Annotated in this window: 44 protein-coding genes and 2 pseudogenes; 20 read left to right on the top strand and 26 right to left on the bottom strand. The window is 44.6% G+C overall.

The annotated features are described in order from the left end of the window. From RMO55_RS16140 to RMO55_RS16110, 7 genes are all read right to left on the bottom strand, one after another. A partial coding sequence (locus RMO55_RS16140) for a GTPase (RefSeq protein ID WP_310428091.1) occupies nucleotides 1-112 on the bottom strand: 112 nt, incomplete at its 3' end. Between the two features lie 218 nt (nucleotides 113-330). Continuing rightward, on the bottom strand, nucleotides 331-648 hold the full coding sequence (locus RMO55_RS16135) for an SH3 domain-containing protein (protein ID WP_310428086.1): 318 nt from the start codon (nucleotides 646-648) through the stop codon (nucleotides 331-333). Nucleotides 649-730: 82 nt separating this feature from the next. Continuing rightward, nucleotides 731-1,531: a hypothetical protein gene (locus RMO55_RS16130; RefSeq protein WP_310428085.1), complete on the bottom strand. Its 801-nt coding sequence runs from the start codon at nucleotides 1,529-1,531 to the stop codon at nucleotides 731-733. Between the two features lie 439 nt (nucleotides 1,532-1,970). Then, complete coding sequence (locus RMO55_RS16125; protein WP_396134353.1) at nucleotides 1,971-3,626, bottom strand: NAD+ synthase; 1,656 nt, start codon at nucleotides 3,624-3,626, stop codon at nucleotides 1,971-1,973. 249 nt (nucleotides 3,627-3,875) lie between these two features. Further along, a complete protein-coding gene (locus tag RMO55_RS16120; protein ID WP_310428084.1) occupies nucleotides 3,876-4,601 on the bottom strand; it encodes an NrtR DNA-binding winged helix domain-containing protein in 726 nt (241 codons plus the stop codon). Continuing rightward, complete coding sequence (locus tag RMO55_RS16115) at nucleotides 4,579-5,169, bottom strand: nicotinate-nucleotide adenylyltransferase (protein WP_310428083.1); 591 nt, start codon at nucleotides 5,167-5,169, stop codon at nucleotides 4,579-4,581. The genes RMO55_RS16120 and RMO55_RS16115 overlap by 23 nt, the downstream gene beginning before the upstream one ends. 166 nt (nucleotides 5,170-5,335) lie before the next feature. Then, entirely contained in the window at nucleotides 5,336-6,709 is a 1,374-nt protein-coding gene (locus RMO55_RS16110) for a nicotinate phosphoribosyltransferase (RefSeq protein ID WP_310428082.1), read from the bottom strand. A gap of 744 nt (nucleotides 6,710-7,453) precedes the next feature. On the opposite strand from RMO55_RS16110, the gene RMO55_RS16105 reads away from it, so the two are divergent. From RMO55_RS16105 to RMO55_RS16090, 4 genes are all read left to right on the top strand, one after another. After that, nucleotides 7,454-9,763 carry a ribonuclease R family protein gene (locus RMO55_RS16105; protein WP_396134354.1) on the top strand — a complete coding sequence of 770 codons (2,310 nt, stop codon included), beginning with the start codon at nucleotides 7,454-7,456 and terminating at the stop codon, nucleotides 9,761-9,763. 118 nt (nucleotides 9,764-9,881) lie between these two features. Beyond that, nucleotides 9,882-10,493, top strand: coding sequence for a flavin prenyltransferase UbiX (locus tag RMO55_RS16100; RefSeq protein ID WP_310428079.1), 612 nt, complete (start codon nucleotides 9,882-9,884; stop codon nucleotides 10,491-10,493). 87 nt (nucleotides 10,494-10,580) lie between these two features. Then, on the top strand, nucleotides 10,581-11,438 hold the full coding sequence (locus tag RMO55_RS16095; protein WP_310428078.1) for a LapA family protein: 858 nt from the start codon (nucleotides 10,581-10,583) through the stop codon (nucleotides 11,436-11,438). 161 nt (nucleotides 11,439-11,599) lie between these two features. Continuing rightward, nucleotides 11,600-11,986: an AbrB family transcriptional regulator gene (locus tag RMO55_RS16090; protein ID WP_310428077.1), complete on the top strand. Its 387-nt coding sequence runs from the start codon at nucleotides 11,600-11,602 to the stop codon at nucleotides 11,984-11,986. 414 nt (nucleotides 11,987-12,400) lie between these two features. Here the strand turns inward: RMO55_RS16090 and ureG are convergent, their stop codons facing one another. Then, entirely contained in the window at nucleotides 12,401-13,006 is a 606-nt protein-coding gene (gene ureG / locus RMO55_RS16085) for an urease accessory protein UreG (RefSeq protein ID WP_310428076.1), read from the bottom strand. A 3-nt stretch (nucleotides 13,007-13,009) separates the two neighbouring features. Then, nucleotides 13,010-13,954: a hypothetical protein gene (locus RMO55_RS16080; RefSeq protein ID WP_310428074.1), complete on the bottom strand. Its 945-nt coding sequence runs from the start codon at nucleotides 13,952-13,954 to the stop codon at nucleotides 13,010-13,012. 504 nt (nucleotides 13,955-14,458) lie between these two features. Between RMO55_RS16080 and RMO55_RS16075 the strand changes: the two genes are divergently transcribed. Together RMO55_RS16075 and RMO55_RS16070 are read left to right on the top strand one after the other, a co-directional pair. Further along, nucleotides 14,459-15,223 (top strand): sterol desaturase family protein, encoded by a 765-nt coding sequence (locus RMO55_RS16075; protein WP_310428073.1) that lies wholly within the window; start codon nucleotides 14,459-14,461, stop codon nucleotides 15,221-15,223. A gap of 83 nt (nucleotides 15,224-15,306) precedes the next feature. Further along, nucleotides 15,307-16,695, top strand: a complete 1,389-nt coding sequence (locus RMO55_RS16070) for a GTP-binding protein (protein ID WP_310428071.1) — start codon at nucleotides 15,307-15,309, stop codon at nucleotides 16,693-16,695. 297 nt (nucleotides 16,696-16,992) lie between these two features. Here the strand turns inward: RMO55_RS16070 and mfd are convergent, their stop codons facing one another. The 6 genes from mfd to RMO55_RS16040 form a co-directional block, all read right to left on the bottom strand. Next, the gene (gene mfd / locus RMO55_RS16065; RefSeq protein ID WP_310428069.1) at nucleotides 16,993-20,361 is read right to left on the bottom strand and encodes a transcription-repair coupling factor; all 3,369 of its coding nucleotides are present in this window, start codon (nucleotides 20,359-20,361) and stop codon (nucleotides 16,993-16,995) included. A gap of 390 nt (nucleotides 20,362-20,751) precedes the next feature. Further along, nucleotides 20,752-21,627, bottom strand: coding sequence for a hypothetical protein (locus RMO55_RS16060; RefSeq protein WP_310428067.1), 876 nt, complete (start codon nucleotides 21,625-21,627; stop codon nucleotides 20,752-20,754). 87 nt (nucleotides 21,628-21,714) lie between these two features. Beyond that, on the bottom strand, nucleotides 21,715-22,119 hold the full coding sequence (locus RMO55_RS16055) for a VOC family protein (RefSeq protein WP_310428065.1): 405 nt from the start codon (nucleotides 22,117-22,119) through the stop codon (nucleotides 21,715-21,717). A 113-nt stretch (nucleotides 22,120-22,232) separates the two neighbouring features. Then, nucleotides 22,233-22,946, bottom strand: coding sequence for a pirin family protein (locus RMO55_RS16050; RefSeq protein ID WP_310428064.1), 714 nt, complete (start codon nucleotides 22,944-22,946; stop codon nucleotides 22,233-22,235). A gap of 140 nt (nucleotides 22,947-23,086) precedes the next feature. After that, nucleotides 23,087-24,061 carry a cysteine synthase A gene (locus tag RMO55_RS16045; protein WP_310428089.1) on the bottom strand — a complete coding sequence of 325 codons (975 nt, stop codon included), beginning with the start codon at nucleotides 24,059-24,061 and terminating at the stop codon, nucleotides 23,087-23,089. Between the two features lie 77 nt (nucleotides 24,062-24,138). Then, entirely contained in the window at nucleotides 24,139-24,960 is an 822-nt protein-coding gene (locus RMO55_RS16040; RefSeq protein WP_310428062.1) for a nucleotidyltransferase domain-containing protein, read from the bottom strand. A gap of 91 nt (nucleotides 24,961-25,051) precedes the next feature. Between RMO55_RS16040 and ispF the strand changes: the two genes are divergently transcribed. The 6 genes from ispF (at nucleotide 25,052) to RMO55_RS16010 (ending at nucleotide 32,018) form a co-directional block, all read left to right on the top strand. Next, nucleotides 25,052-25,528: a 2-C-methyl-D-erythritol 2,4-cyclodiphosphate synthase gene (gene ispF, locus RMO55_RS16035; RefSeq protein WP_310428060.1), complete on the top strand. Its 477-nt coding sequence runs from the start codon at nucleotides 25,052-25,054 to the stop codon at nucleotides 25,526-25,528. 35 nt (nucleotides 25,529-25,563) lie between these two features. Then, complete coding sequence (locus RMO55_RS16030; RefSeq protein ID WP_310428058.1) at nucleotides 25,564-25,698, top strand: hypothetical protein; 135 nt, start codon at nucleotides 25,564-25,566, stop codon at nucleotides 25,696-25,698. Between the two features lie 655 nt (nucleotides 25,699-26,353). Continuing rightward, complete coding sequence (locus RMO55_RS16025) at nucleotides 26,354-27,685, top strand: CmpA/NrtA family ABC transporter substrate-binding protein (protein WP_310428057.1); 1,332 nt, start codon at nucleotides 26,354-26,356, stop codon at nucleotides 27,683-27,685. 266 nt (nucleotides 27,686-27,951) lie between these two features. Beyond that, nucleotides 27,952-28,800: a nitrate ABC transporter permease gene (gene ntrB / locus RMO55_RS16020; protein ID WP_310428056.1), complete on the top strand. Its 849-nt coding sequence runs from the start codon at nucleotides 27,952-27,954 to the stop codon at nucleotides 28,798-28,800. 151 nt (nucleotides 28,801-28,951) lie between these two features. Beyond that, nucleotides 28,952-30,937 carry a nitrate ABC transporter ATP-binding protein gene (locus RMO55_RS16015; RefSeq protein ID WP_310428054.1) on the top strand — a complete coding sequence of 662 codons (1,986 nt, stop codon included), beginning with the start codon at nucleotides 28,952-28,954 and terminating at the stop codon, nucleotides 30,935-30,937. Between the two features lie 295 nt (nucleotides 30,938-31,232). Next, entirely contained in the window at nucleotides 31,233-32,018 is a 786-nt protein-coding gene (locus RMO55_RS16010; RefSeq protein WP_310428052.1) for a nitrate ABC transporter ATP-binding protein, read from the top strand. Here RMO55_RS16010 and RMO55_RS16005 read toward each other — a convergent pair. The 4 genes from RMO55_RS16005 to RMO55_RS15990 form a co-directional block, all read right to left on the bottom strand. Beyond that, the gene (locus RMO55_RS16005; RefSeq protein WP_396134351.1) at nucleotides 32,015-32,500 is read right to left on the bottom strand and encodes a 3'-5' exonuclease; all 486 of its coding nucleotides are present in this window, start codon (nucleotides 32,498-32,500) and stop codon (nucleotides 32,015-32,017) included. The two genes, RMO55_RS16010 and RMO55_RS16005, sit on opposite strands and share 4 nt — an antisense overlap. A gap of 324 nt (nucleotides 32,501-32,824) precedes the next feature. Continuing rightward, nucleotides 32,825-33,352 carry a Ycf51 family protein gene (locus tag RMO55_RS16000; RefSeq protein ID WP_310428048.1) on the bottom strand — a complete coding sequence of 176 codons (528 nt, stop codon included), beginning with the start codon at nucleotides 33,350-33,352 and terminating at the stop codon, nucleotides 32,825-32,827. Between the two features lie 123 nt (nucleotides 33,353-33,475). Further along, nucleotides 33,476-33,952: a Fe-S cluster assembly sulfur transfer protein SufU gene (gene sufU / locus RMO55_RS15995; RefSeq protein WP_310428046.1), complete on the bottom strand. Its 477-nt coding sequence runs from the start codon at nucleotides 33,950-33,952 to the stop codon at nucleotides 33,476-33,478. A gap of 224 nt (nucleotides 33,953-34,176) precedes the next feature. Continuing rightward, nucleotides 34,177-36,057, bottom strand: a complete 1,881-nt coding sequence (locus RMO55_RS15990) for an SLBB domain-containing protein (protein ID WP_310428044.1) — start codon at nucleotides 36,055-36,057, stop codon at nucleotides 34,177-34,179. A 568-nt stretch (nucleotides 36,058-36,625) separates the two neighbouring features. On the opposite strand from RMO55_RS15990, the gene mnmA reads away from it, so the two are divergent. Further along, nucleotides 36,626-37,705, top strand: a complete 1,080-nt coding sequence (gene mnmA, locus RMO55_RS15985; RefSeq protein WP_310428088.1) for a tRNA 2-thiouridine(34) synthase MnmA — start codon at nucleotides 36,626-36,628, stop codon at nucleotides 37,703-37,705. 312 nt (nucleotides 37,706-38,017) lie between these two features. On the opposite strand, the gene RMO55_RS15980 is transcribed toward mnmA, so the two are convergent. Then, nucleotides 38,018-38,611, bottom strand: a complete 594-nt coding sequence (locus RMO55_RS15980) for an Npun_F5749 family FMN-dependent PPOX-type flavoprotein (protein ID WP_310428042.1) — start codon at nucleotides 38,609-38,611, stop codon at nucleotides 38,018-38,020. A 165-nt stretch (nucleotides 38,612-38,776) separates the two neighbouring features. Here RMO55_RS15980 and RMO55_RS15975 point away from each other — a divergent pair. From RMO55_RS15975 to RMO55_RS15965, 3 genes and pseudogenes are all read left to right on the top strand, one after another. Beyond that, nucleotides 38,777-40,277, top strand: a pseudogene (locus tag RMO55_RS15975) (hypothetical protein); the annotation flags it as partial. Nucleotides 40,278-40,548: 271 nt separating this feature from the next. After that, a pseudogene (gene nrdJ / locus RMO55_RS15970) lies at nucleotides 40,549-41,625 on the top strand (ribonucleoside-triphosphate reductase, adenosylcobalamin-dependent); the annotation flags it as partial. A gap of 85 nt (nucleotides 41,626-41,710) precedes the next feature. Next, nucleotides 41,711-42,193: a DUF1499 domain-containing protein gene (locus RMO55_RS15965; RefSeq protein ID WP_310428041.1), complete on the top strand. Its 483-nt coding sequence runs from the start codon at nucleotides 41,711-41,713 to the stop codon at nucleotides 42,191-42,193. Nucleotides 42,194-42,221: 28 nt separating this feature from the next. Here the strand turns inward: RMO55_RS15965 and RMO55_RS15960 are convergent, their stop codons facing one another. The 6 genes from RMO55_RS15960 to RMO55_RS15935 form a co-directional block, all read right to left on the bottom strand. Next, the gene (locus tag RMO55_RS15960; RefSeq protein WP_310428040.1) at nucleotides 42,222-43,262 is read right to left on the bottom strand and encodes an ABC transporter substrate-binding protein; all 1,041 of its coding nucleotides are present in this window, start codon (nucleotides 43,260-43,262) and stop codon (nucleotides 42,222-42,224) included. 163 nt (nucleotides 43,263-43,425) lie between these two features. Next, complete coding sequence (gene cax, locus RMO55_RS15955) at nucleotides 43,426-44,544, bottom strand: calcium/proton exchanger (protein ID WP_310428039.1); 1,119 nt, start codon at nucleotides 44,542-44,544, stop codon at nucleotides 43,426-43,428. Nucleotides 44,545-44,700: 156 nt separating this feature from the next. Then, complete coding sequence (locus RMO55_RS15950; protein ID WP_310428038.1) at nucleotides 44,701-45,195, bottom strand: GAF domain-containing protein; 495 nt, start codon at nucleotides 45,193-45,195, stop codon at nucleotides 44,701-44,703. 98 nt (nucleotides 45,196-45,293) lie between these two features. Further along, complete coding sequence (coaBC, locus tag RMO55_RS15945; RefSeq protein WP_310428036.1) at nucleotides 45,294-46,478, bottom strand: bifunctional phosphopantothenoylcysteine decarboxylase/phosphopantothenate--cysteine ligase CoaBC; 1,185 nt, start codon at nucleotides 46,476-46,478, stop codon at nucleotides 45,294-45,296. A gap of 208 nt (nucleotides 46,479-46,686) precedes the next feature. Further along, entirely contained in the window at nucleotides 46,687-46,902 is a 216-nt protein-coding gene (locus RMO55_RS15940) for a DUF2555 domain-containing protein (protein WP_310428034.1), read from the bottom strand. A gap of 104 nt (nucleotides 46,903-47,006) precedes the next feature. Continuing rightward, complete coding sequence (locus RMO55_RS15935) at nucleotides 47,007-47,648, bottom strand: alpha/beta hydrolase (protein ID WP_310428032.1); 642 nt, start codon at nucleotides 47,646-47,648, stop codon at nucleotides 47,007-47,009. Nucleotides 47,649-47,870: 222 nt separating this feature from the next. Between RMO55_RS15935 and clpB the strand changes: the two genes are divergently transcribed. From clpB to RMO55_RS15915, 4 genes are all read left to right on the top strand, one after another. Continuing rightward, nucleotides 47,871-50,495, top strand: a complete 2,625-nt coding sequence (gene clpB, locus RMO55_RS15930) for an ATP-dependent chaperone ClpB (RefSeq protein WP_310428031.1) — start codon at nucleotides 47,871-47,873, stop codon at nucleotides 50,493-50,495. A 478-nt stretch (nucleotides 50,496-50,973) separates the two neighbouring features. After that, a complete protein-coding gene (glgB, locus tag RMO55_RS15925; RefSeq protein WP_310428029.1) occupies nucleotides 50,974-53,289 on the top strand; it encodes a 1,4-alpha-glucan branching enzyme in 2,316 nt (771 codons plus the stop codon). A gap of 151 nt (nucleotides 53,290-53,440) precedes the next feature. Further along, on the top strand, nucleotides 53,441-53,968 hold the full coding sequence (locus tag RMO55_RS15920; RefSeq protein ID WP_310428027.1) for a hypothetical protein: 528 nt from the start codon (nucleotides 53,441-53,443) through the stop codon (nucleotides 53,966-53,968). Between the two features lie 304 nt (nucleotides 53,969-54,272). Beyond that, on the top strand, nucleotides 54,273-54,527 hold the full coding sequence (locus RMO55_RS15915) for a hypothetical protein (RefSeq protein WP_310428025.1): 255 nt from the start codon (nucleotides 54,273-54,275) through the stop codon (nucleotides 54,525-54,527). The last annotated feature ends 573 nt before the right edge of the window (nucleotides 54,528-55,100 follow it).

The following is a 55,100-nucleotide window of genomic DNA, read 5'->3' as shown; positions in this document are numbered from 1 at the left end:
TAACTCCTGGCTCATCATGCACGATCGATTCCCTTGCGCCCGCCAAACGATTGACGAGTGTGGATTTACCCACATTGGGACGACCTATAATAGCAACGATCGGCAGCGACATAAAATTCTGAACAACAAGAGAGCAATATTATAGTCTATCGCGATCGGGTGGAGTGTGTGGAATCGTTAAGCACAGAATTGATGATAGAGCAGAACAAGAGCAGCCTTATCTTATTCGTAAATCAATCCTGCTAGGTGTTGAAGCTTTGCGTCGCGGCAAAATTCCTGCAAGTTGGTTTCGAGAAGTCTGCGATCTTGTTGAGATCCTTTATACTGACGTTAATTACATAAAAAATCACCTCTAACCCAACCAACTGCACCATAAAAACGTACCTTCTGCCAGGTGAATTCGCCAACAACTTTGGCCTCGCCAATTAAAACTACTGGCTTACCAGAGGGAATCTTATTTAATACTCTATATTGCTGACCCGCACGAGAACGGAGATTGATGGTATCTCCATCGCGGCTGCAACTGTACACTGTGTTAACTCTGCCATAACCGCCAGGGCCATTCTGTGCAGATACTGAAGCTGTATTGGGTAACAAGCTGATGAACATTGCCAAGACAATTGTAGTTTCGATCGCTTTAAGTTTCATGATTTTTTCCTTGTGGATTAATAAGTATTGGGAACTGGTTTCCGATTCAGAAGTCGATCTAACTAAATAATTTTTGTCTTATTTATCGATCGATTTGTACCTCTAGAGATCGGGGATGATATTTGATAATAAAGTCTCTAACTCGATGATAGTCACCCTTTTTTGTCAGTCCAATGCAACCCGACGTTCCATCTTCTTTTTTATCTTTATCAAAACTTGGGTCCCAGTGAATACCTAGAGCAGTTCTTCTCATCTTTGGATTGAAGCCCTGTTTGGGAAAAATTGGCACCATTGTGCCACCAACCTCTCGAATACTCCCGACAACAACTCTAGATGCCACAGCATAAGATCCATCTGGTAGTGGAGCTTCTGTTAGGCTTTGATATCGATTTCTGGCTTGAGTAAACCCTCTCCCTGTTACCGCATCAAGTTGGAATACACGATTTGATGTATTGTCACGATAAGCTGTCAATTTATAAATAGGATTATTAAATCTATTGTGTGGATGATTGGGCGATTGACTCAAAATCAGGCAGGGAAAAGCCTGACAAGAATTAGCAATCTGATGCTGGGCTAAAAGTGGAATTGAGTTGAGTGGGTTAACATAAGGTACTGAAACTAAATTCGGAGATTTTGTCGTAGCAATTTTGGCGACTTCAGGCGCGATTGGTGGCGGAGATTGGACGGTAGATGATGAAACAAGTGGATCTGGCTGGGATTGCTTCAGGACAGGATCTTTGTCAACAATCGGCAATAAAGCTGGATTTTCTGTAGCAGTAGAATTTTGGGCATTTAATGTCAGTTGTGAATTAGCGCAACTACCCATTGATAAAACGATCGTACTCCACCCGATTACCCGCACAGCAATTAGAACCTGATGCATATGTGTCTACTTTAAAGAGGCTATGTAATAACTACTTACAATAGCTAGCATTGTTAATTAAGCTACAGTCTTTCTCCGTATTTTCCGCAAATGTTGGTGACTTTGAGGAAAACTAGATTCTCCGATGGAGGTGATGTAGGGAAAGGGTTAAGCTTCTTGCTAGCATCGATAGTTGTTATTCCTTACTTCAAGTATTCCCAAGTCCGAGCCGGATAATTTTGACAAAGATCGTCAATTTTGTAGAGTTTCGATCTGGTAAGCTCAAGTCTCAAACAGCAACTGAAGCAATAGACTTCCTGCGAAAGTCAGGTTTTAGGCTTTAGGTTTTAGGCGTTAGGGGAAGATATGGACGAAAACAATACTAAAAAAGATTTTGTTTTTACTTTCGCAGGAGGTCTAATTGCAGATTTAAGATCCTGTCTCGAATTTAACTTTTAACTTACTTTGACGCGATCGGCATTCGCCAACCAGTACCAAAAGCTCGATCGGTTATTTTCAATCCTGGTGGTGCTTGACGACGTTTAAATTCCGCACGTTTGACGAGTTTAGTTATTTTTTCTACTACTTGTGGATCGTAACCTCGATCGATTAGTTGTTCGGCTGATTGGTGTTGGCACACAATTAACTCTAGAATGGCATCTAAGACTTCGTATGGTGGTAATGAGTCTTGGTCTACCTGTCCTGGTTTTAGCTCTGCGCTAGGGGGTTTGGTGATGATATTGTGAGGGATAATTTCTCGCTCCCGATTCAACCATTTACAGATGGAAAAAACGCGCATTTTGGGGACATCGGCAATGACGGCTAAACCACCATTCATATCGCCATAGAGAGTGCAATAGCCCACCGCCATTTCAGATTTATTGCCTGTTGAGAGGAGTAAATAACCGAATTTATTGGAGATTGCCATCAACAGATTTCCGCGAATCCGCGACTGGATATTCTCTTCGGCGAGTCCAAATTCAGTACCTGTAAATAGTGGCTCCAGGGTGCGATTGAATCCCTGCATTAAGTCTCCAATCGGGATAGTTTCGGTATTAATTCCAAGATTAGCGGCTACGGCGATCGCATCGGTAATTGAATGCTCGGAGCTATAGGGCGAAGGCATTAATACTCCCAAAACTTTATCTGCACCAAGAGCTTCAGCCGCAATTGCAGCGACTAGGGCAGAATCGATACCACCGCTCAAGCCAAGAATTACTTTTTGAAAACCACATTTACCAATATAGTCGCGCACGCCTAATACTAATGCTTGCCAAACTTCGGCATCTGTACAATCATTTAGGGGCTGAATTTTACCTGGTTTTAAGTCTTGTTTGGATTCGTCAAATTCAACGATAATTAGGTCTCGATCGAATGATTTACCCCGACAGACTAGTTCGCCCGATCGATCGAATCCCAAGCTACAACCATCAAAAATTAGATCGTCATTTGCACCCACTTGATTGACGTATAATACCGCTCGATCGTATTTGATCGCGGTATGTTTTAACATGGCTTCTCGCACCTGTTGTTTGCCGAGGCTATAGGGCGAAGCTGATAGATTAATCGACAAATCGATATTTTGTTTGGATAACTCCTCGATCGGGTTGACTAAATAACTACGTTTGCCCCAGAAGTCTTCATCATTCCAAAGATCTTCACAGACTGTCAGCCCGATTTTAATTCCATTAATGGTGAAGCAATTAGGCTCATTACCAGACGTAAAATAACGATGTTCATCGAAAACATCATAAGTCGGTAAAAGTCGCTTGTGGAAGATATTTTGCACTTTTCCAGCGGTTAGTAATGCAATACTATTAAATAACGGTTTGCCACCTGTTGCTGCAAAATTAGGATTGGGTGTAGCTAGTCCGATTAATACCTGTAAATCTGATGGTAATTCTCTAGCTAGTTGGTGGAGAGTCTGCTCCATTTCGGTGATGAAGTGAGCATTGAGTAATAAGTCTCTCGGTGGATAACCACACAATGATAGTTCGGGTGTGAGGAGAAGATTTACGCCTTGGGTTGATACTTGTTGGGCGGTTTTTAAAATCTGTTGGGCGTTGTTTTTTAGGTCGCCGATGGTGGGGTTGAGTTGGGCTAGTGCTATTTTCATGATATTTTATTTGTACAGAATTTACAGGAATAGTTAATTTTAAAATATCGGATCTGTAGGGGCGAGTTTATGCGACTAACAACGATTGCACCAGTGATTTAATTCAAACCCGCCCAACCTGACTAGAATCTAAATCGATCGTATTTTATTATGTGCGTTACCCTACGGGATAGCACACCCTACTTAGAAAGACACATACAATCCTTTAGCTTTAGGTTACATTGACATAGCAATATCCAGTTTTAATACCTATACAAACAATAGTGGCTTATCTTTTAACGGTGCAAATGCCACCGGATCGAACCTATATAATGTAGCAGGGCGACCGCTACCACGAGATGATTTTGTGTCTGTTTCTTCTAGAAATCTTAGTTTAATTAACCGATTACGAAAATTAGAATAGTCGGAGAAAGATTCACCAAGAACGGTGGTATATAGTTGATAAATATCACTGAGGGTGAATAGTTCTGGGAGGATATCAAACGCGATCGGACTATATTCTAATTTACTTCTTAGTCTTTGATGCCCGTATTCAATAATCTGTCGATGATCGAAGGCAAGATCGGGTAATTTGTCAATTGGATACCAAGCAATTCCCCCTACTCCAGTGGCGATTAATTCGGCGGCTTCATATCTAACTAGGGCGAAGTAACTAACGGATAGATATCTGACATTATAACTATCTACTGCTTCACGCGGATCTCTACCTGGACCGCCAAAGGTGTATAGTTGTTCTAAATATAAATTGTCTACATGAATTTTCTCTGCTAAGATTCGATCGGCTGCGGCTTCTAATGTTTCGCCTTTTCTAACTAAGGTACCTGGCAAACACCATTGTCCTAAATAGGGTTCATCTTGACGCATGACTAATAAGACTAGTAATCGATTTTGGTGGGTATCGATCGAGAAAATAACATTATCTACACCTACTTTAAAATCAGCGAGAATCTGTTTATTTGATTTGCTTTGACTCATCGGAATTGGAATATAAATGATGGTGCTGAAGATATATAGCGACTTTTGGGGTTAAGCCTTGAATTGAATGACTATTACGAATTTCGGTAGATGAAATAGCTGGTGTAGCTAATGGTGCAATCTCGATGTGTGCTCCTAGCTCTGTTAGTATCTGTAAGTCTCTTGCTTCGATCTGATTGCCAGTACGCGGCACGATTAATAATTTAACTTGCGTTAATAATTCGCCGACTCGATACCATTGCGGCAATTGAGTAATTAAGTCTGCTCCAATCGTCAAAATAAATTCACCATCACTCCAAATCTTTCCAGCAGTCATCAAAGTTTCTAAAGTTCGCTGACTACTTAAACTGCGATAAACCTGAGCATATTGACTAATTGATGGATCGATTTCCGCAATTAATAACTCTAACATTTGAGATCGCTGTTCGAGAGTCGCACCATGTGCTTTAAAGGGGTTATCTGCTGCCCATACTGCTACAGCATCAAATTGTGATGCTAACCAGCCAATAATCTCTTGATGAGCGATTGTCGGCGGATCGGCACTAGTTCCAAATAGAGCAATTTTCATTGAATTGGTGGGTGGTGAATGGTGGATGGTTCCTACCGTCTATATTTCAAGCTTAATATCTAGATTCAAAGAGATAAAATTAGCCCAACATAAATATATTTATTAGACAGATATTTCCTGAACTCTAAATGCTGGGCATTGCTTACCCTACGATACTCAAGATATTTTATATTTTACCCTTCAAGTTTTGGGTTAATTCTACTAATGCTGGCGAAATATTGATAGAGAAAAATTTATCGTAATTAATATCTCGAACCTCCGCAGGTAAACTGGCTACATTTGCATCGGTGCGATTTCTAATTGTAGCCAAACTATCATCGGGCTGAAGACGAGTGCCCTCCTTCATCACAAGCTGCAATAATCCGGCACCCTCAGTCGCTAAACCGAGCGTATCGCTGGTAAATTGTCCAGATTGAGATTCACGGAAGATCTGCTTTTTGCCAGGGTAAGTCATTTTATCTGGAGATTTCTTCATCGTCGGGATATTATCGATCTCCACGAGTTTGTATACACCGTTGACTGGGCTACCTGTCACTAATTTAGTCCCCAATCCATAACCATTAATTGGTGCATTCGCCGCCCGCAATTTGGCGATTTCCCATTCATCCAAATCCCCACTGGCAAAAATATCGACATCGGGTAAAATCGCTTTTACTTGCTGGGATAAAGTAATCAAATCGCCAGAATCTAACCGAATACCTGACAGCTCGATTTCTCCCGCTGCTACTTGTTTTGCTAATCCTGTCGCGGCAGCGATGGGATCGTAAGTATCGATTAGCAAAGGTGCGCCTGGAAAATAACGGTGAAAAGCTCTAAAAGCAGCTTCCTCACTACCTTCGATCGCTCCTATCGCCATCACTAGGGCATGTGCCATCGTACCGCTGGGTTGACAACCTAATTTTAAGGCGGCTAAAACATTGGAAGTGGTATCTAATCCGCCGGCAATTGCCGCACGAGCCGCCCAAAGGGAAGCCTGGGGGCTGAAAGCACGGCGGGTGCCAAATTCAAGCAACATGGCATCCGCACCTGCAACATCGCGTAACCTCGCAGCTCTAGTGGCGATGAGCGTTTGATAGTTGATGGTATTGAGCAAGTAAGTTTCGATAATTTGCGCTTGCCATAATGGAGCTTCAATTCGTAGAATTGGCTCATTGGCGAAGATCGTCGTACCTTCTGGCACTGCCCAGATATCGCCTGTAAATCTAGCTGTGGCTAGCAAATCCCAAAATCTAGCGGGGGCGTTTTTAAAAATACCTGTGGCTTGAAGTTCGTCAATTTGAGCTGGTGTAAACTGGAGTCGTTCGAGATATTCTAGAGCTTGGGCTAGCCCCATCGCGATTAAATAGCCGAAACCTTTTGGTAGTTTTCGGACAAATAGCTCGAAACTAGCGGCAGATCGATCGAGTGCTTCGCCGACATAGCAGGCTGTCATTGTCAGTTGATACAGGTCTGTCAGCAAGCTATAGTCTTGATTCGACAGAGATAGTAGCGATTCCGATCGATCGGAATCGGTTGGAGCGATGGCAACTGCTTGATTCATTGTTTACTCAAAATAGCTTTCTTACATTATGGTATTTAATACCATAATTGTCAAGTATCACTTAGTCGAGAATTTAAAGTTGCTAACAGAATTTACTCCCCGATGATGGTGCGGCAACTCCGTTTTGGTCAAAATGGTATCAGAGGTGACATTCGAGGGTAATATTATTAAAGACACAGATCGAGAGCTGCCATCGCTATCAACGATACTTTTACTAACTTCGTAAAGCACTACCGGAGCGGCTAACAAACCGGAGAGACAAACGGTACAAGAGCGTAATTGATGTTAAGTTGATGAGAGAACAGAACTGGTAAATTGGTAAAGTCTAAGTGGTGCAACTAGTAGCTGCAAACTTTTAAGAGTTAGAGTGAGAATAGTCAATGTCGCGCAAGGAATCGCAAGGCTTGCCGTCTAAAGACAAAGATTCTCCGAATGGAGAGGCTAACGCCAACGACTCTCTTGCTCCAAAGGCGATGCCCATTATTCAGGCCCAAGATAGATTTATTAGTTAGTAATAATTATTAATTATTTATCTTTTTGGCTCAAACTGTCATGCAGCGACGGGTTTGGCAGTCTTCGCATCGCAATAACCACCGCCGCCACAAGTATCAGCAGCTCATGTATTTGGATACTTTACTGTTGCTAAAATTGTGGGAAGAGTACCTTTGCCGAATATCCCGTAAGTTAGCAGTGCTACAAATTTAATAAATGAATATGTTCTTGGGTGGAGGTAAATTAAACTATATGGAATTTTCGATCGCCACGCTGCTGTCGCATGTTAGTCCTGAGAAATTAGTTACCCCAAAATTACTAGAGAAAAAATTGGGGTGCGAAACCCCATCGAGTGTCGAGCAATTGGATCTCGCTTTAGATTTATTAGAAAAAATTGGGATCTTAGCGAAGGAGAAGGGTAAGTTTCGCCGCGAACTGACGGAACGGATTGTTGAGGCGAAACTCCGCTGTTCGAGTAAGGGATTTTGCTTTGCGATTCAAGATGAGGAGAGTGCGGACGATATTTATATCCGCGAAAGTCATCTCAGCAATGCCTGGAATGGCGATCGAGTCTTGATTGAAGTAATTAAAGAGGGGACCCGTCGGCGCAGTCCAGAAGGAGCCGTCAAGCTGATTTTGGAGCGGGCAAATCCTTCGGTTTTGGCTAGGATAAAACGGCTAGAAACGGGAGACTATCGGGCGATACCTTTGGACGATCGACTGTTGTTTGAGTTGGAAGTGTCTCCGAATGGTTCGATTCCAGGCACTGATGGACAGGAACATGCTAATTTAGATGACATTCTCGATCATCTGGTGCATGTTGATGTACTGCGTCACGCGATTGGTCAAGATCTGCCAACGGGTAAAGTTGCCAGGGTATTGGGGACTACCGCCGAATCTGCAGCGGATATCGATATTGTCACTTGCAAGCACGATTTACACCAGACGTTCGCGCCAGCCGTAGAAGCTGCTGCTGCCAAAATTACCACAGGTGGGAAAGATCCTCTGAGCGATCGACGTATCGATCTGACACAATTGCCGACAATTGCGGTGAGCGAAGAGGTGGGGGCGATAGATAGTGCCTTGACGATCGAACATTTAGACGGTGATATCTGGCGGTTGGGCGTACATATTGCGGATATCGCTAGTTATATTAATGCTGACGATAGGCTCGATCGCGATGCCAGAAAACGCGGTACGGCGGTATATTTAGGTGAGAACCCGATCCCCCTATTACCTGCGTCCGTTCATCAGGCTTGTGGGTTTTTACCAGGGGCCGAAAGACTGGCAATTTCGGTGTTGCTCTCGCTCAACAATTTGGGTGAGTTGATTGAATTTAACATTCAACCGAGTAAAGTTCGGTTAGATTGGTTGCTGCATCCGACTCAAATCCAAGCCGTATTAACAGGCGAACCCGCCGAAATCGACCCACAAGCGATCGAAATCATCAAACCGATCTGGGAAACGATCGCACCAGCTTTCAGAGCGCAACGGCGATCTAGAGGGGGTCTGGAAGTCGATCTGATTCGGAAGCAGGCTCCATTTGCCGATGAAGGCAGATTGGGGGTGATTTTCTTAGACGATCCACAATCGTTGCTGACTGATGTAATGGTAATGGCAAACTATGCTGTAGCCGTCCATTTGCAAGCTTTACAGGTACCAGGTATCTATGCAGTTCAACACCATCCCGAACTGGTAGAAGTCAATGACACGATTAAACTGGCGATTAACTTGGGCTTGAATTTTGAGGGCGAAGTCGAAACCGAAATCAGCGTCGCTGACTTACAACGCCTCAGCCAACAATTCGCTCAGTCACCAGTCCCCCAGGTCCTCAATTACCTATTCAAATCCCTGCTCAAAACCACCGTTTATAGCAGCAAACCTGCGACTCATTTCGGCCTCGCGATCGAGAATGGTTACACTCACTGTGTTTCCCCACTGCGCCGCTACCCTGATATTTTAGTCCAACGGGTGCTGCATGAGGTGTTTAGTAATGGACGCGATCGCAAAACTTCTCGCGCCAAAGAGATCGTCAATTTGGGTAGCAGTAGCTGTCACGGGCAAATTACCTGGAACGTCCTCACTCCAACGGTTCAACAGGAACTAGAAGCCCAAATCGCGGGTTCTATTGCCCATCTAAACGATCGAACCAAAATTGCTCAGGATGCCGAAAATGACCTCGCAGGCTTACAAAAAGCTGAGAAAATGAAAGCCCGCACAGGTGAAATTTTCCAAGGCTTAATCACAGGCGTACAGTCCTACGGTTTCTTTGTCGAAATCGAAGATTCCCTAGTAGAAGGCTTAGTACATGTCAGTTCTCTCAAGGATGACTGGTACGAATTCCGCCCCCGTTACGCTTGTCTCGTCGGGCGCAAAAATCGGACTTCCTATCGTCTAGGCGATCGAGTCGAAGTCCAGGTTAAAAGTGTAGACTACTATCGTCAACAAATCGATCTAGTCACAGTCACCAGTATGCTGTCTGAAGCCGCAGCAAATGAAGCCGCAGAACTAGTAGATTCACCCGCAGAGGAAATAGAAGAATTTGAACCTGTCAGTGAATAGATTTGCTCAATAATGGGTGAAAGGGTAAAGGATTCAATATCCCCGACTTCTCCAAGAAGTCGGGGATATCTTACGCCCCAACACCCCAACACCCCAACACCCCAACACCCCAACACCCTTGAAACCCCTCCTCCTCGGAATCACTGGCGCGTCTGGCTTAATTTATGCGATTCGATCGATTAAATATCTGCTCGAAGCCGACTATCAGATCGAACTAGTCGCATCGAGATCTACCTATATGGTATTTCAAGCCGAAGACCAAATTAAACTACCTAGCGAACCAGAAGAGCAGGAAGCTTTCTGGCGCGAAAAATCTGGCGTACCCACTGCTGGTAAATTACGCTGTCATCGCTGGGCGGATGTTGGCGCAAATATCGCCAGTGGCTCCTTCCGCACCCAAGGGATGTTAATTATCCCCTGTAGCATGAGCACAGTCGGTAAATTAGCCGCTGGATTGAGTGGCGATTTACTCGAACGCGCCGCCGATGTCCAACTCAAAGAAGGACGTAAACTAGTCATCGTCCCTCGCGAAACCCCTTTTAGTCTGATTCATTTACGCAACCTAACTACCCTGGCAGAAGCAGGAGCCGCAATTGTCCCCGCGATCCCAGCGTGGTATCATAAACCCCAATCGATCGAGGATCTCGTCGATTTTGTCATTGCTAGAGCATTGGATCGACTCGATATCGACTGTATCCCCCTGAACCGCTGGAAATCAGACGAAAGTTGAAAGTGGATGGTGGATAGTGAATTTGGCCACACCCCTACTCCTCACACACCCCCACACCCCACTCTCCACACCCCCACATTCCCGACCATGAAGATCGCTATCGCGCTACTAATACCAATTTTATTGGGGATAGTTGTGGGGTCTAATTTATCGCCAGTGATGACAGTAGTCATCCTCAATCAGCCAACAATAGCATTACCGATCGGGGTATGGTTAATGATGGCGATCGGATTGGGAATATTATCTAGTAGTCTGATTCAGTTAGCAATATCGATCGATCGTCGTCGGTTAAAGCGACAGATCCGGCAATTACAATCGCGATTACCGCAACCAGATGAAGATATCTTTACCTATACATCACCAGTTCCTGAAACTGACAAATCTGCAACTGATAAACCCGTTAGTGCAGCCCCTGAAAACGATAATCCTTCCCCAGCGAAAACCAGTCGATTTAGTAGTTATCGATCCAGAGTTAGAGAACGATTTAGCAGTAAACCTTCAGCCCAGTCAATTATTAGCGACGATCTCGATGATTGGGAAGCAGAGCCAATATCAAATCGTCAATTAGAGTGGGAAGATCCTCTCCCACCTCCCCAGCAGAATAGCCAATCTCCAAATAATAGATCTACCATCGACAACGAACAAATTTATCCAAATCGACGCACTCAAATAGTTGAGAATGAGCCAGAACCAACTCGTCGCCAAGTATACGATGCAGACTTTAGATTGATTCAGCCACCTTATAAAGAACCATTAGAAACTGAATTTGAGGACGATCTAGTAGTAGAAGATTTTGAATACACTGAAATAGATGAAGACTTCGATCGATCGGCATATTCAGTGAAACCACCATCAGACAATCGATCTACACCTTCAAAAAATCTCGACGAGGAAGATTGGGGATTTGATTTTGACGATCTCGATCGTCCAGTTCGATCGAATTGAGGTCGATCGCTGTTAAATTTAATTTTAATTTTAATTTAATTTGAACTATGATTATAACTAAGTGCAAAATGTACTAATATAAAGTCAGCTTCATCATGGCTAATACATGAAGTAAACTGTATATCCAGCCAAAAATATCCGCCGTATTCATTAATCAAACTATGTCTAAAGTCGATTCCGTAGCAGAAGCAACCATCCCCACAGCCCCACTTACTGGGAAAGCTCTGCTCCAAAAAGTTAAAGAACTTTCACATCTTGCCAAACGTGAAACTGCTACACAGTGTGGCTATGTGAAAACTACCAAAGCAGGTGTTACCCGCACCGATCTATCTGGTTTTTATGATGCTGTGCTCACTGCCAAAGGAGTCAAACTTGATGAAACTAGCAGAGATAATCGTGGTAAAACCGCGACTTATAAGGCAACGGTTCACAAGAACGGTCAATTGTTAATTGGTGCTGCTTATACCAAAGAAATGGGCTTAAAAGAGGGTGATACTTTTAGTATCAAACTCGGTTATAAACATATCCACTTGGTTCAAGATAGTTAGATGAACTACCCCAACCTAGAGAGGGATGGGGAATTTCCGAACATTCCGTTAAAACAATGGAAGCCGTGGCAGTTGCTGCGGCTTCCATTGTTTTATCATCTAAACAGAAATTTACTCAGCAATTCCAAATTCAAACCTATTCCGATATGTCGTAGATGGCGGGTGTCTTGTCGTTTTTTTATGTGGGGGTTCCCCCCGCATAAAAACGCCGCTTTATGCTAGAAATCCTCGCACCGCAACATTAATTGCGAAACGAACCCGCCCAACCCCACCAGCAACAATCAATTATTGGTGGAAAATCGGTAAAATATCTTGAATTTGGAATTGCTGGAAATTTACTATTTAATCTTGCGCCGCATTAGGAATCAATCTTGACGACCCGAGAGTAGCAATTCTCATTTACGCCACCTAATATTAGCCACCAACCACAACCCGATCGATTACAAATTTCACAACTTCCGCCAAACCAGTCCCAGTTTTGAGATTGGTGAAAATAAACGGTTTATGACCGCGCATTTTGATACTATCTCGCTCCATCACACCTAGATCGGCTCCAACATGGGGAGCAAGGTCGATCTTGTTGATCACTAATAAATCTGACTTAGTAATACCTGGACCACCCTTGCGGGGGATTTTATCGCCACCTGCGACATCGATCGTGTAGATAGTGACATCCACTAGTTCGGGACTAAATGTAGCCGCGAGATTGTCGCCACCACTTTCGAGGAAGACAATATCTAGATCTGTAAATTGTTGCTCTAATTGTTCAATCGCGGCAATATTCATCGAAGCATCTTCCCGAATCGCCGTATGGGGACAGCCACCAGTTTCGACACCGACAATTCGAGCTGGCTCTAAGGCTTGACTCCTGACTAGAAACTGAGCATCTTCTTGAGTATAAATATCATTGGTAACTACTGCCAACTGATATCGATCGCGCAATTGTTTGCACAAACCATCGAGTAATGCAGTTTTACCCGAACCAACTGGTCCAGCAATACCAACGCGGAGGGGAGTCATAATTTAGGGGTTAGGGTTGGGTTCTTGTTCGCATTGTTCGTCAGAACAGGAAACGGTGATTTGACCGATGGCTGCTCGATTATCATACTTCTCAGTTTTGAGATACTCTTCATTACTTTCGGGATATTCTCCCGCAAAATTGCGAGTTTTCACTGGTTTGGGGCGAAAGGCTAAACCGTTAGGATGTTGGGTAAAGTTGATAAACTCACGGGACTCATTTTCCTTGCTCAGAGATAGGGTAGCATCGCCATAAACCGAGGCTGCTTGTTTAATGGGAGTACCAGGACCGACACCTTGCTCGGTCCGATAATTGGGATTATCGGTCATCAAGTGTTGAATCCGATCTGCGTCGGTAAATTGAGTTCCCGCTGGATAAGGAATATAGTACTGTACCGTTCCTGCTTTTGTTACAGCGATCGCGTCAAACCCCTCAATAAAACTAGTTTTGATCGAAAACTCGAACCCCTTGCCCATGTGAGCTTTGAGATCCTTGAGACTCATCCCAATTTTGGCACCCCCGATGCCCACTGGGGTAATTTGTTGGGCTGGATCTGTGGGAATATTGAGTTTGGAGATTGGTGCTGGTTTAGGATTTGCAGCGATTTTAACTGGTGCTGGTACGACCGGAATCGAGATCGGAGTAGGTGTAGGGTAAATAGATTTGGGTAGAGCGGCGATTGCTGGTGTTGATGGTAATGCTTTCGGCGTTGGTTTGATAGTAGGTACCTTGCTCGGTAAGGGGAATAGTACCACAGGTGGGGTTTCTGGTGTCGGCTGGCTCGCCACAGGCGATGGGACTGATGGTGCAACGCTTGGACTAGGTACGGATGTGTCTATAGGTGTGGGTGTAGGTGAAACTACCGCAATTGGTGGCTGGCTCTTTTTTCCACAAGCAGTCAGTCCAACTATTGCCAATAAACATAGGTTGAGATAAATTTTCTGTTTCATCACTCTACACTCTAAATCTCGTATCCGTGAAAAAATCGTCTGTGAAGTTGTGCTGTGGGAGTTACAATGCCTCTAGATAAGTGGCGGGGCGTAGGAATGTCTATATTGCGAGGGAATAATCCCACACTCTACGCGCGATCTTTGAAATACGAAGTAAATCACAACTCAATTCTACCTCTAGTTAGCAGTTGGTAGCCACTAGCAAATGCCAGCATTGAGACACAAAATGCCCACAAACTAGTAGGTTGCAAGATAACTCCACCATTTACAAACACGAGGATAATTCCTATGGCGATCAAAAGCTACCCAAAGTTCCCCATTTGCCGTCACCAAAATGTCAGCGCGCTAATCCCCGCGACTAATGAGAGGAAAGGGGCGAGCGGGGAGCAGAAAGTGCAAAAATAGGGAATCATACCTTAAATCAGCAACGCCAAAACTCCTACTACTCAATCGATCTAATGGCTGATATATTAGAGTACCCAAATATTCGGATTATTTGAGCCTATGACTGTTAAGTTAATTATCGTAATTACGACGATCTTCAGTTTGCTAGTTTTGGAAAACAAGTTTCCATTTTTTTCTTTCCAGAATACTCTATTGTCGAGAATTACCAACAATTTTGGGTTGGGGACAATTAACTCGATCCTGTCGAGTCTATTGACGATCTCGATCGCCCGATCTGCGCTGCTAAATGGCTCACAGCCAGGAATAGTTACAACGATCGCCTCGCCAGTCGTAGCTGGAATCTTGTCTTTTTTAATTCTCGATCTTTACATGTATTTCTGGCATCGATCGATGCATAGATTACCCCTTGCCTGGAGATTTCATCGGGTACATCATACAGATCGATCGATGAATGTATCTACAGCCTATCGCTTCCACCCGATCGAGATTATGAGTTCGAGTATTCCCAAACTAGTCTTAATCTGGGGGCTGGGAATTTCTGGCGATCTTGTGTTAATTTACGAGCTAGTATTTACCGTCATTGTCGCCCTACATCATAGCAATTTAGCCATCCCTGGATCGCTCGATCGAATATTAGCTTATATCATCGTTACCCCAAACTATCACCGGATTCATCATTCCCAACTCGTGACAGAAACTAACTCCAATTATGGTAGTGTCTTCACCTGGTGGGATCGAATCTTTCAAACTTATAACGGTCGTCTCGATATTATCGCGATCCACCTCGGTGTTAGTGATGAAACTAGAGACTTAAATATCTGGCAGTCGCTGCTCCTGCCGATTAGTAACAGAAACTATAATTGACCGATTTATCTGCTGATACCAGTACCCTAAAACTGTTTTTGGTGATAGCCTAATGAGTAATTTCGCGATCGTGTATCTAGAATATGACTAACCCTGAGACAACCATCAATGCTCCCGCACCAGAATCTCTAGATCTAGACCGCGCCAGAGCGAGTTTAAAGCAGAGTTTATCTCGATATGCGGCCGCTAAAGTTGGGGAAGTTTCACCTAGCTTGCAGAGCGATTTAGATACCTTAGCGAATACATTAGCCAAGCTGGAGCAGACTAATTATAGTATTGCCGTATTTGGATTGGTCAGTCGGGGTAAATCGGCGGTGTTAAATGCACTGATGGGTAAAAAAGTCTTGGAAACTGGGCCGCTAAACGGGGTGACAAGGTTCCCTCGATCGATCCGTTGGTCGCCAGATGGTATCATTCAAATCGATCTGATCGATACACCTGGTTTGGATGAAATTGATGGGGAAGCCCGCGCTCAAATGTCTGCAGAAGTCGTGCGTCAAGCAGATTTAATTTTATTTATCATTGCGGGCGATATTACTCAATTAGAATATCAATCGTTACGCGAATTGCGTCAGGCACAGAAGCCGTTATTACTAGTATTTAATAAAGCCGATCTGTATCCCGAACAAGAACGTCAAACTATCTATCAACAATTACAAAGTTTGAGTGGGGATACTGTCAGCGATGAGTTATTGCAGCGGTTGCTATCAGCGGATGAAGTGGTGATGGTAGCCGCAGATCCCACAGCCATACAGGTACGGATTGAATATCCCGATGGCACCAAGAAATTTGAGAGGGAACAGCCCGCGCCCCAAATTGCACCACTTCAGGATAAAATTCAAGAACTGTTAGCACGGGAAGGTCGATCTTTATTGGCGATTAATGCTCTCGTGCAGGCGCGTGCTGCGGAAGCGAATTTGGCAAAAAGTACTCTAGCCGGAATGCAGTCGGAAGCAAATGCTTTAGTATGGCAATTTGCTCAGTATAAGGCGATCGCGGTAGCTGCAAATCCTGTGGCAATTTTTGATGTTTTGGGTGGGGTATTTGCGGATTTATTATTGATTCGATCGCTGGCGAAGTTATATAATTTACCGATGACTAACTACGAGATTAGTAAGTTATTCAGTGGGATTCTATTTAGTAGTGGTAGTTTATTGCTCGGAGAATTAGCAACTAGTATCGTGTTTGGCGTAGGGAAAACCACCGCACTTATCGGTTCTGGTGTGAATTTGACTGCAATTCCTGGTTATCTGGGCGCGGGTGCGATTCAAGGTGCAATTGCAGGTTATGGTGCTTATGCAGTGGGGAAAGCTACTCAAGCTTATCTGGAAGCGGGTTGTACCTGGGGACAATTGGGTGCAAATACGGTAATCCAAGAAATACTCGATCGAGTCGATGATGCTACCATTATCTCGCGGCTACGGGATGAATTGTTAGCTACTCCTGTGACTGAAAATCCACCAATTTCATGAATGAACTTCAGATTAAGGATATTGGCTCCGCTCTTGCACCGCCCGCGACTAAAGTGCGGGCTAGTAGCTCAAGTCCTCTGAAGAGGACTTGTCGATTGATATCTTGTTGCAATGAACCTGTCGCAAAAAGTATTGCGACAGGGTAAATTAATTGTGAACAGCACAAGTTTTTCCAGTCCGTTAAAACGGACTTGAGCTAATGGCCTGGGGATTCATCCCCCTGCGGTGATCGAACGAAGCAGATTCTTCACCCATTGCGTAGCTACTGGAGAGGACAGAGGCGCGGTTTCTAACCGCTTAGGTGATGGAATTACTAGCCATCAATACGCCTTGCATCTTACTCAAGACATTAATCAGGGTTTCTACCTGCTCGTTAGGGCGCAATACACCCAAGCCTCTAGCGGTGACTTTACCCATACTATAAACATAACGCGATCGACTGCTATCGGTCAGATATTCGGCTAACAAATTCCAGGCTGGTTCCGCCATTGGTGTTTCTAGAATAACGTGTTGTTTGCCATCGGGACGAATGCGACTAAAGCCGAGTTGTTTGGCAATTTGTTTGAGTTCGACAATGCGGAATAATTGTTGAGCTGGTTTAGGAATTGCACCATATCGATCGTGCCATTCGGCGGCAATATTGGCTAGTTCTTGCTTGCTATCGGCGGCGGCTACCGATCGATAGGCACTCATTTTTTGCTCTAGATCGGCGATATAATCGGCGGGAATCATGGCGGTGACTTTGAGGTCGATTTGAGTATCGTCTACTTGAGGAATTTCCTGTCCGCGAATTTCTTTAATGGCTTCTTGGAGCATTTCCATATATAAGTCAAAACCAATTACATCCATCTGTCCCGATTGTTCTGCACCGAGCAGATTTCCGACACCCCGAATCTCCATATCGCGGGTGGCTAGTTGATAACCAGAACCCAACTGTGTGAACTCCTGAATCGCTTTTAACCGCTGTCTAGCTTGTTCGGATAGTGTTGTTTCATTTGGATAAAATAACCAGGCATGAGCTTGAATTCCGGCTCGTCCGACGCGCCCTCGGAGTTGGTATAGTTGGGACAATCCAAACCGATGGGCATCTTCAATTAAGATGGTATTAACGCGGGGAATATCTAAACCCGATTCGATAATTGTGGTACAGACGAGTAAATCTGCATCGCCATTACTAAATGTCAACATCGTTGATTCTAGTTCCGATTCATCCATTTGTCCGTGGGCGATGGCGATGCGACAGGAGGGAATTAATTCGAGAATTTTTGCCGCAGTTTCTTCGATTCCTTCGATTCTGGGAACCACATAAAATATCTGTCCGCCTCGATCGAGTTCTTGACGAATTGCTGTGGCTACCACATCTAATTTATAAGGTGATAAATGAGTGGAAATTGGGCGACGCGATGGGGGTGGAGTGGTAATTAGACTCATTTCTCGCACCCCAGAAAGAGACATGTAGAGGGTGCGGGGAATCGGGGTAGCAGAAAGGGTGAGGACATCAATATCACTTTTTAGGGTCTTAATTTTCTCTTTTTGATTTACTCCAAATCTTTGTTCTTCATCGATTACTAATAAACCTAGCTCTTTAAATTTCAGCTCTTTACTCAATAGTTGATGAGTCCCGATGACGATATCTAGTTCGCCAGTTTTAAGGCGTTGGAGAATATTTTTACGTTCTTCGGCTGTGCGAAAACGATTAAGTAACCCGACGTTAACTGGATAGGGTGCAAATCGTTCTTGGAGAGTGTGATAATGCTGTTGAGTTAAGATTGTGGTAGGCGCGAGAAAAATTACTTGTTTATGGGAGGTGACGGCTTTAAATATCGCTCTAATTGCTACTTCTGTTTTACCGAAGCCTACGTCACCACAGACTAATCGATCCATCGGTCGATCGCTTTCCATGTCTCGTTTGACATCTTGAGTTGCTTTCAATTGATCGGGGGTGGGTTGATAGCGAAATGAGTCTTCTAGTTCCTGTTGCCAAGGTGCATCGGGGGGGAACGTAAATCCCTGTTTGAGCGATCGATCTGCATACAATTTCAGCAGGTCGAATGCTAATTTTTTAATCGATTTCTTGACTTTTGCCTTGGTCTTTTCCCAAGCTTGACCGGATAGTTTATTTAATTCTGGTTTTGCTGTTGCACCCTGACGAAACCGAGATAATACGCCTACCTGATCTGCTGGGACTTTGAGCGAACCATCGGCATATTGAATCGTTAAATAGTCGCGGAGAACATCATCAGTCCGAATGCTTTCAAATTGGACGAATCTCCCTAATCCATGATTGCGGTGAACCACATAATCGCCAGGCCGCAATTTATTCGGATCGACTTGTTTCGATACCGCCTGACGACGTTTGCGGGCATAACTAAAACTCGCTAAAGATTGTTGTCCAAAAAACTCTCGATCGGTAACTAATACCATCCTAAATGTAGGTAGGATAAACCCTTCTAATTCAGCCACACCTGAATATTTAATCGCTACCGCCGTATGCTGAATTTGTAATTTGTCGATCGCCGGAAAGTCGCGGGGATTCGGGACAAATTGAGCGGGACAATCATGCTCTTGTAATAGTGATGCCGATCGAGAAGGTTGAGCAGATACCAGCCAACTCGAATAATTTTGTTTGTGATAACCGCGCAAAGTTTCGGCAATCTTGGCAAACTGATGGGGAATAGTCGGAATCGATCGACAGGCTAAATTTAAACCCTCACCACTAACTACTAATTCATCTAATCGGAGATAAGCAAATCTCTCCCCAATCTTAGCAAGACTACTACTAAACTTTTCGTGTAAAACCGGAGTGCCTGGGGGTAACTTTTCCCATTCCTCCTGAATATATTCCCACCAGCGATCGTTATGTGCCTGACATCGATCGAACTCATCGATCGCTATCAAACAATTATCTGGTAAATAGTCTATTAATGAATACCGATCTGTCGAACTATCTTCGCCAAAAATCGTCGTAAAATTTACCGGAGTGAGAGTCAGACTTTCAATCTTATCTAAAGAACGTTGCGTACTCGGATCGAACTCTCGCAACTTATCCAACTCATCGCCAAACCACTCTAATCTGACAGGCATTTCCGCCGCCACCGGAAAAATATCGATAATATCCCCGCGCCGACTCCATTGTCCCTCAGTTTCGACTAGTGGGACTCGATCGTAACCCAAATTCACCAACTGAGTACCGAGCCGCTCTACATCCCCCTCATCCCCCGCCCGCAACGTCAAACACCGCAAAGAAAATTCTGCTGGTGACGGTAAATGTGGCTGCAAAGCTAACGTGGTACAGACGATCGCCACCCGCCGATCTCCCCCTGTTGATAAAGACTGCACCTCTGCCAACCCCTGCATTTGTCCCCAAACCGTCTCAGATTCGACGCTAGCAGCCCCGTAGGGCGATGATTCGGTCGTAGGATAGAAGTGGACAGCTTGCCAGCCCATCGCCTCTAATTGAGCCGCCCACCTGCCAGCTTCTTCCACCGTCGCTGTCACCACCAATAGATGTCGCTGCGATCCTTGAGCCAAAGCTGAGGCTACCAAACCTTTCGGTAAACGAGGTAATCCATTCAGATGCAGCATCCCCTGCTGTTGGAGCTTTGAGAGCAATTCCGCCGCCAGTTGGGAGCGTTCGAGGGTGCGAATCAGTGCAGAAAAAGCCATTATTTGAGTCAGCAGTTAAGTATTAAGCAGCATTCGCCCCAATCGGCCAGATGTCGATGGCAACAGATTTGTCAGGATCGACAGCTATCGTTCTCACCTTAGCCGAAATTGATGACAGGGGCAATTCATCGAAGATTTGGGTAAAAACCCAGTGCTAGAAGCACGGCTTTCTAGTAGACCAAAAACGCCGCTTAATGGATACCCTCAGATCTATGCTGATTACCAGTGCTTTTGTGCTGTCTTGACGCGCTCAAACCTGGGCAAAGCCGAGGAGCGCGCGTCGCTGGTGTAAGATGTGAGCATATACAAGATGTTGATAAAAATAGCAGTAAAAAAAGTCCGTAATGTTTTTGCAACATTACAGACTTTCAACTTTCAACTGTTAACTAACTAAGTATCTACTCGATAATATTCCTTAGTTGCTTCCGCGTACCCCCAAGCTAAACCTTCAGGGTCGCGATTGCGAGTCCAATCGGTAAAATCTGGCTCGCCTCGTCGCTTGTAGATCGTACTGGAATGTACATCTAGTCGCTTCGCTAGCTCGGACTGGATAATCGTCACTAGTGGGATATTCGGCAGCGGTGCAGTCGCGGTATCGGCTACTGATAAAGGCTCAACCGCTGCACTAGTTGGGGCAGATTCTTCATCAAATAACTTACCAAGACCGCTCAGATTAGAACCTGCGGGAGGAGCAGGGGGAGATTCTGGTGGTGCAGTCACCTCCGCGACAACTGGAGAAATTGGTGAGACTATTTCAAGAACGGGAGGAATAGAGACAGATGGTAATAGTACTTCAGGAACAGAGGGAGTAGGAACGGGTGCTAATGCAACAACTGGATTTGTTGCTGGCATAATTTCTGGAGCCTCACGCTCGCTATCATCAAAAATGCTGCCTAGAGTACTAATTGAAACAAAATAATAGACTTGTCCTCGATCGGGATGTTGACGGCTACCAGTGCCAAATTCACCAGCTTTAGCCGCTAAATATTTCTGAGATACATTCCCCGAAACGTTTGCTTTGAGGGAAAGATCAATCGGGGTAATTTCACCGCGATTTTGGACGATCAGTTGTTGAAAAACTGGATCGATCGATCGAGTAGTCTTCGACCATTCGTAGCTTTGCCAGATATTTCCACCAGCAAGAAGCACCGTTATACCCAATATAAATGGCCACGCTACAAATAGCGCAGACATCGCCAGTGCTGCTGGTAGAAGGATCAGCAGACAACCTGTGGCACTTTTCGTATTTATAGCTCTTTCAGGCATTTGCCCTTAGTTTTTTAACTTAACGCTAAATTATTTTAGTCGATCGTACCGCTATTTTTTTATTCCGGTGACTTCTACTCCTAAATATTAAATAATGTCAAATTTTTTCGTCGATTCTCGTTCTGGATCGACAAGGGTTAATTCGATCGCATTTCCATCGGGATCTTGAGTAAAGAGTGCTGCTCTACCTGAATTGCTCATTTTTACCACACAGTTGGCTGCGAGTAATCTTTGTTGGGCCTGTTCCAAATCCTGAATCCCTAGAGCAATATGCGGATTGCGAGTGGATACTGTCAAATCGATACCATCACTGGCTTGATAATTGGCATTTTCAATCAAGTGGATTTGAAAATCGCCGATTTGATACCAAGCACCAGGATAGTTCAGATCTCGATCGACCTGTGCCAATCCTAAAGTACCAGTATAAAATTCGATCGATCGATCCAAATCGGATACCATCACCGCAGCGTGCAAACAACTAACAACTTTCATCAGGGACAGGGGATAGTAAATTAGCAATTCTCATTTTAAAATTCTTTGACGACAGAATGCGGATTACAACAGTTTTATTTTTAAAAACAGGGGAAATTCTAGAGCTGCTGTATTTAACCTAAGTCGAATAGTAGAATCTCCCCACTACTCGAACTAGATAGCTCTAATTTACTACCACCCGGATAGATGACCGCATCACCTGCTGCTAGGATGCGATCGTCAAGCGTTACTTCCCCCCGTGCGACATGCAACCAGACAGATCGATCGGGTTGAACCTGATAAGATATGCTGTCATTGGCAGCAATTACCCCCACGTACATATTTGCATCCTGATGGATGGTCACAGACCCATCGCGACCATCTCGTGACGCTACCAGGCATAATTTACCCTGTTTTTCCTCAGGGGTAAAAGCTTTCTGCTCGTAACTGGGTGTGAGGTTCTCTGTATCGGGAATAATCCAAATTTGGAGTAAATGGACTGATTCGCTCGGAGAATGATTGAATTCGCTGTGGGTAATCCCTGTCCCCGCCGTCATTCGCTGAACTTCGCCAGGATAGATGACCGCACCAGTACCCAGACTATCTTGATGTTGGAGAGCACCAGATAGAACATAGGTAACGATCTCCATATCTCGATGTCCGTGAGTACCAAACCCACTGGCGGGAGCGATAATATCATCATTGATGACTCTCAGGCTCCGAAATCCCATCCAATCACGATCTTGATAGCTACCAAAGGAAAAAGTATGATAGCTATTCAACCAATCAATTTGAACGTGCCCGCGATCGCTCGATTTACGGACGATCGGCATTAATGTTTGATTCATAATCTAGGTTCTAGGCTTTGGGCTTTAGATATTTTAGGGTATGGTATCGCTGGTGGTGACGCACCGATTTATGAGCAATCGAATTGATTTCGACCGATATCTTGACGATCGAGCATAGATACTTAATCTATGCTCTTATTTTAATCAATTACCAAGCCTTTGCTAGCCAACCATGCGCGATCGAATATGCGAGATTGATACCTCGCGCCACCATCGCATAATACTGTCACAATTGTGTGTCCTGGCCCCATTTGTTTTGCCAACCTGACTGCCGCAGCCACGTTAATACCAACAGAACCACCCATAAACAACCCATCCTGACGTAGAAGTTGATAGATGACTTCGATACATTCTCGATCGTCAATTTGGATGGCATCATCGATCGGAACACCTTCCAGATTGCCAGTGACGCGACTATTTCCAATCCCCTCCGTAATCGAACTTCCTTCGAGATGAATTTCACCAGTTTTCACATAACTATATAAACCACTACCCATCGGGTCTGCCAGGACAGTTTTTACCCGAGGATTTTTTTCCTTGAGAAATAACGACACTCCGGCAAAAGTGCCACCTGTCCCCGTCGCTGCGACCCAACCATCAATCTTGCCATCAGTCTGCGCCCACATTTCTGGTCCCGTAGTTTCATAATGTGCCAGACGGTTCGCCAGATTCTCAAACTGATTTGCCCAGACTGCATTTTCCATTTCAGCAGCAACACGACCGGATAATTTGACATAATTATTCGGATCTTTATAGGGCACGGCAGGCACTGTACGGACTTCTGCGCCGAGGGTGCGGAGTGCTTCTATTTTTTCTGCCGATTGGGTTTCGGGGATGATAATCAGGCATTTATAGCCCTTAGCGTTGCAAATATGTGCCAGCCCGATACCTGTATTTCCAGCCGTTCCCTCAACCACCGTTCCGCCTGGTTTGAGGGTACCGCTACGCTCGGCATCTTCAATCATATACAAGGCGGCACGATCTTTGACTGACCCACCAGGATTAAGAAATTCTGCTTTACCTAAAATTTCACATCCAGTTGCATCGCTAAAACTATTGAGTCGAATTAGTGGTGTATTGCCAATTGCTTCTACAAAGCCGCGTTTGATATCCATCGAATTAGTAATTGATAATTGATAATTGATAATTGATAATTGATAATTATTAATCGATCGTTCTAGTACTGAGCGGGTCACTCGACCAGTAGCACTTTTCGCCCCCCGAGCCCCGCCACCTCTCTTCCAAGAGCATAGTTTTTAAACAGGTTGTTGAGAGCTAAATCATTAATGTTGTGTTTGGGGATAGTTTTGACGGCTCGATTGCAATTGTCGATCTCTGCTTGAATAAAATTATTGAGGATTTGGCTGAATGGAATTGTTGTAGCTTCAGTGGCAGTTGCTTTGATAGTTAATAGTCGATCGATCTCCGCTAATATATCCTGACGATCGCTAATTAGCTTAAGTAAATCGCTGAAAACCATTGGTGGAAAGCTACGATAAGTAACAATCCATTTAGCTGCTAGAATTGGGCGGAGTGCATAAAAATACTTTTTCAACTTGATGACATCAGATTGAAGATGTTCTTGGTAGCAGTTGGTAGTCATGTTGAGATAATGATAAATTCCCGCATGCGGGGCATAATAACTGTTCGCTAGATCGAGTAATTCTGGGGCTAAATTATGATTATTCTCATAAATTATTGGCGACTGTATCCATTCATAGATAACCGAGTTCGAGCCTTTAAATAATTTTAGAGCTTTGCGTAGATCCCAGCCATTAATATCTAACAAGGAATTTACAGGTAGATCGATGGTATCGCGACGATCCTCGATCGATAAATACCATTCTAGAGGGCGGAGATAAATGAATCTCACATCATAGTCACTATCTGGAGACGGAAATCCCCAAGCTCGACTTCCCGACTCGCAAGCATAGAGAATGACGATCTGCTCTTGAATTGCTAATTGTTGCAATTGAGATTTGATGGTAATTGCGATTTCCCCTGGTATGTCCATCGATCTCGATTTGAACAATAGTGTGTTTCGACCTCTCTGGTGCGATACGATCGATACTAGCTATTTTGCCACATCTTACTCCTCAAACTCCATGAACATCCGTATCGGTAATGGTTACGACATTCATCGCCTCGTGTCCGATCGTCCGCTGATCCTGGGCGGTGTTAAAATCGAGCACGAGCTAGGTTTATTAGGGCATAGCGACGCAGATGTCCTGACTCATGCGATTATGGATGCCCTGCTCGGTGCATTGAGCTTGGGTGATATCGGGCACTATTTCCCGCCAACAGATCCGCAATGGGCGGGTGCAGATAGTATCGAACTTTTAAAACAAGTCCATCGTTTAATTATCGATCGAGGCTGGCAAATTTCCAATCTCGATACAGTTGTTGTTGCCGAACGTCCCAAACTCAAGCCCCATATTCAGGCGATGCGCGATCGATTGGCACAAGCGTTACAATTATTACCAGAGCAAGTTGGGGTCAAAGCCACTACCAACGAAAAATTAGATGCAACAGGAAGGGAAGAAGGAATTTGTGCCTATGCTGTCGTCTTATTAACCAAGTAGTCTCAATTATCCGATCTTTAACCGACCGAATTTCCATGAAGCTAAATCAATTAATCGCCATCTTACAATCAGTCAAGACAAATAGTGGCAAAGGTAAAACCGAAGTTTATCAACTGGCGCAAAAGAGCGCGTTATTTCAAGGATTGAGTCGGACTTATCAACCTTCGTAGAACAACGTTTGTGAGACACGAGTTCAAATCTCGTCCTTTGCTTGATCTTGCAGAGGTAGTTTAGCGGTTAAACATCACAGCATCAGATTAATTCTACGATAACCGGAAATAATCGGGCAGGATCGGCGTTATAACTATAAACCCGTCAACCAGGATAGTGTTGGCGGGCTTTTCAATGGATTTTATATTTTCTCTAGGGTGACAGATCCCCGACTATCTTGCCTCGCTTGCTTAGTGTGCTAAACCCTCTCTTCTCTATCGAGAGGCTACACCAACGAGACGCTATGCGTTGGCATAGCCTGCGCTTTGCGCTTAGGGTAGAGCCGAGGAGCGCGCATCCGCGCATATTCGGACAGCTTGGGAGGGGTAAAGATCTGTAGCATTACTGCGAGGAAATCAAATAGGATTGCTATAGATTAGATCTAATTATCATCATCATAATTTTTACTAACGAATATTTGCTATCGATCGTATCGATCGATACTGTTTTCTATTTCCGTATTTTAGGACTCCAAAATCTAATATTTGTCAAGCTTTTATTCTTAATTGGTAACGAAACTTACAGTTTTATCAGCAGTCAAAAACGACAATAGAGAAAAGCAATTGGCAGTAATCACTTTTACTGACCTAAATACGAGGAGCGATCTATAAGGATATGAGTCAATTTTCAAGAAGAAAGTTTATGTTCACGGCTGGTGTCACCACCGCCGCTAGTATTTTGACTAATGCTTGTAGTAAAAAGCCTGAAGGCGAAGCAAAGAGTTCCACAGCAGAAATAACTCCAGCAACTACTATCGCAGCAGGTGATGCACCAGAAGTAACGACAGCTAAATTAGGTTTTATTCCACTGACGGATTCAGCACCATTAATCATCGCTAAAGAGAAAGGTTTGTTTGCTAAATATGGAATGAAAGATGTCGAAGTTCTCAAACAAACTTCTTGGCCTGTTACTCGCGATAACTTAGAAACTGGCTCCGCTGGTGGTGGGATCGATGGAGCACATATTCTGTCACCGATGCCCTATTTTATGACGATGGGAATGACCAAAACGAAGCAACCGGTACCGATGTATATTTTGGCACGATTGAATACAAATGGACAGGCAATTTCAGTGGCCAATATTTATAAAGATGCTAAAATTCAACTTAAAGGTGCAGGATTTAAGGAAGTTTTAACTAAGGCTAAAACTGGCGGTAAAACGGATCTAAAAATAGCAGTTACTTTTCCTGGTGGCACTCACGATTTATGGATGCGTTACTGGCTAGCAGCTAATGGTGTCGATCCAGCTAAGGATGTTTCTGTCGTGCCAGTACCACCACCACAGATGGTATCGAATATGAAGACAGCAAGTATGGAAGCCTTTTGTGTGGGCGAACCTTGGAATGCGAGGTTGGTCAATCAAAAGCTGGGTTATACCGCATTAGTAACAGGAGAATTGTGGAAAGATCATCCTGAAAAAGCTTTTGCAATGCGTGCTGATTGGGTTGATAAAAATCCTAAAGCTGCGAAAGCAATTTTGATGGCAGTCATGGAAGCGCAACAATGGTGTGATAAGCCAGAGAATAAAGAGGAAATGTGTAAAATTATTTCTATGCCTAAATGGTTTGATGTTCCGGTTACAGATATCCTCGGTAGGATTCAGGGCAAAATTGATTATGGTGATGGCAGAACTGAAACTGCGTATCCCAATTCGATGAAATTCTGGGCAGATAATACTTCTTATCCTTATCAAAGTCACGACATGTGGTTCTTAACTGAAAATATGCGATGGGGAAATATTCCAACTGATTTTGTCAAGGCACAAGAGTTGGTTAAGAAGGTAAACCGTGAGGACTTATGGAAGGTGGCGGCAACAGCTTTAAAGGTTGATGCGGCTCAGATTCCAGCAAGTACTTCCCGTGGGGTGGAAACTTTCTTTGATGGGGTGAAATTCGATCCTGCGAAGCCGGAAGAATATCTCAAGGCTCTGAAGATTAAGAAAGCTTAAATTAGCTAGAGCGGCGATCTTTGAGTATCGCTGTCTTGACTAATTTAGGCTTCGACAATAAAAAATACTAGTCCAATTTTAGCATTCAATCGCAAAGCGTACCGTAGGTAATCGAGCATAGTCATTGGAGGTGATGTGTAGACCCTTACCCTACCCCAGCCCTCCCCTTATAAAGGGGAGGGAGTAAATCCCCCCCTCTGGGGGGTTGGGGGGGTAACACCGTTAGCTCCAAATGGCGAATTATTAATAACGAAACAAGGAGAATTATGGCACTAAGTAGTAGTCGGCAAGTCAGCAAAAATCGTAGAGGTGCTAATAGTAATAGCAACTCTTGGATTGTGAAGCAGGCGCGGGGAATTCTGCCGCCAGTGGTTGCTTTGTTGGTATTTTTGGTGATTTGGCAGTTGCTATGTATGCCTGGTTCTCAGGGTTTACCTGGGCCGATTCAGGTGGTTCGGGGTGCTTGGGACCCGTTTATTATCAATCCATTTTTTGATAATGGTGGTAACTCGAAGGGGTTAGCTTTACAGGTATGGGCGAGTTTACAACGGGTATTTATTGGGTTTAGTTTGTCGGCAATTGTTGGGGTGGGATTTGGAATTCTGATTGGTTCTAATAAGTTAGTGTATCGATCGCTCGATCCGATTTTTCAGATATTGAGAACGATTCCACCATTGGCTTGGTTGCCGATCGCATTAGCAGCATTAAAAGACAATGGTTTAGCTGCAATTTTCGTGATTTTTATTACGGCTGTATGGCCAATCTTGATTAATACAACTGTCGGCGTTCAGCAAATTCCACAGGATTATATTAATGTCAAGCGGGTATTGAAGTTGTCGAACAATGCCTACTTTTTTAAGATTCTACTACCTGCTTCCTTGCCTTATATTTTCACTGGTTTACGCATTGGGATTGGTTTGTCTTGGTTAGCGATCGTTGCAGCGGAAATGCTCAGAAGTGATGTTGGAATTGGATTTTTCATCTGGGAATCTTACAACAATGCTTATCTCGATCGAATCATTCTCGCGCTGATTTATGTGGGTGTGGTTGGGTTTCTGTTGGATCGATCGATCGCTTTCATTGCCACGAAGATTGTGGCAGAGGATCGTAAATAATATATGTTTTAATTGCTGGTGTGATTGGGCGGGTTTGAATTATATTTTTGGTGCGTTCGATGTCGATACCATAAACCCGACCCTACGAGTTATTTCTGAATATAACAATAGGTAAAATTAATACCATCCACTATTCACTATTCACTAAATTATGTTTGTACAGATCGACCATGTGGACAAGGTATTTCCGCTGGCTAATGGCGGGAGTTATGTTGCACTTAAAAATATTGAGTTGGAGATTAGGGAGGGTGAATTTGTTTCTTTGATCGGTCACTCTGGCTGTGGAAAATCGACGTTATTAAATATGATTGCGGGACTCGATCGAGCTACAGCAGGCGGGGTAATTTTAGAAGGACGAGAAATTACCGAACCTGGGCCAGATCGAATGGTGGTATTTCAGAATTATTCACTGTTACCGTGGCTATCCGTGCGCGAAAATATTGCTCTCGCCGTCGATGAAGTCTATAGTAGACAACCCAAAGGCGAACGCAAAAGTATCATCGAACATCATATCGAATTAGTCGGCTTACAAAACTCCGCAACTAAACGCCCTAACGAACTTTCTGGGGGGATGAAACAGCGTGTCGCAATCGCGCGTGCCCTAGCTATTCGTCCTAAACTATTACTGTTGGATGAACCCTTTGGTGCTCTCGATGCGCTGACTCGTGGCGGCTTGCAAGAACAATTGATGCACATCTGCGAAGAAAGCCGCGTTACCGCTGTCATGGTGACACATGATGTAGATGAAGCTCTATTATTATCCGATCGAGTGGTCATGCTCACCAATGGCCCAGAATCAAATATCGGGCAAATTCTCACCGTCGATTTACCTCGCCCTCGCCGCCGGATGGAAGTAGTCAAACATCCCGACTACTACCCAATGCGGAGCGAAATCATCAACTTTCTCAATCAGCAAAAACGAGTCAAACAACGCCAATCTGCCAAACCGACCCAACTCCTCGTCCCCCAAACTAAAAAACTCGAACAAACTACTGTCAATATCGGCTATATCCCCCTCACCGACTGCGCCCCGCTAATTGTTGCCAAAGAAAAAGGCTTCTTCACCAAATATGGGATCGAAATCGCCAACCTCTTCCAGGAGGCTAGCTGGGACGCGATCGCTAACAATATTGTTAGTGGAGAGATTCACGCGGCCCAAATGGTCGCAGGGCTGCCTCTAGCCCTCACTCTGGGCATGAATGGTAGACCCTCTACTCCTATTTCTGTTCCCCTCGTCCTCTCGCGCAACGGCAATGCCATCACTCTCAGCACTCAGCTCTACAACCAGGGCGTTTATACCCTCCAAAATCTCAAAGCCGCAATTAGTACCGTCACCCTAGAACGTAAACTCACCCTCGGTATCGTCCATGACTGCTCCATGCACAACCTAATGCTGCGGTACTGGCTAGCCTCCGCTGGCATCGATCCCGACAACGATCTTAACCTAGTCGTCATCCCACCACAAGAAATGGTCGATCGACTCAGATCTGGCGCAATCGATGGCTTCTGCGTCGGCGAACCCTGGAACACCCAAGCTGTTCAAGAAGGGATCGGCTTCGTCATCGCTACCGACTTAGATATTTGGGCAGGCAACCCCGAAAAAGTCCTCGGATTTAAAGAAAGTTGGGTACAACAACATCCTAATACCCACGCCGCGATCGTTCAAGCTGTGCTCGAAGCCTGTGAATACTGCGACGAACCTCGCCACCGTCAAGAAATCCTCATCCTCCTCACCGAGCACCTCAACATTTCCCCCCAATACATCCGCCCAGGCTTAATCGGACCATTCGACAGAGGCGGTAACATCCTCCCCGAAATCCTTCCCCGCTACCACCAATTTCACGTCGAAAATGCCAACTGTCCGCGCAAGGTTGAGGGATTATGGATTCTTACCCAACTCGCTCGATGGGGGATTGTACCCTTCCCCAAAAACCATCTAGAAATATTAACCAGAGTGCGACGGGTAGATCACTTTCTCAAAGCTTGTCAACAATTAGGATACATCGGCATCGAACCCGATCGCGACCCCTTCCAGCTTTTTGATGGGCAAGTATTTAATCCTGATGAGCCTTTGAATTATCTGCGGAATCAGCCGATTCATCGCGAACTTACGATTAAAGAAATCGATCTGGATTAGTTTTAGTTGCTGCGGAGATCTTTACCCCACCCCAGCCCTCCCCTTATAAAGGGGAGGGAGCCGGAAAGACCAATCCAGACTAAATTCTAGTCTAATAATCTTTAACTAAAACCTAAGTTGGAGCGAATGCCGCTCCAAGCTAGCCCACAGATATGACCTTATGCAGGGGAGTTTGAGGGGCGGCATCCCGCCTCTCAACGGGGGGGTTGGGGGGGGACCCCCCAGATCCGGGTTCTACCCACCAGCAACCAAAACCGAAGCACTAATCCAAGAATAACCTCAGCCAAACAAAAATATGTCATTCCTCACGATCGATCGAGTCACCAAAGTTTACCCCACCGCCAACGGCCCAGCCACCATCCTCGATGGTATCAACCTCACCGTCAACGAAGGCGAATTCATCTGCCTAATCGGACACTCCGGCTGCGGCAAATCCACCCTGCTCAACATGGTATCCGGCTTCAACACTCCCACCAGTGGCACCGTAACGCTCCAAGACAGACCGATTACCGAACCTGGGCCAGATCGAATGATGGTGTTCCAAAACTACTGTCTCCTGCCCTGGCTAACCGCCTATGACAACGTTTATCTAGCCGTAGATTCCGTCTATCCCACCCACACCGAAGCCCAGAAAAAAGAGATCGTCCGCGAACATCTAAATATGGTCGGACTCACCGAATCCGCCACTAAAAAACCTGGACAACTCTCCGGCGGGATGAAACAACGAGTCGCGATCGCCCGCGCCCTCGCGATCAAACCTCAAGTGTTAATATTAGATGAACCCTTTGGTGCCCTCGATGCCATTACCAAGGAAGAATTGCAAGATGAACTACTAGCAATTTGGCGCGAACATCGAGTCACAGTATTAATGATTACCCACGATATCGACGAGGCATTGTATCTAGCCGATCGATTGGTGATGATGACCAATGGCCCTGCTGCTAAAATTGGGGAAGTACTGGATATACCATTTGATCGACCTCGGAATCGTGAGGAAATTATGGAAAGTAGTACTTATATCGAGCTACGCAATTATGCCCTCGATTTTCTCTTCAATCGCTACGCCCATTTAGATGATTAGGGAAGGGAAGCGGCAATGACAATCTCGGCACAAGCACGAGCATCAGAGAGTGCGTGGTGATGATTTAATTCGATCTTTAGATGCCGACAGACATCAGGGAGTTTAGTCGGATAGAGATTCCACCGCTCGCGAGCGAGGGCGACTGTGCAAATAAACTTCTGCTTAGGCTGGGGAATATTATACAAGTCGCAGCAAGCGTAGAGTACCCGTCGATCGAAACTCGCATTGTGCGCGACTAAGGCATCCGCACGTTCGATTCTGGTGGAAATTTGTGCCCAGACTTGCTTAAAAGTCGGGGCTTGAGCTACGTCCGACCACATGATGCCGTGAATATTGGTAAATTCAAACCGATATGACGGGGGCCGAATCAGGAAAATTTCTTCATGGATGATGGTTTGATTCTCAATCTGAACGATACCTAAAGCACAGGCACTATTGGGATCGCGATTGGCAGTCTCAAAATCGATCGCGACTAGTCTCATGGATTTTACCTTTTCGATCGACAATAAACAAGTTTAGCATCGTCGATTAAATAACTTGAAATTATCGAGTCAAAGTAGGGGTAATTCATGAAGCGGCGGTTTTATTCTGGGGTTCCCCCAGAATAAAAAACCGACAAGACAGCGGCTCGCGCACGCCCTGGTTTCCCGACGGTTTAGCGAGACAAAACAGCGGCGGTTTCATTCGGAGGTTCCCTCCGAATGAAAAAGCGACGCATCGAACGGGAGGAAACCTCCCGTTCGATGCGTCAAGACACCGACAAGACATTACCCCTACTTTGACTCGATCGCTTTATGCCACCGACATTAACCCTTTAAACTAGGAGCAGTAGCTACTTTACCTAAATTAGCTCGATCGATCCGCACATTCAATTCACTGTCTTCGCCACCACCGAGCGAACGGATCACCTCGCCTAATACCAGCGGTTCGGAGACTCCAGGCTGTGGATGAATTACAGTGCGGGCACGAACTTTGAGTTGTCGATCGATCGAACCAGAGCGACCATAAGAATATAAATCCGCTGCAGCTTGGCGTAAAGTGGCATCTAATCCAGCTTCACTAATTGGGGTAGCGACAGTAATTGTCGCTCGATCGCTACCGTTATCATAAATCAAGGAATAATGCAATGCTCCAGGCACATTGGTATGGACAATGGGAACTAAACCCAGTCCAAATAAGCCAACTGTCAACACTGCCATAAATCCAGTCGCGCCTACCAATCGGTATTTAAAGCTCCACTGTAGGACTAAAGCCAAGATCGTGAACGCGGCAAAAGCCAGGGTCGCAATTCCCGACCATTGGAAGTATTTGAAAAAGTCAGCAGTTGAAATCATAAGAGAGGAGGGGGGAGGGGGGAGCGGGGAGCGGGGAACAGACAGATTATTTGCGTTGCTAAAGCAGAAAATCCGTACATTAAATCAGCAACGCCCAATTATCAATTATCAATTATCAATTAATTACTCTGTTTCATTCGTGACAAAATCGGCGAGTTTGGCTTCGCCTGTGAGTTGGAGTGCGGCTTTGAGGGTATGCCAACCGAGATTGGCGCATTTGATGCGGACGGGAAATTGAGCGACTCCTTTCATCACATTGAGTTTTCGCTGCGCTTGGGGAAATTCTGTTTCCCCTTTCATCATCCCTTGAAAAATCTTGACTAATTCTAGAGCTTCATCGACTGATTTTCCAGCTAAAGCTCCAGCCATCAGATCGACGGAAGCCATCGCAATCGCACAACCCTCACCTTCAAATTGGACATCAACAATGCGTTCGCCACTAGGATCTAACTGTAATGTCAACTCGATCGTATCACCACAAGAGGGATTGTGACCTTTCTGATATCGATCGATCGGATTAGTTTTGCCGCGATGTTTCGGTTTTTTGTAGTGTTCGAGGATGACCTGTTGGTACAGATCGCGCAAATTAGTTGTATTCATAGCAAAGTAGGCAGATCGATCGATAACCAGATCTTCATTATCATCGATCGCTACTATTCATGGCTAGTTCTAGTTTTTTTTGGATGGAGGTGGAAGGGGAAGGAAGGGGAAAGGAGAAAGGGGTTAATCTTTAGATTTTAGGAGGTAAGAGTCCTTCTCATCTCCGAAGCCCGAACCCCGAACCCCGAACCCCAAACCCCGAATCCCGAACCCCGAACCCCGAACTAGAATCTGAGGATATTTAGTAGACCATTGAACGGAGTTAAGATCGTGCTGAAACCATCGCCGATACGGGTTAGGTTATTACGACCGATCACGATCGTATCGTTGTTTTGTAAGCGGGGGTTATTTTCAGGATCGATACCTCTGGCAAAATTGAGTCTGATCAACCGTTTTGTAACAGTACCGTTGGGATTGAGGCGGATAAAGTCTACCTCATTTTTATTAGCACGGACGTTATTAAAACCACCAGCCAGCAGGATTGCTTGATTGAGCGTAGTATTGGAAGGAACTTCGCGACCACCACCAGCAGAACCAGCCGCTTCACCAATCACATTGACTTTAATCGTCGCAGGGGAGAAAGTCGAAGATGCGACCAGTTCGACATCTTGCGCAGTTGCATTCTGGGCCACTGGGATAAAAATTCGATCTCCTTCTTGCAGAATCAGATCCTGTGCGGTGTCACCTTGCTGAATTAGCTTAAATAAGTTGAGAGCAATTTTTTGTTCGCCAGTACGTGTCGTCCGAATCAATTGGATATTCCGAATATCTGCTGTGGGTTTAATCCCTGCGGCTGCTTGAATTGCATTGGTAATGGTCGGGAGCGCGACCGTCCCAGTCAACTGAGTATTATTGTTAGTATTATTACTCTCTCCTTTGATCGTATAGGTACCTGGACGATTTACTTCGCCGACGACCACTACTTTTGGCGGACTAATTGCCTGTGGTCCGAGGTTGGAAGCACTAACTAAACTGCTATTGACACTGTTAATCGAGGATGAGGTGGGGAGCAGAATGGTATCGCCATCTTGGAGGATAATATCTTGACCGAAATCTCCAGATTGCAATAGATTCATTAAATTAATCGCCACAGTCTGACCTGCACCTGTCCGAGTATTCCGACGTACTTTAATTCGGCTTAGATCTGCGGAAACAGTACTACCGCCAGCTATTTTGATTGCTTCGGTAAGGGTAGGCGGAGTGACCCGTCCGGTACCTCCAGTCGATGCACCACTTTCACCTCTAAGTGTATAAGTCCCTGGTTTACCAACTTCTCCCAAAATTGCCACTTTAACAGTAGCGTCTTGATTTGCTAGATTAGAACCTGACAAGCGTAATCTGTCTGCAGCACTGACATTTTCAGCACGGGCGATATAGATTGTATCTCCATCGCGCAAGGTAATGTCCTGAGCCGTATTACCCCGCTGGAGAACATCGAAGAGATTGGCTGTAATAATCCTACCAGTTGCCGCACGGCGGACTTGGACTTGGCGTAAATTAGCAGTTTGGGTGGTTCCACCAGCTAATTGGATCGCTTGACTAACGCTGGGGAATTTACGATTGGTATCGGTGAAAGGGACAGTGTAAGAACCCGCACGAGTGACTTCTCCTGCAATGGCAAATTGGACGGGACGAGGAGCTAAAACGCTAATAGTGACGATGGGGCGTTTGACGTAGCGAGAGAAATAAGCGGTTAGTAAACTAGAAGCTTTTTGGACGGTCATGCCTTGAATGGGAATCGCCCCGACAACGGGAAGATTGATCGCGCCGTCACCCAAAACGTAAAATTCACCACTATATTCTGGCACATTAAAGATATCGACCCGTAATCTATCGCCAGGGCCGAGGGTGTAGGAATCTGCAAAACTATTTTGAGGTGCAAATACTTTTGGCGCGGGAGCCTGAGCTGGCGTTTTGGGCTTACTTACCTTGGCTGGAGCTGCTAAATTTACTTTAGTCGTGAGCGTCTTAGCTGGAGTAGTTGGCTTAACTGCCTTTGCTGGAGCTGCTACACTAATCGACTGGAGATTGACAATCGTCAATACTGGAACTAAACCAAGGATTAGACCTTTGTAGAGGTGAGTCCGCAAACTAGCAGTGTTCATAAAAAATTTATATATTAGTTGTAATCGGATTGGTGTTTGTTACCCTAGTTTAAGGCGATTAGCTTGGTTCTACCCTCAGTCTTTTATCGTACCTTTAACAAATTCTAGTCCTAAAATAAACAGACCGGATTAGGTTTTTTAGGGGATGTCTGGCTCAGGATTTTAACTGTGGACTATACCTTGTCGATTTTGGTTTGATTACTAATGTAAATCGGACGATCGTTTGCCTGACTGTAATTGCGGTCTGGTGCTGTTCAGCAGACGTTTATTCGCAATTTGATGTTCCCCAAAAGACTGACATCATAGTCTTGCGAAAATGCTCTTTCTTCAGCGGCGATCGGTAACGACACTATCCTCTCTCATTATGCCCACTCGATCGACAAAAAATAACTGCTACTGAGCTAAAATCGATCGGTAAACCCTTAGTTTACTCCTGCCGATCGAATCTAGCAGTGACCGAAATCGCTAAACTCAGTAATTTTGAGCGTCAAGGTGTCGGCTCACATCTTGCACCAAATCCCGAATCCCAAAGCCGATCGAGAAGTGTTAAGTTAGAATTAGGCAATTTATAGCACAAATACAGATGTTGCCATCTACAAAAAAAGTTGTTGTTGGACTCTCTGGTGGGGTAGACAGTTCTGTTGCCGCCGCCATTCTCTGTGAGCAAGGTTATGATGTTCTCGGTCTGACGCTGTGGTTGATGCGGGGGAAGGGTCAGTGTTGCTCGGAAGGAATGGTCGATGCGGCGCGAATCTGTGAGCAATTAGGGATTACCCACGAGATTGTCGATAGTCGCGATACTTTCGAGCAGTATATTATCGATTATCTGGTGGCGGGCTATGAAGCGGGGATTACGCCATTGCCCTGTTCTCAGTGCAATAAGGCAGTGAAATTCGGACCGATGGTAAAGTATGCCAAAGCAGAGTTAGGAGCCGATTATATTGCCACTGGACACTATGCGCGGATTACCTACGATGATAATTTGCAACGGCATCAATTGCGACGGGCGATCGATCGATCGAAAGACCAAACCTATTTTCTGTACGATCTAGAGCAAGATATTCTGGCGGCGACAATGTTTCCCCTGGGGGATACACTCAAAACTCAAACGCGGAAAATCGCCGCTGGATTAAATCTCTCTACCGCTGATAAACCCGAAAGTCAAGATCTCTGTTTGGTCGAAAAACACGGTTCGATGAAAACTTTCCTCGACCAATATATTAACGAGCGTCCGGGTGAAATTGTCAACACTCAAGGCGCAGTCCTCGGACAACATCTTGGCATTCATCATTACACGATCGGGCAACGCCGAGGGATTGGGATTGCGGCACCAGAGCCTCTCTATGTCGTCGCTCTAGATGCGCTAAAAAATCGGGTCGTCGTCGGCTCTCGCGAAGAAACTCATGGTTCTGACTGTACAGTCGATCGGGTCAATTGGGTCTCAATTCCTCAACCGACTGCCCCAATTCGAGCTGAAGTACAGGTGAGATATCGCTCTGAAGCTGTACCTGTGAGTGTAATTCCGCTCGCTGATGGCAAGATTAAATTGGTATTTGACGAACCCCAATTTGGGATTACTCCAGGTCAAGCTGCCGTCTGGTATGACGGAGATATCGTCCTCGGTGGCGGAATTATCGACCCAATTTAGTTGAAAATTGAAAGAAATACTAGATCCCCGACTTCTTCAAGAAGTCGGGGATCTGTCGTAACCAGCATCAATCAATTAAACCTTCTTGCCGCGCTCTGTTCAAGGTCAATACTCGGAGATTTACCTCAATCGGTCAGCTTCGCAACATGAGCGACGATTTTAATCGTGCGGCAATCGATCGCGCCACCAGTGTTAATCGAATTAATTTCCAATATTTAAAACAACACTCAATGCTTTACTAACTTCATCCATAATCTCGCCAGATGTCGTTAACCGATGAGTAGTTTAGTTAAATAAAAATTGTGGGGAAAGTTACGGATTAATCGATCGAATCCCCCATTCTCCATCAACTAATTCATATAGGTAACAGTTCTGCGGTTCACCGCGCAACTCTAAATGAGTAACAGAGCTAACATCCAGCAATAATAGACAAAAATTCTCCGACGGCTGATGTTCATCCGGCTGCGGTGGATTAAAATCCTGTGGATCTTCGCTTCTATCTGCCCCAGGCGTGCCCCAATCGAACTGAATGCGCCCAGAGTCAGACATCTGTTCCCATGCTGCTTGACGAGCCGCAGAGTAGCTAGTATCGCTAGATGCTGCGGTGAATAACTCTAGAGTTCCATTCAATCGAAACTGTTCCCGCGTCTTGGGAAAATACCAGCAAGCCTCCGCCCAGGGCGATCCACCCGCGAGTAAATTTATTGCTTTGCTCGATCGAATATCCGTCACAAACTTAAGCTTACTCTCAGGTTCGAGCCACCCGCGAAATACCAGAGTACGATTTTGGGGACGAAGATTGTTGTCAATTGTCGCTAATTGAACATAACGCGCATTCGGTAAACTGCGATTTCGATGTAAGGCGCGGGCGATGCTGGATCTCCAGGGTGGAAGATTGTAATTCAAAATGGAGTCTGTAAAGTTTGCCAACTTAATTTTACTCGAAGTTCCGCCATTAGAGGGGAATCGAATCGCTGGAAGTAGCGCAGATCTTGGGTTTTGACAACGTTGATTTATCCCGTGCGGATGCTTTATATTACTAACTCGTTCAGCAATTAGCATAGCTCACTCATGGTTAGAGAACTTAGCCGAGTTCATCAGGGATCTGGCTTCAGCGAGGAGATTTCGCACCAGACTCAACAGTTCGACTCCGCTCACTGCGAGCAATTAGACTTTCCAGCCAGCGCACCGACGGCAAATCCGGTATTTTTTAGAACATATAGTCGCTTCACCACTACCGGACGCGAAACATGGCAAGATGTCTGTACCCGCACCCTCGCAGGCTTGGTCAAATTAGGTAAATTAACAGATGGAGAAGCTGATGTAATCGATCGAATGCAGCGTCAGGTAAAGGCGATGCCTTCGGGAAGATGGCTGTGGGTAGGCGGGAGCGAATGGCTGGAGCAACCGCAGAATTTTTCGGGTGCGTACAATTGCACGAGTACTAATGTCTGTGATTGGGCGGCTTTTGCCCTGATGATGGATTTGGCGATGATGGGTTGTGGTACCGGAGGTATTTTAGAACCCAATTTAATCGGTAATCTACCCGCGATTAAAAATCAACTCAGCGTTACTACAATTAGCGAAATTGGTAAAGTACCGATCGCTAATCGGCAAGAATTAAGTACAGTAGAAATTGCTGGTAATAATGCCACAATTCGCGTCGGCGATAGTCGTCAAGGTTGGGTCAATTCCTATAAGATTTTATTAGAATTATCTACTGACGATCGCTTTGATGGCGAAGTTCAAGTCAGCATCGATCTCAGCAATGTTCGCCCTGCTGGCGAACCACTCAAAGGCTTTGGTGGTGTCGCAAATCCAGTTAGACTTTTAGAACTATATGGACGTTGCGCGGGGATATTAAATAAAGCAATTGGGAGACAATTAAACTCGGTAGAATGTTGTCTATTAATCGATGAAGCTGCGGTCACGATCGTCGCTGGTAACATCAGACGTAGTGCTGGTATGCGACAATTTAATTCAGATGATACATTAGGTGCAACTGCCAAGGATAATTTATGGCAGCAAGACGCAAATGGTAACTGGAGAATTGACCCAGAACGCGATTCTTTAAGAATGGCTAATCATACTCGTGTTTTTCATAAAAAACCTACTTTAGAAGAGTGTGTTGCCGCAGTTCAGAAGCAATATTATTCAGGAGAAGGTGCGATTCAATGGGCGGGTGAAGCTGTCGCTCGATCGAATGCCGATCTTCTGGATACACCAGCAAAGAAACAGCAATTCATCGATCTTTATGGTCAGTCTCAAGAATTAGCTAAAGGATATTTACGAGAGTTGTTAGTGTCAACAAAAAATAGTGAATTGAAGAAATAACTATTACCTGTAATCTGAAATAGGGTTAGGTAAATGGATTGAGTCACCCTAAATCGATTCATGTTAAGCTATATAGCTAGTCTTATAGATAGCTAGCTATATACAAATTAGTAAATTATTTGGCAGCATAGAATAGATGACATTCACAATCAGTAATGAGACTAAAAATACTACTAGTCAAGACATCGAACTCGAACTAGAGCATCGAATGTCTAGGTTTGGACTAAATCCGTGTGGTAGATAACATTGCCTCACATTAAAAACCCTGTAAAATCGGTGAAAGCTGCGAAATGGTTATTATCTAACCTGCTAATACCGAGGTAACTAGAGAAGCTAACAAGTCTCTAACACCGTAGAGCGTAGAGGATGAAACTGACTAAAATCAGAATATAAACCTCCAAGAGTGCGGGGCACTTATAATTCAAATTAAGTGAAAATGTACGCCGAACTACAGAGAATTTAGAATCTGTAGAACTAGAGGATAAAAAGCCTTTAGGATAACAAAATTGGAGATTCTCGGTACTAATTTCCACTGCAATTTAGGGGAGGTACATTTGAACCAACTCGATCCAAATAACCATCAAGAACAGAAAGATGCTTTCACCGCTAGTGCATTAGCCGTCGCAGCATTACTCAATCACAAATTCCAAGAACCACGCTATCAATATAGTCGGGAATTAGACCCAATTGTTGGCGTTTCATTCACGGGTTTGTTTGATTTCTTCGTTCATGCTTTCGGCTCCGAATGGCTGCAATGGTGGGCGGAAGGTCGTCCTGCGACTGAGGCGGGGATTGCTTACAAGCAAAAAGAACATGAATATCTCAATACTTGGCGCGAGGTTGTTGAAGCCACTGTGTGGGAATATTGCGATCGACATGGAATTAAACGTCCCAATCGTTGCACCACTGTCCAGCCGTCTGGTACCAAATCTCTACTGACTGGTGCCTCTCCGGGCTGGCACGCCCCCAAAGCGCAACGTTTCATCCGCCGGATCACTTTCCGGAAGGATGACCCTGTAGCCCTCGCTTGCATCGACTATGGATATAGTGTGATTCCGTCTCAATCTGATAAGGATGAAAACGGTAATCTCTTGAATGATGCTTACGATCCGCGTTGTACAGAATGGTTGATTGAGATTCCCGTAGCTGTTTCCTGGGCTGACTTACCAGGTGCGGATTCGATCGAGATTGCCCAATTTAGCGCACTGTCTCAGATGGATTTCTACATGGGTGTGCAGCAGCATTATGTTCGACATAATACCAGTGCGACGATCGAGTTGCGCGAGCATGAAGTTGATGAGCTAGGTAAGCGGATTTTTGAGGCGATTCGGGATGATGAGGGTTACATCTCTGCGGCTTTATTGGCGCGGTTTGACGATCATCAGACGTTCCCCCGCTTGCCGTTTGAACCGATCGACAAGGCTACTTTTGATGAGATGATGATTGGAGTCATTGCACGTCGCCAAACAGCAGAATTTCATACAGCTTTAAGTCGTTACGATATGGGCAGTGCTACGGAGGAAATTGGCCCTGCTGGTTGTGATTCTGACAAGTGTCTGTTACCAGAGGTGAAGCCAAATAGTTGATCGAAATTAAGGGTAGGAGCAATTCATGAATTGCCCCTACCCTTAATTTTCAATTCACCATATATACAGTAGAATGGAGATAGAAATGAACACAGTGAAATCGAAACAAATTGGTGGTTATATTGCCATCGCGATCGCCTTAATACTAGCTTTTCTAGTTTGGAATAATCATATATTTGCAGGTAATGTACCAACAAATATCGGTATTAACAATGGTAAATTAACTGCTTGTCCCAGTACTCCAAATTGTATAAATAGCCAGGTACCAGTTAATGACAGTCAAAAGATCGCACCGTTGCAATTACGTGGAGACATTCCGGCAACGATCTTAAAATTGAAGCAGGCGATCGCAACGATGCCTAGAACTAATATTGTCAAGGAAACTAATAACTATCTACATGTAGAATTTGCTAGTAAATTGATGGGATTTGTAGATGATATTGAATTTTATTTTGACAAGGACAGCAAAAATATTCAAGTGCGATCTGCTTCTCGGCTGGGTGAATCTGACTGGGGTGTAAATCGTCAGCGGATAGAAGAGATTAGAGTCTTATTAGCTGCTATTTGAGTCAGCGATATTAGCATTGCTAATAATTCTAAGAGCGTGATTTTACTTTTGCAGCATAAGCCTTGATAAATCGATCATCAAATAATTTACTGGTATCTACTTTAGTTTTAATCAGTCCATTTTCAAATAGAAAATTGCCTGCATTTACTGCTGCGGTGGATAAGTAAGTATTATCTTTGCCAGACTTGAAAGCTTCAAGATTCTCTTCCAAACTAAAGATTTTGGTGCCATCGAGATAGTCTTTGTACTCTGCCATCTTTACTCCAGCACGTTTAGCCATAATAGCATCGGCTTCATCTCGATTTTTACCGACATTAATATGGTCGATCGTGGCAAACCAACTGTTGACTACTGCTTGAACTTTTTCGGGATGCTCGTTTACAAATTTTCGGGTAAAAACTAGGTGGTCAGAAATCGATCCAGGAAAATCTTTAGAACTAAATAGTTCTCTACTACCAGGTCGTTTTAAAGCCTTGGTAGTGAAAGGTGCAAACACGGCGGCTGCATCCACTTGACCTGCGGCAAAGGCATCAGCAGCTTTGCTTGTTTCTAAAGGTACAAACTGGATATCTTTGATGGTCATCCCCACTTTCTTTAAGGCTTGAACTAATAAGAAATGATCGACAGTGCCTTCTTCTGCTGCTACTTTTTTACCCTTTAGGTCTTTTACTGACTTGATGTGCTCACCGATAATAATCTTATCATTACCAGTAGAATTATCATTGATCAGCACTATTACTATATCTTTCCCACTAGCGATCGAATTAATCGTATCGCCTAATGTTTGGCTATTAGCATCGATCGTACCAGCATTTAGAGCCGCGATCGAATCATTATAATTATCAAACCATTTTAGATTGACACCAATTTTATTAGCTTGGAATATCTCTTTATCTTGAGCTACTTGCCAAGGGAACCAACCGGGCCAAGCACTAAAACCCAATTTCACATCACCAATTTGTGGAGTATAAGCGGGTTCAACTGGATCTGTCGATTTGCTACATCCGTAAGTCACGGACAAACTTAGCGAAAACAGCAAAGCTGAAGTAATAATAGAACGCCGTTTCATATAAAAGATGTAATGACCTACCTCTATAGTGCCCAAAAAATGAGACTATAACACCAAAAAATAGATAAGATATATCCCCGACTTCTTGAAGAAGTCGGGGATATAATTTTAACAAAAAATCTTTAATCCAAACAATTAATAATTATCAATTATTAATTAAAAACTAGCCAATCCCTTCGATGACTGGATGGAAGTAAAACGCAAATCCTAATACAATATAAGCGGCTAATAGCAAACTTCCTTCTAGCCAATTCGATCGTCCATCAGAACTAATCGAATTAGCAATTAATACCGATACAGCGACAGCGACTAATTCAAATGGATTGAAATTTAAGTCCATTGGCTTGCCCAGGATATAGCCAGCTAATACCAAGACTGGTGCGACAAATAAGGCAATTTGTAAACTCGAACCCAGCGCGACAGATACGGATAAATCCATTTTATCTTTCATTGCCACCGTTACCGCTGTCGCATGTTCGGCCGCATTCCCAATAATTGGCACCAAAATTACACCAGTAAATAAAGCTGTTAAACCCAACTGTTTGGTCGCAACTTCTAGAGTAGAAACGAGAAATTCTGATTCGACAGCGACTAATAAAGTACAACCTAATAGCACCGAGATCCACAGGGGTAAATTGACTTTCCCGTGGTCGTCATCGCCAGCCAGATTAGCTGCAGCTAATTCTTCAGGGTCCATCTCTGCCAAACTTACATCGTAAAGATAAGTGTGAGTCTTCATTGAAAAGATGAGAGTCAATCCGTACACGCAGATTAACACGATCGAGACCGCGATCGAAAGTTTCTGGATCGCGTTAGCATCAATTCCTGTCGAAGTATAGTCTACCGCCGTTGGTAACAGCATGGCAATCACGGCCAGATTCAAACTCGATGCACTCACCCGCGCCACAATTGGTTGAAATGTCTGTTCCTTATATTTCAATCCCCCTAGCAACATTGAAAATCCCATTACTAGCAACAAGTTACCAATAATCGAACCAGTCAAACTGGCTTTTACAACATCCACCAAGCCTGCATTTAAAGCAACCAGCGCGATAATTAGTTCCGTCGCATTTCCAAATGTGGCATTCAACAAGCCCCCGAGGGCAGGCCCCATCACCACCGCGATTTCTTCAGTCGCGGTGCCCATCCATGCCGCCAAGGGAATAATTGCCAGGGCAGAAGTGATAAACACAATTGGCTCACTCCAACCTAAAAAATGCCCTGCGATCGAAACTGGGATAAATAGTAGTAAAACAGAGAGAATATTCTTAAGATTTAGCATTGATATTAATTTCGATACACCGTCCCTTCTAGAGTACCCGAATTCCACCCAGCGACAGCAATCTCAACTTTCAACTTCTTGCACTGTTGGCGTAGCCTCGCCTTTGGCGATACGTCAGTCGTAGCGTAGCGTCTCCGGAAGGAGAAGTGTCAACTTTTAACTTTCCTGAATACTCCGAATCTTGGCTAGATTTCCAGCCCCTGTTTGCATCGCCATAATTTCATCTGAACTCCAAGTATACGTAGATTGGCAATTATGAGCGACTAACAATCCCCATAATCCTCGATCTATGAGGATTGGGACGACTAGATTAGCTTTTACTTCCAGTTGATGTAAAAAATCGCGGTGACAGGGTTGAATCGGTTCTGATTCGATATCAGCAATTGCTCTGACTCGTCCATCTTCATAGAGTTTGGCATATTCGCCATTAAAACATTCATCGGGGCCACTGGTACCGAGAATCGAAAATTTGTCATCGCTTAATGACTCAAAGGTCACTTTACCTGACCATTTATAGTAGAAATAGTATAGTACGACTCGATCGGCATGAAGGGACTTGCGTAATTGCTCGGTAGTGGTTTGAATTAATGTATCTCTAGCTAAATCTCGATATAATCGATCGAATATTCTTTGTAGCGATGGATCGGACATAAGAATTAGGCTTTAGGCGTTAGGTTTTAGGTTTTAGGCGTTAGGTTTTGGGTTTTAGAAGGATTAAATATCTGATGTTTGGAGAGTGTCATCGGAGACTAAATTCGATCGAGAATCTGGTGTGCCATATTCAGCTTAGTACAGGGCAGTATCCCGAAACTATCGCCATTTTGGTTGAGGATTACCGCTTGATTGCGATCGCTACCAAAACCGCTGTCTGGTAAATCTACTGGATTAGTGACGATCGCATCTAATTGTTTTCGATCTAACTTCTCTAGTGCTGGAGTGATAATATCGCCAGTCTGAGCTGCAAATCCAATTAGTTTTTGATGGGGTTGTTTGAGTTTACTCAACTCAGCAATAATATCTGGCACTGGCACTAATTGTAGCTCGGTTGGTAGGAGTTTTTTTGGTAATTTCTGAGCACTATAATTGGCTGGCTTAACATCAGCAACTGCTGCCGACATGAGGATTAGATCTGCATCGGGAAAATATGCCAGCATGTTGCGATGCATTTCTTCGCTATTGACGACAGATACTGTCTCGATCCTGTCATCGATCGAGATATCTGGCAAAGTACTATGAACTAATGTGACGCTCGCCCCGCGATGAGCGGCAGCTTGGGCTAGAGCTAATCCCATTTTTCCCGTTGCGGGATTACCAATAAACCGGACAGGATCGAAAAATTCTCGCGTCCCACCCGCACTAATTAAGACTTTTTTACCGAGCAAATCGAGTTTGCCCTGAGTATGCAAGAGGGAATTGATATAGGGTAAAATCGCATCTGGTTCGGCCATTCTCCCCATCCCGACTCGATCGCACGCTAATAGTCCCGCTGCAGGCCCAACCGAATGATAGCGCGAATCTTGACCGATTAATTGCCAATTTCGTCTGACTGATGCTTGCTCCCACATTTCTGTATTCATGGCTGGAGCGAGTAATACCGGACAAGTGGAAGCCAAAACTGTATTTGTTAATAGATTATCTGCTAGTCCATAAACTAATTTACCTAAGGTATTAGCCGTCATTGGCGCAATTAATAATAAATCCGCCCATTCTCCCAACTCGATATGTAATGGGCGATGATAAATTGGTTGCCAAAAATCTCGATCTGTGTGGGCAGGATGACGAGATAGTGTCGCAACTGTGAGGGGAGTTATAAATTGCTCTCCTCCTGTGGTGAGAATAACTTTGACCTCAATTCCGGTTTTGGATAAACTGGAAATTATCTCACAGACTTTATACGCTCCAATCCCGCCACCAATACCAATTAAAACTCGCATCAATTATGAATTTGGTTTGTCGATCCATACCTACTATCGCTTAAAAGTGAGGTGGTGTGCAATGTCCACCCTACTTTTAAGCTAAAAACCTAACTTTCAACTTACCACTAATTTAATTATCGAAAATCAAGTTTCAAAAACCCCGTATCTTAGAGACGGAAAGTTTTTGGGCAGAGGTTTAAAAACATACTCCTGACTCCTGACTTTATTAAGCTTCATCATAGGCTTCTAGATCGAGCAGATGAATATATGGCTCGACCAAATCGGGACGTTGAAAGGCAACTGCGCGGAGAAAATGCCAGTCTTTCAATCCATCAAACGGGTTACGATAATCGTCACTTTCCAATCGCAGTGCTAGTTCTTCTACTTCTTCTGGAGTCAAGTTGGGGATATTATTCCGTTGAGACATCTCGATTGTGGTCATAGGTCAAACCTCCTCAAAAGTTGGGTAGAGTTTAGCAGCTATCTTTCATCTTAGCTTTCTTAGCTATTATTCCCCGTCAATGGAGTCTGGATTAACAAAATTATTCATAATTTCGATTTATTGGCAACAAAATTTCTGACTACATCCAAAACTTCGAGAACGATCGAGTGTCCCATCTCAAACTCTTGGTATTGTACCTCAACTCCCCACTGACTCAGGAGTTCCTGGCTCGATCGAGCTGTGAAGATCGGGACGACATCATCTTGTCTCCCGTGAACGATTAAGACTGGAGGAGCATTCTGGGTTGGTTTGGGTCGATCTGGATGTAAATAGCCACTGAGGACGATTAGACCTGCTACAGGCAAATCTAGCCCGATATCCAGCGTCATTGCCCCGCCTTGAGAGAAGCCCGCAATCCAGGTGCGATCGAGGGGTACTCCAGTTGTAGCAGGCAACGACTGCACCCATTCACTCAAGATTTGGCGACTAGTAGCTAATTGTGCCACACTGCGATTGGTTAACTGTCCCGCACCTGTGAAGGAGTACCACATTTTCCCCGTCTCGGTAAATTCGTGGTCGAAGATGCCATTGGGAAATAGGAATTGGTATTCTGGTAGCTCGAAATAAGGTGCTAAATCGCCTAAATCGTGATGGTTGGCACCCCAACCATGTAATAGCACGATCGTCCCTGCGGGTGGATGTATATTTGCCGGAACAGAAATAAGTTGAAGTTGGCTATTGGTCATCAGGGATTTTTTATCGTTGTATCGATCGACCGATTTTATCACTTTCGCCGGAAGTCTAATGTCGAACTCATGTTAATTTCGGCAATACCTAGATCTGGTATCGTAAATACCGATCCCAGTACAATGCGTGGACTGACTACAATGAAGAAGTAACAAGGGTGAACGGAGACTGAGATCGTCACGTAACGTTGCTTATATAAAATTTTTATTCCCCGTCGCATTATGCAACCCAACAATCCCCAACAATTCACCGAAAAAGCTTGGCAGGCTGTCACGAATACATTGGATGTGGCAAAGGCTTCCCAGCACCAGCAGATGGAATCGGAGCATTTACTCAAAGCACTATTAGAGCAGAATGGCTTGGCGACAAGTATCCTCAGCAAGGCAGGAATAAATCTGAGTCAATTCGCTCAAGGTTTGGATAGTTATATCCAGAAACAACCAAAGATATCTGGCACTATTAGTTCGGTTTACCTAGGCAAAAGTGTCGATACATTACTCGACAGGGCTGATAAGTATCGCAAGGAGTATGGTGATGACTTTATTTCGATCGAGCATCTATTATTAGCCTACCCTCAAGACGATCGGTTTGGCAAACAGTTTTTCACGGAATTTCAGTTAGAGGAAAATAAATTAAAAACGATTGTCTCTCAAATTCGAGGTAGTCAAAAAGTCAACGATCAAAATCCTGAAGGTAAATATGAGTCGCTGTCTAAATATGGACGAGATTTAACTGAAGTTGCCCGTCGCGGCAAACTCGATCCGGTAATTGGACGTGATGATGAAATTCGGCGAACAATTCAAATTTTGTCGCGGCGGACTAAAAATAATCCAGTCTTAATCGGCGAACCTGGCGTTGGTAAAACAGCCATTGCTGAAGGTCTAGCGCAGCGAATTATTAGTGGTGATGTACCTCAATCTCTCAAAGATCGGACATTAATTTCGCTCGATATGGGTGCCCTGATTGCGGGAGCAAAATATCGGGGTGAATTTGAAGAACGCCTGAAAGCTGTCCTCAAAGAAGTCACCGAATCTCAAGGACAAATTATCTTATTTATCGATGAAATTCATACCGTAGTTGGTGCTGGTGCGACTCAGGGTGCAATGGATGCGGGTAACTTGCTCAAACCGATGATGGCACGGGGAGAACTGCGTTGTATCGGGGCGACAACTCTAGATGAATATCGGAAGTATATTGAGAAAGATGCGGCATTAGAACGGCGTTTTCAACAAGTATATGTCGATCAACCGAGTGTGGAAGATACGATCTCAATTCTGCGTGGGTTAAAAGAGCGATATGAAGTTCATCACGGGGTAAAAATTTCTGATAATGCCCTGGTAGCTGCGGCAACATTATCTACTCGTTATATTAGTGACAGGTTTCTACCAGACAAAGCGATCGATCTGATGGATGAAGCCGCTGCCCGACTGAAAATGGAAATCACTTCTAAGCCGGAAGAACTAGATGAGATCGATCGCAAGGTTCTCCAATTAGAAATGGAGAGATTATCAGTCAATAAAGATACATCTACGCCTGCTCGCGAACGATTACAAAAGATTGAAAAAGAACTAGCAGATCTCAAAGAAGAACAACGCGCTTTAACGGCTCAATGGCAATCCGAAAAAGATATCATCACCGATATCCAAACGATCAAAGAGGAAATTGATGCAGTCAATATCGAAATCCAACAAGCCGAACGTAGTTACGATCTCAGTCGTCTGGCAGAACTCACACATGGCAAACTAATCGAACTTCATCACAAACTAGAAACCGCTGAAGTCAAACTCGCCGAATCCCAAACCACAGGTAAATCCCTGCTCCGCGAAGAAGTCACCGAAGCCGATATCGCCGAAATCATCTCCAAATGGACGGGAATTCCCCTGACTAAATTAGTCGAAACCGAACGGGAAAAACTCCTCTACCTCGAAGATGAACTTCACCGTCGCGTCATTGGGCAAGAAGAAGCCGTCACCGCCGTAGCTGAAGCGATTCAGCGTTCCCGCGCGGGACTATCTGACCCCAATCGTCCGATTGCTAGCTTCATCTTCCTCGGCCCTACAGGGGTCGGGAAAACCGAATTGGCTAAAACCCTCGCCAACTACCTCTTTGATGCTGAGGATGCCCTAATTCGCATCGATATGTCGGAATATATGGAGAAGCACGCCGTCTCTCGGTTGATTGGTGCGCCTCCTGGCTATGTTGGTTATGAAGAAGGGGGACAACTCACCGAAACTATCCGCCGTCGCCCTTATGCGGTGATCTTATTCGATGAAATTGAAAAAGCACATCCCGATGTATTTAACGTATTGTTGCAAGTTCTTGACGATGGACGAGTGACTGATTCGCAAGGGCGGACGGTAGACTTCAAGAATACGGTAATTATTATGACCAGTAATATTGGCTCTCAGTATATTCTGGATCTAGCGGGCGATGACTCTAAATATGATGAGATGAAAGCTCGTGTACTAGAAGCTCTAGGACATAATTTCCGTCCTGAATTCCTCAATCGGATCGACGATACGATCATCTTCCATAGTCTCAAAAAAGACCAACTGCGGAGTATTGTCAAAATTCAAATTGCTCGTCTAGAAACCCGTTTGGCCGATCGCAAGTTATTGCTTAAATTAGCAGATTCCGCGCTCGATTTCCTCACCAATGTCGGCTACGACCCCGTATATGGTGCGCGTCCACTCAAACGGACTATCCAAAAAGAGTTAGAAACTATCCTCGCCAAAGGCATTTTGCGAGGTGATTTCAAGGAAGGAGATACAGTATTTGTGGAGGTCCAAAATGAGCACCTCGCCTTCAGTCGTCTACCTGCAACTATTGTATTGCAAGAAACCTAATCGTCTTCAGTGGATAGTGGATAGTTTTAGTATTTTAGGAGTGAGTTTTGAGGCTACTTGTATCAGTTTTTATGTACTAGTGTAAGAGACGATCGCATTTATACAAATGCTAGCGTTAGTGCTTCACCTTAACAGATCGGTAACTAGAAATTGGTAGTAGTAGGGGCAATTCATCAATTGCCCCTACTACTACCAATAACGTTGACAAGGAATGAATCGATCGCTAGGACTAGCCTGGAATTCTGGCAGTAATAATACCTAATTAGGATAACCCGCTAATTTAGACAATGATGCAGCAGAGGTATTGGGATACAATGGTGGCAGCTTACCCTTCGGTTTTGTCGGTGAGTACACAGAACATCGGAAGTTAAATCCGTACAGTAATCAGATCGAAATCGATCGCTTGGTGGCGATTGTCAGTTGGTTTAAGGATCGATAATTTAATAAGCTTTTTTGCGTCAACTTAGGTTAATAATTCATGACTCTTGCCTTAGAACAGATTGACCGGATTGTGACCAATCAACATCACAATCCCTTTGAAATTTTGGGTCCTCATCAGGTTGAGGAAAATGGGAAAACTGTTTGGGTGGTGCGTAGTTATATGCCCAATGCCGATTCGGTCTCGGTGATGATTCCATCAGCACGTCAAGAGTATGAGATGCAGTCGGTGCATCATCCTCACTTTTTTAGTTGCACGATCGACGCGCCAGAATTGAGCAATTATCAGCTCAAGATTACTGAGGGTGGGCACGAGCGGATAATTTACGATCCATATGCGTTTACTTCGCCGTTATTAAGTAGTTTTGATATTCACCTATTTGCAGAGGGAAATCACCACCGGATCTATGAAAAATTAGGCGCACACCCGATCGAGATTGAAGGGATTAAAGGTGTCTATTTCGCAGTTTGGGCACCGAATGCGCGGAATGTTTCGGTAATTGGTGATTTCAATAACTGGGATGGGCGTAAACACCAGATGGCAAAGCGGGAGAATGGGATTTGGGAATTATTTATCCCCGAACTCAAGGTGGGTGCGTCTTATAAGTACGAAATCAAGAATCAAGACGGTCATCCCTACGAAAAGACCGATCCTTATGGATTCTACCAAGAAGCCCGACCGAAAACTGCGTCGATCGTTGCTGACCTGACGGCACATAAATGGGCAGATGAAGATTGGATCGATCGTCGTCGTCAAGCCGACACGCTCCGTCAACCAATTTCGGTCTACGAGTGTCATCTTGGCTCTTGGCTCCATGCCGCTGCCAGTGAACCAGCTCAGTTACCCGATGGAACGAATTCAGCAGTTGTGACTGTTTCGGATTACAATCCAGGAGCACGGTTTCTGACTTATCGTGAATTAGCCGATAAATTGATTCCCTACGTGCAGAATTTAGGATTCACACACATTGAGCTATTACCCGTCTCCGAGCATCCTTTCGATGGCTCCTGGGGCTATCAGGTGACTGGTTACTATGCGCCAACATCCCGACATGGGTCGCCTGAAGATTTCATGTATTTTGTCGATCGCTGTCACCAAGCAAATATCGGCGTACTCGTCGATTGGGTACCTGGGCATTTTCCCAAAGATGGGCATGGTTTACCCTTCTTTGATGGTACCCATCTTTACGAACACTCAGATCCGCGTAAGGGTGAACATAAGGAGTGGGGGACACTCATCTTTAACTATGGGCGGAATGAGGTCAGAAACTTCCTCTACGCCAATGCTCTATTCTGGTTCGACAAATACCATATCGACGGCATTCGCGTCGATGCAGTTAGCTCCATGCTCTATCTCGACTACTGTCGCGAACCAGGGGAATGGGTAGCCAACCAATACGGCGGACGGGAAAATATCGAAGCCGCCGACTTCCTGCGCCAAACTAATCATCTCATCTTTAGCTACTTCCCTGGCGCACTATCGATCGCCGAAGAATCCACTTCTTGGCCGATGGTATCCGCACCAACTTACCTGGGTGGCTTAGGTTTCAACCTCAAATGGAACATGGGTTGGATGCACGATATGCTCGATTATTTCGAGATGGACCCCTGGTTTCGCCAATTCCATCAAAATAATCTCACTTTTAGCATGTGGTACAACCATAGCGAGAACTTTATGCTCGCCCTCTCCCACGATGAGGTAGTCCACGGCAAGAGCAATATCATCGGCAAAATGCCTGGGGATGAATGGCAGAAACTCGCGAATATGCGCTGTCTCTACGCCTATATGTTCAGTCATCCAGGCAAAAAAACCCTATTTATGGGAATGGAATTTGCCCAGTGGAGCGAGTGGAATGTATGGTCAGATCTGGAGTGGCAATTATTACAACATGCCCCACACCAACAGATGAGTCAATTCTTGACGGATCTAAATTACATCTACCGTCACGAACCCGCGCTTTATACTCAAGACTTTGAAGAAGCTGGGTTTGAGTGGATTGATTGTAACGATAGTCGTCACAGCGTCATCTCCTTTATCCGCCGTGATAAAAATAGCGATGATACTTTAATTATCATCTGCAATTTCACGCCACAACCTCACGCTCACTATCGAATTGGTGTTCCCGAACACGGTTTCTACACCGAGATATTCAACAGTGATGCACGCAAATATGGCGGTAGTAATATGGGCAACCTCGGCGGAAAATGGGCGGATGAATGGTCAATTCATAACCGTAAATTCTCCCTAGATTTGTGTATTCCACCGTTGGGTGTATCGATGTTTAAGATCGATCGAGAGCGTACCGCCGCAGCCTATGAATGGCGCGATAAACAACAATCGATCGAGAGTGCATAGGATCGATATGAAAGTAGGGGTAATTCATGAGTTACCCCTACTTTCATCTGAAATATTGTAAAAGTGCATTAATTAATCTAATCTACCCAATCTAGAAAATATTGCTTTCAACTCACATGCACGAAAACCACCCTAAACATCCAAAACCCACATGAAACTAAGATTTACGCTCGGACTAATCGGCTGTACACTGCTGAAATTGTTAACTCCTAGCCTCCTGAATGCCCAACCTAGGGGCTTTGACTTTGGCACCAGCCGCCAACTGAGGACTTGTCCATCGAGAACAGTACCAAGCAGCGGCAGAATTAGTGTCGAACAGGCAAAGATGTATGTTGCTTGCAATTATGAAGAACGAGCAATTTTTAACGCCTCAGTAACATTTGTTGACGTGCTTAGTCTTCAAATTGCACCGAAACCTCGTCGAGCCAGGAATATCGACTTCAGACTCCACAAAATCGATATAGAAAAGCCTGTATACGATATCAGAGGCAGTATGATTGTTTATAATTGCTACAATACTCTGGGTAGCACGTCGTATTCGCGCGGAAGCAACTGTAGTGTTTATCGTCAACCCAAAAGCAGTGGAAAATGTTATCAAACTACTTTTGGTGACTGGCACTGCATTATAGCGGGGGGTTCTTCGGCAAGACCAGAACACCATATGCCAGCACCTGAGTAGCTATCGGATGTTTTACACAGTATAGCGGAACCTAACAACACCAGAATTTACTCTTAACTAGATCGTAGAGATGTCGATTCATATTAATAAATGTGTCGATCTTTAAGATCGATCAAGAGCGTACCGCCGCAGTCTATAAGTGGCGCGGTAAACAACAATCGATCAAAGATAAATAATTATTGATGAATAGTAGAGTAATTCAGTAATTCATTAATTCATTAATTGTTCTACTATGTTTTTGAAAAATGTGCGTCTTTCGATCGAGAGTTGGGAATACTAGCTTTACTGATAATTGAGCTATTGTATGAAAACATTGATAAGTGTCGTCACGATCGGTGGCATTGCACTTTTTTCAAATCGTCTTTTTGCCCAAAGTATAAGCCCTAAGCCAGGTTGCAATATTAAAGGCAATATCTCGTGGAGCAATGAGAACAAACTTTATCATCTTCCCGGAATGAAAGACTATCAAATAACAAAGATCGATCTCGACAAAGGAGAGCGATGGTTTTGTACGGAGTCAGAAGCGATTGCTAGTGGTTGGAAGAAAGCACCAAAATAAGTGCTTCTTGTTGGGGTTTCGCATTGCTCTACCCAACCTACGCTTCTAACCTTCTAATGAAAATCCCCTCCTCTCCTGAAGGAGACGCTGCGCGAACGGAGCGAAAAGTGCGGGAACAGGGGTTTCCCCTACTTGGATATGGGTCATGGATGGGGAACCCATCCGACCCGTACGGTGGTACACGCAAGTGGAGCACCTTTTCAAGACAGCGACGTTTTTATTCGGGGGGAACCCCTGAATAAAAAAACGTCAAGACAGGGGTACTCGAAGGGCGGGGTGGGTGGATCTCCGCTGGTACTCATCAAATCCGAATGCTTTTCTTTGTTGTTCAAAGAATGGGGATTACTCTCGATCGAGTCTTCTAATTCTGACATCTCAAGTAGAATCAAATTATAGATTTAGTGTACTCAGAGTCGATCGATGACTTGGTGGGTAGCAGAGATCTACCCACCCCCCCCGTAGGGTACCCCACCCCAGCTACCGTGTTTAGCACTACGGGGTTACGGTTGGGCATTTTTTAAAAGCATTATCAACACAATCACGAAATTGTTCAAATTAACCCCAACGTTGTTT

This window comes from Chamaesiphon sp. VAR_48_metabat_135_sub, assembly GCF_031418915.1.
Classification (GTDB): domain Bacteria; phylum Cyanobacteriota; class Cyanobacteriia; order Cyanobacteriales; family Chamaesiphonaceae; genus Chamaesiphon.
This window is presented reverse-complemented; position numbering and strand designations above follow the sequence as displayed.

Bases quoted from the DNA above. Each gene is read 5' to 3' on its own strand.
- RMO55_RS15990 (WP_310428044.1), bottom strand. From the start codon at position 36,057: ATGAACACTGCTAGTTTGCGGACTCACCTCTACAAAGGTCTAATCCTT.
- coaBC (WP_310428036.1), bottom strand. From the start codon at position 46,478: ATGCGAGTTTTAATTGGTATTGGTGGCGGGATTGGAGCGTATAAAGTC.
- RMO55_RS16010 (WP_310428052.1), top strand. From the start codon at position 31,233: ATGTCATTCCTCACGATCGATCGAGTCACCAAAGTTTACCCCACCGCC.
- RMO55_RS15915 (WP_310428025.1), top strand. From the start codon at position 54,273: ATGAAAACATTGATAAGTGTCGTCACGATCGGTGGCATTGCACTTTTT.
- RMO55_RS16120 (WP_310428084.1), bottom strand. From the start codon at position 4,601: ATGAGTCAAAGCAAATCAAATAAACAGATTCTCGCTGATTTTAAAGTA.
- RMO55_RS16125 (WP_396134353.1), bottom strand. From the start codon at position 3,626: ATGAAAATAGCACTAGCCCAACTCAACCCCACCATCGGCGACCTAAAA.
- RMO55_RS15935 (WP_310428032.1), bottom strand. From the start codon at position 47,648: ATGACCAATAGCCAACTTCAACTTATTTCTGTTCCGGCAAATATACAT.
- ntrB (WP_310428056.1), top strand. From the start codon at position 27,952: ATGGCACTAAGTAGTAGTCGGCAAGTCAGCAAAAATCGTAGAGGTGCT.
- ispF (WP_310428060.1), top strand. From the start codon at position 25,052: ATGAACATCCGTATCGGTAATGGTTACGACATTCATCGCCTCGTGTCC.
- RMO55_RS16075 (WP_310428073.1), top strand. From the start codon at position 14,459: ATGACTGTTAAGTTAATTATCGTAATTACGACGATCTTCAGTTTGCTA.
- RMO55_RS16055 (WP_310428065.1), bottom strand. From the start codon at position 22,119: ATGAAAGTTGTTAGTTGTTTGCACGCTGCGGTGATGGTATCCGATTTG.
- RMO55_RS16105 (WP_396134354.1), top strand. From the start codon at position 7,454: ATGGAATTTTCGATCGCCACGCTGCTGTCGCATGTTAGTCCTGAGAAA.
- ureG (WP_310428076.1), bottom strand. From the start codon at position 13,006: ATGACTCCCCTCCGCGTTGGTATTGCTGGACCAGTTGGTTCGGGTAAA.
- RMO55_RS16110 (WP_310428082.1), bottom strand. From the start codon at position 6,709: ATGAATCAAGCAGTTGCCATCGCTCCAACCGATTCCGATCGATCGGAA.
- RMO55_RS15920 (WP_310428027.1), top strand. From the start codon at position 53,441: ATGAAACTAAGATTTACGCTCGGACTAATCGGCTGTACACTGCTGAAA.
- RMO55_RS16130 (WP_310428085.1), bottom strand. From the start codon at position 1,531: ATGCATCAGGTTCTAATTGCTGTGCGGGTAATCGGGTGGAGTACGATC.
- RMO55_RS16080 (WP_310428074.1), bottom strand. From the start codon at position 13,954: ATGAAACAGAAAATTTATCTCAACCTATGTTTATTGGCAATAGTTGGA.
- RMO55_RS16070 (WP_310428071.1), top strand. From the start codon at position 15,307: ATGACTAACCCTGAGACAACCATCAATGCTCCCGCACCAGAATCTCTA.
- glgB (WP_310428029.1), top strand. From the start codon at position 50,974: ATGACTCTTGCCTTAGAACAGATTGACCGGATTGTGACCAATCAACAT.
- RMO55_RS16095 (WP_310428078.1), top strand. From the start codon at position 10,581: ATGAAGATCGCTATCGCGCTACTAATACCAATTTTATTGGGGATAGTT.
- RMO55_RS16050 (WP_310428064.1), bottom strand. From the start codon at position 22,946: ATGAATCAAACATTAATGCCGATCGTCCGTAAATCGAGCGATCGCGGG.
- RMO55_RS15960 (WP_310428040.1), bottom strand. From the start codon at position 43,262: ATGAAACGGCGTTCTATTATTACTTCAGCTTTGCTGTTTTCGCTAAGT.
- RMO55_RS15965 (WP_310428041.1), top strand. From the start codon at position 41,711: ATGAACACAGTGAAATCGAAACAAATTGGTGGTTATATTGCCATCGCG.
- RMO55_RS16015 (WP_310428054.1), top strand. From the start codon at position 28,952: ATGTTTGTACAGATCGACCATGTGGACAAGGTATTTCCGCTGGCTAAT.
- mfd (WP_310428069.1), bottom strand. From the start codon at position 20,361: ATGGCTTTTTCTGCACTGATTCGCACCCTCGAACGCTCCCAACTGGCG.
- RMO55_RS15950 (WP_310428038.1), bottom strand. From the start codon at position 45,195: ATGTCCGATCCATCGCTACAAAGAATATTCGATCGATTATATCGAGAT.
- RMO55_RS16040 (WP_310428062.1), bottom strand. From the start codon at position 24,960: ATGGACATACCAGGGGAAATCGCAATTACCATCAAATCTCAATTGCAA.
- RMO55_RS15940 (WP_310428034.1), bottom strand. From the start codon at position 46,902: ATGACCACAATCGAGATGTCTCAACGGAATAATATCCCCAACTTGACT.
- clpB (WP_310428031.1), top strand. From the start codon at position 47,871: ATGCAACCCAACAATCCCCAACAATTCACCGAAAAAGCTTGGCAGGCT.
- RMO55_RS16000 (WP_310428048.1), bottom strand. From the start codon at position 33,352: ATGATTTCAACTGCTGACTTTTTCAAATACTTCCAATGGTCGGGAATT.
- RMO55_RS16090 (WP_310428077.1), top strand. From the start codon at position 11,600: ATGTCTAAAGTCGATTCCGTAGCAGAAGCAACCATCCCCACAGCCCCA.
- RMO55_RS16060 (WP_310428067.1), bottom strand. From the start codon at position 21,627: ATGCCTGAAAGAGCTATAAATACGAAAAGTGCCACAGGTTGTCTGCTG.
- RMO55_RS16135 (WP_310428086.1), bottom strand. From the start codon at position 648: ATGAAACTTAAAGCGATCGAAACTACAATTGTCTTGGCAATGTTCATC.
- RMO55_RS16005 (WP_396134351.1), bottom strand. From the start codon at position 32,500: ATGAGACTAGTCGCGATCGATTTTGAGACTGCCAATCGCGATCCCAAT.
- cax (WP_310428039.1), bottom strand. From the start codon at position 44,544: ATGCTAAATCTTAAGAATATTCTCTCTGTTTTACTACTATTTATCCCA.
- RMO55_RS16115 (WP_310428083.1), bottom strand. From the start codon at position 5,169: ATGAAAATTGCTCTATTTGGAACTAGTGCCGATCCGCCGACAATCGCT.
- RMO55_RS16030 (WP_310428058.1), top strand. From the start codon at position 25,564: ATGAAGCTAAATCAATTAATCGCCATCTTACAATCAGTCAAGACAAAT.
- RMO55_RS16025 (WP_310428057.1), top strand. From the start codon at position 26,354: ATGAGTCAATTTTCAAGAAGAAAGTTTATGTTCACGGCTGGTGTCACC.
- RMO55_RS16045 (WP_310428089.1), bottom strand. From the start codon at position 24,061: ATGGATATCAAACGCGGCTTTGTAGAAGCAATTGGCAATACACCACTA.
- sufU (WP_310428046.1), bottom strand. From the start codon at position 33,952: ATGAATACAACTAATTTGCGCGATCTGTACCAACAGGTCATCCTCGAA.